This is a genomic window from Burkholderia sp. BCC1047 (assembly GCF_902833155.1).
Classification (GTDB): Bacteria; Pseudomonadota; Gammaproteobacteria; order Burkholderiales; family Burkholderiaceae; genus Burkholderia; species Burkholderia sola.
Window position 1 is genome coordinate 57,672 of record NZ_CADFEH010000013.1, and the last position, 55,838, is coordinate 113,509.

The 55,838-nt window shown below is 67.1% G+C and carries 57 protein-coding genes and 1 pseudogene (2 of these 58 cut by a window edge); 34 read left to right on the forward strand and 24 right to left on the reverse strand.

Annotation, left to right across the window (positions count from 1 at the left end; translation table 11 throughout):
- On the reverse strand, positions 1–1,599 hold the 5' portion of the coding sequence (locus tag HWX55_RS15545; protein ID WP_175976357.1) for a xanthine dehydrogenase family protein molybdopterin-binding subunit. 612 nt of this gene lie to the left of the window's left edge; 1,599 of the gene's 2,211 nt are visible here — the first part of the coding sequence; its start codon is at positions 1,597–1,599; the stop codon falls past the left edge of the window.
- Positions 1,600–1,601: 2 nt separating this feature from the next.
- Entirely contained in the window at positions 1,602–2,063 is a 462-nt protein-coding gene (locus HWX55_RS15550; RefSeq protein WP_175976358.1) for a (2Fe-2S)-binding protein, read from the reverse strand.
- Positions 2,064–2,244: 181 nt separating this feature from the next.
- Between HWX55_RS15550 and HWX55_RS15555 the strand changes: the two genes are divergently transcribed.
- From HWX55_RS15555 to HWX55_RS15595, 9 genes are all read left to right on the forward strand, one after another.
- Positions 2,245–3,171, forward strand: a complete 927-nt coding sequence (locus tag HWX55_RS15555; RefSeq protein WP_050015052.1) for an AraC family transcriptional regulator — start codon at positions 2,245–2,247, stop codon at positions 3,169–3,171.
- Positions 3,172–3,478: 307 nt separating this feature from the next.
- Positions 3,479–3,727, forward strand: a complete 249-nt coding sequence (locus tag HWX55_RS15560; RefSeq protein ID WP_175976359.1) for a hypothetical protein — start codon at positions 3,479–3,481, stop codon at positions 3,725–3,727.
- Between the two features lie 1,214 nt (positions 3,728–4,941).
- Positions 4,942–5,265 carry a hypothetical protein gene (locus tag HWX55_RS15565; RefSeq protein WP_175976360.1) on the forward strand — a complete coding sequence of 108 codons (324 nt, stop codon included), beginning with the start codon at positions 4,942–4,944 and terminating at the stop codon, positions 5,263–5,265.
- Positions 5,266–5,376: 111 nt separating this feature from the next.
- Positions 5,377–5,967, forward strand: a complete 591-nt coding sequence (locus tag HWX55_RS15570; protein WP_175976361.1) for a hypothetical protein — start codon at positions 5,377–5,379, stop codon at positions 5,965–5,967.
- A 74-nt stretch (positions 5,968–6,041) separates the two neighbouring features.
- A complete protein-coding gene (locus HWX55_RS15575) occupies positions 6,042–6,323 on the forward strand; it encodes a hypothetical protein (RefSeq protein ID WP_175976362.1) in 282 nt (93 codons plus the stop codon).
- 44 nt (positions 6,324–6,367) lie between these two features.
- Complete coding sequence (locus HWX55_RS15580; protein WP_175976363.1) at positions 6,368–7,795, forward strand: chemotaxis protein CheA; 1,428 nt, start codon at positions 6,368–6,370, stop codon at positions 7,793–7,795.
- A 155-nt stretch (positions 7,796–7,950) separates the two neighbouring features.
- Positions 7,951–8,535: a hypothetical protein gene (locus tag HWX55_RS15585; RefSeq protein ID WP_175976364.1), complete on the forward strand. Its 585-nt coding sequence runs from the start codon at positions 7,951–7,953 to the stop codon at positions 8,533–8,535.
- A gap of 131 nt (positions 8,536–8,666) precedes the next feature.
- Positions 8,667–10,064 (forward strand): sigma-54 dependent transcriptional regulator, encoded by a 1,398-nt coding sequence (locus tag HWX55_RS15590; RefSeq protein WP_175976365.1) that lies wholly within the window; start codon positions 8,667–8,669, stop codon positions 10,062–10,064.
- 129 nt (positions 10,065–10,193) lie between these two features.
- The gene (locus tag HWX55_RS15595; protein WP_175976366.1) at positions 10,194–10,700 is read left to right on the forward strand and encodes a hypothetical protein; all 507 of its coding nucleotides are present in this window, start codon (positions 10,194–10,196) and stop codon (positions 10,698–10,700) included.
- Between the two features lie 71 nt (positions 10,701–10,771).
- On the opposite strand, the gene HWX55_RS15600 is transcribed toward HWX55_RS15595, so the two are convergent.
- Entirely contained in the window at positions 10,772–11,263 is a 492-nt protein-coding gene (locus HWX55_RS15600) for a hypothetical protein (RefSeq protein WP_175976367.1), read from the reverse strand.
- A 373-nt stretch (positions 11,264–11,636) separates the two neighbouring features.
- Between HWX55_RS15600 and HWX55_RS15605 the strand changes: the two genes are divergently transcribed.
- On the forward strand, positions 11,637–12,314 hold the full coding sequence (locus HWX55_RS15605; RefSeq protein ID WP_175976368.1) for a response regulator transcription factor: 678 nt from the start codon (positions 11,637–11,639) through the stop codon (positions 12,312–12,314).
- Between the two features lie 24 nt (positions 12,315–12,338).
- Here the strand turns inward: HWX55_RS15605 and HWX55_RS15610 are convergent, their stop codons facing one another.
- A complete protein-coding gene (locus HWX55_RS15610; RefSeq protein ID WP_175976369.1) occupies positions 12,339–13,892 on the reverse strand; it encodes a methyl-accepting chemotaxis protein in 1,554 nt (517 codons plus the stop codon).
- A gap of 788 nt (positions 13,893–14,680) precedes the next feature.
- On the opposite strand from HWX55_RS15610, the gene HWX55_RS36110 reads away from it, so the two are divergent.
- Positions 14,681–15,028 (forward strand): hypothetical protein, encoded by a 348-nt coding sequence (locus HWX55_RS36110; protein ID WP_244140582.1) that lies wholly within the window; start codon positions 14,681–14,683, stop codon positions 15,026–15,028.
- Between the two features lie 7 nt (positions 15,029–15,035).
- A complete protein-coding gene (locus HWX55_RS15620; RefSeq protein ID WP_089489538.1) occupies positions 15,036–15,452 on the forward strand; it encodes a DUF4279 domain-containing protein in 417 nt (138 codons plus the stop codon).
- 137 nt (positions 15,453–15,589) lie between these two features.
- Here the strand turns inward: HWX55_RS15620 and HWX55_RS15625 are convergent.
- Positions 15,590–16,335 (reverse strand): annotated as a pseudogene (locus HWX55_RS15625) (IS5 family transposase).
- Positions 16,336–16,486: 151 nt separating this feature from the next.
- Between HWX55_RS15625 and panE the strand changes: the two are divergent.
- The 8 genes from panE (at position 16,487) to HWX55_RS15665 (ending at position 25,777) form a co-directional block, all read left to right on the forward strand.
- Positions 16,487–17,434 (forward strand): 2-dehydropantoate 2-reductase, encoded by a 948-nt coding sequence (panE, locus tag HWX55_RS15630; RefSeq protein ID WP_175976371.1) that lies wholly within the window; start codon positions 16,487–16,489, stop codon positions 17,432–17,434.
- A gap of 260 nt (positions 17,435–17,694) precedes the next feature.
- A complete protein-coding gene (locus HWX55_RS15635) occupies positions 17,695–18,654 on the forward strand; it encodes an AraC family transcriptional regulator (protein ID WP_175976372.1) in 960 nt (319 codons plus the stop codon).
- Positions 18,655–18,782: 128 nt separating this feature from the next.
- Positions 18,783–19,727, forward strand: a complete 945-nt coding sequence (locus tag HWX55_RS15640) for a substrate-binding domain-containing protein (protein ID WP_175976373.1) — start codon at positions 18,783–18,785, stop codon at positions 19,725–19,727.
- A gap of 62 nt (positions 19,728–19,789) precedes the next feature.
- On the forward strand, positions 19,790–21,310 hold the full coding sequence (locus HWX55_RS15645) for a sugar ABC transporter ATP-binding protein (RefSeq protein WP_175976374.1): 1,521 nt from the start codon (positions 19,790–19,792) through the stop codon (positions 21,308–21,310).
- Positions 21,297–22,310 carry an ABC transporter permease gene (locus tag HWX55_RS15650; protein WP_175976375.1) on the forward strand — a complete coding sequence of 338 codons (1,014 nt, stop codon included), beginning with the start codon at positions 21,297–21,299 and terminating at the stop codon, positions 22,308–22,310. The genes HWX55_RS15645 and HWX55_RS15650 overlap by 14 nt, the downstream gene beginning before the upstream one ends.
- 46 nt (positions 22,311–22,356) lie before the next feature.
- Positions 22,357–23,445, forward strand: coding sequence for an alcohol dehydrogenase catalytic domain-containing protein (locus HWX55_RS15655; RefSeq protein WP_175976376.1), 1,089 nt, complete (start codon positions 22,357–22,359; stop codon positions 23,443–23,445).
- 29 nt (positions 23,446–23,474) lie between these two features.
- Positions 23,475–25,022 carry an FGGY-family carbohydrate kinase gene (locus tag HWX55_RS15660; protein WP_175976377.1) on the forward strand — a complete coding sequence of 516 codons (1,548 nt, stop codon included), beginning with the start codon at positions 23,475–23,477 and terminating at the stop codon, positions 25,020–25,022.
- Positions 25,019–25,777, forward strand: a complete 759-nt coding sequence (locus HWX55_RS15665) for an SDR family oxidoreductase (RefSeq protein WP_175976378.1) — start codon at positions 25,019–25,021, stop codon at positions 25,775–25,777. Before HWX55_RS15660 ends, HWX55_RS15665 begins: the two co-directional genes overlap by 4 nt.
- Before the next feature lie 50 nt (positions 25,778–25,827).
- Here HWX55_RS15665 and HWX55_RS15670 read toward each other — a convergent pair whose 3' ends face one another.
- From HWX55_RS15670 to HWX55_RS15690, 5 genes are all read right to left on the reverse strand, one after another.
- Positions 25,828–25,968, reverse strand: coding sequence for a hypothetical protein (locus HWX55_RS15670; protein WP_012339712.1), 141 nt, complete (start codon positions 25,966–25,968; stop codon positions 25,828–25,830).
- A 172-nt stretch (positions 25,969–26,140) separates the two neighbouring features.
- The gene (locus HWX55_RS15675) at positions 26,141–26,725 is read right to left on the reverse strand and encodes a nucleotidyltransferase family protein (protein ID WP_089489535.1); all 585 of its coding nucleotides are present in this window, start codon (positions 26,723–26,725) and stop codon (positions 26,141–26,143) included.
- 102 nt (positions 26,726–26,827) lie between these two features.
- Complete coding sequence (locus HWX55_RS15680; RefSeq protein ID WP_175976379.1) at positions 26,828–27,070, reverse strand: M15 family metallopeptidase; 243 nt, start codon at positions 27,068–27,070, stop codon at positions 26,828–26,830.
- 108 nt (positions 27,071–27,178) lie between these two features.
- On the reverse strand, positions 27,179–27,574 hold the full coding sequence (locus tag HWX55_RS15685) for a type II toxin-antitoxin system VapC family toxin (protein ID WP_175976445.1): 396 nt from the start codon (positions 27,572–27,574) through the stop codon (positions 27,179–27,181).
- Positions 27,571–27,810 carry a type II toxin-antitoxin system Phd/YefM family antitoxin gene (locus HWX55_RS15690; RefSeq protein WP_021158157.1) on the reverse strand — a complete coding sequence of 80 codons (240 nt, stop codon included), beginning with the start codon at positions 27,808–27,810 and terminating at the stop codon, positions 27,571–27,573. Before HWX55_RS15690 ends, HWX55_RS15685 begins: the two co-directional genes overlap by 4 nt.
- Positions 27,811–28,084: 274 nt before the next feature.
- Here HWX55_RS15690 and HWX55_RS15695 point away from each other — a divergent pair, with 274 nt between their 5' ends.
- Positions 28,085–30,277, forward strand: a complete 2,193-nt coding sequence (locus tag HWX55_RS15695; RefSeq protein ID WP_175976380.1) for a hypothetical protein — start codon at positions 28,085–28,087, stop codon at positions 30,275–30,277.
- Positions 30,278–30,350: 73 nt separating this feature from the next.
- On the opposite strand, the gene HWX55_RS15700 is transcribed toward HWX55_RS15695, so the two are convergent.
- The 3 genes from HWX55_RS15700 to HWX55_RS15710 are packed head-to-tail and all read right to left on the reverse strand — an operon-like array spanning position 30,351 to position 34,033.
- The gene (locus HWX55_RS15700; protein ID WP_175976381.1) at positions 30,351–31,034 is read right to left on the reverse strand and encodes a Fe2+-dependent dioxygenase; all 684 of its coding nucleotides are present in this window, start codon (positions 31,032–31,034) and stop codon (positions 30,351–30,353) included.
- A complete protein-coding gene (locus tag HWX55_RS15705) occupies positions 31,031–31,786 on the reverse strand; it encodes a tetratricopeptide repeat protein (RefSeq protein WP_175976382.1) in 756 nt (251 codons plus the stop codon). The genes HWX55_RS15700 and HWX55_RS15705 overlap by 4 nt, the downstream gene beginning before the upstream one ends.
- Positions 31,787–31,789: 3 nt before the next feature.
- Entirely contained in the window at positions 31,790–34,033 is a 2,244-nt protein-coding gene (locus tag HWX55_RS15710; protein WP_175976383.1) for a TonB-dependent siderophore receptor, read from the reverse strand.
- 319 nt (positions 34,034–34,352) lie between these two features.
- On the opposite strand from HWX55_RS15710, the gene HWX55_RS15715 reads away from it, so the two are divergent.
- Entirely contained in the window at positions 34,353–34,592 is a 240-nt protein-coding gene (locus HWX55_RS15715; RefSeq protein ID WP_175976384.1) for an Arc family DNA-binding protein, read from the forward strand.
- Positions 34,589–35,008 (forward strand): type II toxin-antitoxin system VapC family toxin, encoded by a 420-nt coding sequence (locus HWX55_RS15720; RefSeq protein WP_175976385.1) that lies wholly within the window; start codon positions 34,589–34,591, stop codon positions 35,006–35,008. The genes HWX55_RS15715 and HWX55_RS15720 overlap by 4 nt, the downstream gene beginning before the upstream one ends.
- Before the next feature lie 130 nt (positions 35,009–35,138).
- On the opposite strand, the gene HWX55_RS15725 is transcribed toward HWX55_RS15720, so the two are convergent.
- The gene (locus HWX55_RS15725) at positions 35,139–36,434 is read right to left on the reverse strand and encodes an aspartate carbamoyltransferase (protein ID WP_050017417.1); all 1,296 of its coding nucleotides are present in this window, start codon (positions 36,432–36,434) and stop codon (positions 35,139–35,141) included.
- A gap of 223 nt (positions 36,435–36,657) precedes the next feature.
- On the opposite strand from HWX55_RS15725, the gene HWX55_RS15730 reads away from it, so the two are divergent.
- Positions 36,658–36,792, forward strand: a complete 135-nt coding sequence (locus HWX55_RS15730; protein ID WP_050017418.1) for an entericidin A/B family lipoprotein — start codon at positions 36,658–36,660, stop codon at positions 36,790–36,792.
- A gap of 94 nt (positions 36,793–36,886) precedes the next feature.
- On the opposite strand, the gene HWX55_RS15735 is transcribed toward HWX55_RS15730, so the two are convergent.
- The 3 genes from HWX55_RS15735 to HWX55_RS15745 form a co-directional block, all read right to left on the reverse strand.
- The gene (locus tag HWX55_RS15735; protein WP_175976386.1) at positions 36,887–37,435 is read right to left on the reverse strand and encodes a permease; all 549 of its coding nucleotides are present in this window, start codon (positions 37,433–37,435) and stop codon (positions 36,887–36,889) included.
- 199 nt (positions 37,436–37,634) lie between these two features.
- Positions 37,635–38,567, reverse strand: a complete 933-nt coding sequence (locus HWX55_RS15740) for a DMT family transporter (RefSeq protein ID WP_175976387.1) — start codon at positions 38,565–38,567, stop codon at positions 37,635–37,637.
- A 181-nt stretch (positions 38,568–38,748) separates the two neighbouring features.
- On the reverse strand, positions 38,749–39,543 hold the full coding sequence (locus HWX55_RS15745; protein ID WP_175976388.1) for an AraC family transcriptional regulator: 795 nt from the start codon (positions 39,541–39,543) through the stop codon (positions 38,749–38,751).
- A 170-nt stretch (positions 39,544–39,713) separates the two neighbouring features.
- Between HWX55_RS15745 and HWX55_RS15750 the strand changes: the two genes are divergently transcribed.
- Positions 39,714–40,547, forward strand: coding sequence for a molybdenum cofactor biosynthesis F family protein (locus tag HWX55_RS15750; protein ID WP_124638470.1), 834 nt, complete (start codon positions 39,714–39,716; stop codon positions 40,545–40,547).
- Positions 40,544–41,353 carry an SDR family oxidoreductase gene (locus HWX55_RS15755; protein ID WP_175976389.1) on the forward strand — a complete coding sequence of 270 codons (810 nt, stop codon included), beginning with the start codon at positions 40,544–40,546 and terminating at the stop codon, positions 41,351–41,353. Before HWX55_RS15750 ends, HWX55_RS15755 begins: the two co-directional genes overlap by 4 nt.
- Before the next feature lie 116 nt (positions 41,354–41,469).
- Here HWX55_RS15755 and HWX55_RS15760 read toward each other — a convergent pair whose 3' ends face one another.
- Entirely contained in the window at positions 41,470–42,147 is a 678-nt protein-coding gene (locus HWX55_RS15760; protein ID WP_175976390.1) for a dihydrodipicolinate reductase C-terminal domain-containing protein, read from the reverse strand.
- Positions 42,148–42,524: 377 nt separating this feature from the next.
- On the opposite strand from HWX55_RS15760, the gene HWX55_RS15765 reads away from it, so the two are divergent.
- The 5 genes from HWX55_RS15765 to HWX55_RS15785 all read left to right on the forward strand — a co-directional run bounded on the left by HWX55_RS15765 (position 42,525) and on the right by HWX55_RS15785 (position 47,336).
- A complete protein-coding gene (locus tag HWX55_RS15765; RefSeq protein ID WP_175976391.1) occupies positions 42,525–43,238 on the forward strand; it encodes an SDR family NAD(P)-dependent oxidoreductase in 714 nt (237 codons plus the stop codon).
- 87 nt (positions 43,239–43,325) lie between these two features.
- Positions 43,326–44,039: a two-component system response regulator CreB gene (creB, locus tag HWX55_RS15770; RefSeq protein ID WP_175976392.1), complete on the forward strand. Its 714-nt coding sequence runs from the start codon at positions 43,326–43,328 to the stop codon at positions 44,037–44,039.
- A 15-nt stretch (positions 44,040–44,054) separates the two neighbouring features.
- Entirely contained in the window at positions 44,055–45,515 is a 1,461-nt protein-coding gene (gene creC, locus HWX55_RS15775; protein ID WP_175976393.1) for a two-component system sensor histidine kinase CreC, read from the forward strand.
- A 105-nt stretch (positions 45,516–45,620) separates the two neighbouring features.
- Positions 45,621–47,009 (forward strand): cell envelope integrity protein CreD, encoded by a 1,389-nt coding sequence (gene creD / locus HWX55_RS15780; protein ID WP_175976394.1) that lies wholly within the window; start codon positions 45,621–45,623, stop codon positions 47,007–47,009.
- Between the two features lie 129 nt (positions 47,010–47,138).
- Positions 47,139–47,336 (forward strand): oxidoreductase-like domain-containing protein, encoded by a 198-nt coding sequence (locus HWX55_RS15785; protein WP_175976395.1) that lies wholly within the window; start codon positions 47,139–47,141, stop codon positions 47,334–47,336.
- Between the two features lie 104 nt (positions 47,337–47,440).
- Here the strand turns inward: HWX55_RS15785 and HWX55_RS15790 are convergent, their stop codons facing one another.
- Positions 47,441–48,901 (reverse strand): MFS transporter, encoded by a 1,461-nt coding sequence (locus tag HWX55_RS15790; protein WP_175976396.1) that lies wholly within the window; start codon positions 48,899–48,901, stop codon positions 47,441–47,443.
- A 147-nt stretch (positions 48,902–49,048) separates the two neighbouring features.
- Here HWX55_RS15790 and HWX55_RS15795 point away from each other — a divergent pair, with 147 nt between their 5' ends.
- Both HWX55_RS15795 and HWX55_RS15800 read left to right on the forward strand, forming a co-directional pair.
- Entirely contained in the window at positions 49,049–49,921 is an 873-nt protein-coding gene (locus HWX55_RS15795; protein WP_175976446.1) for a LysR family transcriptional regulator, read from the forward strand.
- A gap of 59 nt (positions 49,922–49,980) precedes the next feature.
- Positions 49,981–50,301 (forward strand): hypothetical protein, encoded by a 321-nt coding sequence (locus tag HWX55_RS15800; protein WP_069619340.1) that lies wholly within the window; start codon positions 49,981–49,983, stop codon positions 50,299–50,301.
- A 30-nt stretch (positions 50,302–50,331) separates the two neighbouring features.
- On the opposite strand, the gene HWX55_RS15805 is transcribed toward HWX55_RS15800, so the two are convergent.
- Positions 50,332–51,234, reverse strand: coding sequence for a LysR family transcriptional regulator (locus tag HWX55_RS15805; protein WP_175976397.1), 903 nt, complete (start codon positions 51,232–51,234; stop codon positions 50,332–50,334).
- A gap of 99 nt (positions 51,235–51,333) precedes the next feature.
- Between HWX55_RS15805 and HWX55_RS15810 the strand changes: the two genes are divergently transcribed.
- On the forward strand, positions 51,334–52,311 hold the full coding sequence (locus tag HWX55_RS15810; protein WP_175976398.1) for an NAD-dependent epimerase/dehydratase family protein: 978 nt from the start codon (positions 51,334–51,336) through the stop codon (positions 52,309–52,311).
- Between the two features lie 351 nt (positions 52,312–52,662).
- Here the strand turns inward: HWX55_RS15810 and HWX55_RS15815 are convergent, their stop codons facing one another.
- The 4 genes from HWX55_RS15815 to HWX55_RS15830 all read right to left on the reverse strand — a co-directional run.
- On the reverse strand, positions 52,663–53,364 hold the full coding sequence (locus tag HWX55_RS15815; protein WP_175976399.1) for a DUF2848 domain-containing protein: 702 nt from the start codon (positions 53,362–53,364) through the stop codon (positions 52,663–52,665).
- A 50-nt stretch (positions 53,365–53,414) separates the two neighbouring features.
- On the reverse strand, positions 53,415–54,734 hold the full coding sequence (locus HWX55_RS15820) for an MFS transporter (RefSeq protein ID WP_175976447.1): 1,320 nt from the start codon (positions 54,732–54,734) through the stop codon (positions 53,415–53,417).
- A 57-nt stretch (positions 54,735–54,791) separates the two neighbouring features.
- On the reverse strand, positions 54,792–55,475 hold the full coding sequence (locus HWX55_RS15825; protein WP_175976400.1) for a DUF4286 family protein: 684 nt from the start codon (positions 55,473–55,475) through the stop codon (positions 54,792–54,794).
- A 99-nt stretch (positions 55,476–55,574) separates the two neighbouring features.
- Positions 55,575–55,838, reverse strand: partial view of a LysR family transcriptional regulator gene (locus tag HWX55_RS15830; protein ID WP_175976401.1) — the 3' end only. 780 nt of this gene lie beyond the right edge of the window; 264 of the gene's 1,044 nt are visible here — the last part of the coding sequence; the start codon falls outside the window, past its right edge; it ends in the stop codon at positions 55,575–55,577.

Genomic DNA, 55,838 nt, shown 5'->3' on the forward strand with positions numbered 1-55,838 from the left:
CGAGCTGCCGACCACGCGCCACCACAGCACCGGCAGGCCGACCTGGGTAGTGGTGAGTTCGACCGACACGTTCGGCACCGCGTACGGCAGATTCGCCGCGCCCTCGACCGACGTCGCGTCGATTCCGTTCTTGACCATGAATGCCTCGAACGGCGTGCCGGCGAGGATCGACTGTCCGACGATCCGGTGACGCCAGCCCACCAGCCGACCGTCCGCGGTCAGGCCCGCGTCGAGCTTGTGGAAGTACATCGGCCGGTAGAAGCCGCCCTGGATGTCGTCCTCGCGGGTCCATTGCAGCTTGACCGGCTTGCCGTCCGCGCCGAGCGCCTTCGCGATCGACACGGCCTCGACCACGTAATCCGACCACGCGTTCGCGCGCCGGCCGAAGCTGCCGCCCGCATACAGCGTGTGGATCTTCACCTGTTCGGGCTTCAGTCCCGCGACCTTGGCCGCGTTGCCCTGGTCGACCGTCTGGAACTGGTCGCCGGCCCAGATCTCGCAGCTGTTCGCCGTCAGCTTGACGACCGCGTCGAGCGGCTCCATCGGCGCATGCGCGAGATACGGGAATTCGTACGTCGCGCTGATCTTGCGCGCCGCGCCGGCGATCGCCGCATCGGCATCGCCGTCCTTGCGCGCGGACGCGCCCGGCTTCTCGGCGAGTTGCCGGTATTCGCGCATCAGCTCGTCCGAGCCGCGCTTTTCCGCCTTCGTTTCGTCCCAGTCGATCTTCAGCGCGTCGCGGCCCTGTTTCGCGGCCCAGAAGCCCGTCGCGACGACCGCGATACCGCCCGGCACCTGCACGACCGAGACGACGCCCGGCACGGCCTTCGCGGCCGTCGCGTCGAACGATTTCACCGTCGCGCCGAAGCGCGGCGGCCGCTGCAGCAGCGCGACGCGCATGCCGGGGAACGTCGTGTCGAGCGTGAAATGCGCGGTGCCGTTCGATTTCGACGATGCATCGACGCGCGGAATCCGATGCCCGATCAGCTTGAAATCGGCCGGCTGCTTCAGCGTGACCTTGTCCGGTACCGGCAGCTTCGACGCATCGGCGACGAGCGTGCCGTACGCGGCCGTCTTGCCGCTCTTTGCGTGCGTGACGACGCCGTTGGCGGTGGTCAGCTCGGCGGCCGGCACCTTCCAGCGGGCCGCGGCGGCCGACACGAGCATCGCGCGCGCCTTGCCGCCCGCTTCGCGCAGTTGCTGCCACGAGTTCGACATGGCCGAGCTGCCGCCCGTGCCCTGCATCGTGCCGAACGCGAGGTTCGCATAGCGCTTCGCATCGGCCGGCGCGCTTTCGACGCGCACGCTCGACCAGTCGGCGTCGAGCTCCTCGGCGACGATCGTCGCGATGCCCGTATACGCGCCCTGGCCCATCTCGACGTGCTTCGCGATCACCGTGACGGCGCCGTCGGGCGTGATGCGCAGGAAGGCGTTCGGCGCGAAATCGCCGGCCGGCGCGGTCGCGGCGAGCGCGCGGCGGCCGAGGCCGGCCCAGTCGAAGCCGATGGTCAGGCTGACGGCGGCAGCGGCGCCCGCGGCTTTCAGGAACGTGCGGCGCGACGGGCGCACCGCATCGGTGTGGTCGAGTTCGATCGTCATGGTCAGGCTCCCAGCGTCGCGGCCGCGTCGTGGATCGCGGCCCGGATGCGGGCGTAGGTCGCACAGCGGCAGAGGTTGCCGTTCATCGCCGCGTCGATGTCCGCATCGGTCGGCTTCGGGTTCTGTTCGAGCAACGCGGTGGCCGACATGATCTGGCCGGACTGGCAGTAGCCGCATTGCGGCACCTGCAGCTTGACCCACGCGGCCTGCACGGCCTTCGCGGGCTTGCTTTGGACGCCTTCGATCGTCGTGACGTGCTTGCCCGCGATGCCGGCGAGCGGCAGCACGCACGAGCGCACGGCCTGGCCTTCGAGATGGATCGTGCACGCGCCGCACTGCGCCATGCCGCAGCCGAATTTCGTGCCGGTCAGTCCCGCGTGTTCGCGAATCGCCCAGAGGACGGGCATCGACGGATCGGCGTCGAGCGTGACGTTCTTGCCGTTCAGGACAAACGAGGTAGGCATGTTGTATGTCTCCGTGGGGAAAACCCGCCTTACGGGCAGGTTAGCCGGGAGTGTGCGCGAGCAGCCCGAATTTGCGTCTACCCAATCCTGCAAATTTATTGAACAATCCTGCAAATCCCCGGCACGCCGCAGGCCGTTTCGCTATGCTCGCGCGACACGGGAAATCAATCGAGGATGCGTCATGGACATGACCGATATCGTCGCGTCGCGCGAATCCGGGCGACGCGAGCTGGCGTCGCTGATCGGCCGTTTCGCGCCGGCGGACGGCTCGCATTCGACGGCCGTACCGGGCCTGATGCTGCATCGGCACACGCGGCCGGTCGATCTCGGCTGCGGCGTATCGCGCGCCGCGCTGGTGATCGCCGCGCAGGGCGCGAAGCGCGTGATCGTGGCCGGCCAGGCTTACGAATACGACACCCACAATTGCCTGATTACGTCGATCGACTTGCCGATCCTCTCGCGCGTGACGCGTGCGTCGGTGGACGAACCGTATCTGTGCCTGTCGCTGACGCTCGATCCGCAGCGCATCGTCGAGCTGGCGGCCGAGATGCGGCTGCCCGAGCCGGACGCGGGCCCGGAAGGCGAGGGGATCGCGCTCGCGGAGCTGACGCCGCCGCTGCTCGATGCGGCGCTGCGGCTGCTGCGGCTGCTCGATACGCCGGCCGACATCGCGGTCGTCGCGCCGCTGATCGAGAAGGAAGTGCTGTACCGGCTGATGACGAGCGGGCAGGGCACGCGGCTGCGGCACATGGCGATCGCGGGCAGCCAGACGCACCGGATCGCGCGTGCGATCGAATGGATCCGCGATCATTTCGCGGAGCCGATGCGCGTCGAATCGCTCGCGCAGGCGGTCAACATGAGCGTGTCGTCGCTGCACCATCATTTCAAGCACGTGACGACGCTCAGCCCGCTGCAGTACCAGAAGCAATTGCGACTGCACGAGGCGCGGCGGCTGCTGTTGCTGCGGCAGGGCGGCGACGTCGGGTCGGTGGCGGCCGTCGTCGGCTACGAAAGCGCGTCGCAGTTCAGCCGCGAATACAGCCGGCTGTTCGGCGCGCCGCCGATGCGCGACGTCGTGCATCTGCGGAAGAAGGAGTTGCTCGGCTGACGGGCGGCGCGCTCCGGTTCTGCGCAGTGCCGGTCGCGCCACGGGTCGCGACCGAAATCGTCGACCGTCCGATGCGGGCCTTCGTCGAAATCGAACGTTTGTGTCTCACGCGCGAGCCTTGGGGACAGGGAAGCACTCACGGAGATTGCTGGATCGTTACGGTTCGATGCGACGAAACGCGCGATGAATCAGGCTTTCACGAGATTGAAGACGTGAAAGCCGTTTTGAATCGAAATGTTTCAGTGATGAGAATCAAACGGATAACCGAGTGAAGATGTCTGTTCGATGAATCGATCGTCGTCGCTTCGTGCGCGAAGGTGAATCGAACGGTGAAAAAATGAAGGCGCCCGTTTGTGTCGGAATTGGACGTTTTCATTCGTTCGGTTATTGCGACTGCAACACGCCGGATGGCACGATTTTTCGCCGCGTGATGGTGCGGGTATTTTCACGGATGAATCAAATTCCTTTTGCATTTCTGGGTGAGCCCGTGTTCCGGCCGTATCGGCGGCCGTTCGGCGTGGCGCATCGAGCGACCGGCCCTCGTTCGTCGGGGTAATGGACGGCATGCTGGCATGCCGCGACACGCGGTTTGTCAGCGGAAACGCGCGAACCCCGCGCGGCGAATCGAGATTCGCCTCTCAAGATTGAAACACCCGTTCGCACGGGTGTCCGCCAACGCCGGGCGAGCCGGATTCTTCCTTCAAATCACGGTATTGCGTCAAGATCTTCAATGATCGCTGTAAGGCGCGCTTCGTTATCGCGATACATTCATGAAACGAAAAAACGCCGTTTCTGGAGAAATGATCAGGCCTGGCGGCCGCACGCCGGATGCAATGCTCGGTGGAATATCGCATGGCATGGGGTTTGCGATATAGGACGCACCGGCGAGCGGTCGACACGATGCAACAACGATGTGGGGGCGGCCAGTTCGTCACATGCCTGTCGGGGAAACGGCGATGAACACTATAAGCAGTGGCATGATCCGCGCATTTCTTGCGCACCAAAGGGGTAGTGGGAACGATCGGGGTAGCGCTTGCGACGCCGTGCCAGCGTCGTCGATCGCGCGTTGCCTGTTTGCCGCCCTCCGCGCGCGCCGCGTGGTGGCGCGCTCGTCGCTTCGCGCGGCCACCCGCCGACAGCGGTGCTCCACTTCATTCAGCATTCCCGGATGTGGCCTGCTGTTCGTGCCGGACAGCGTGGCGCCGATTCCTCTTCAACCGTGCAGTGCCGTTTCGATCGCGCCGGGCCAGCCGCGGCGCCGGCCGGACTAGATCGAACGTGCGTCGGCCGGTTATCGGGAAGGCCTTTCTTCGTCAGCTCAGGGAGCAGACATGTCGTCTGGCTGCAATGCAGGCCCGTTATCGCCCGGATGAAGGGTGCGTGTCGAGCGGGCACTGCATTTTGCGGTAGTCAATACATTCGCTGATTTTCAATTCCGGAAACGGGCGCCAGTGCCGGCATTCGTTTTCGACGGGGTATTGAAAATCGCGAGCCGGAAAGATGTGCGCGTCATTTCGGTTAATTGAATCAAGGGTGTTTTTTGGCCATCTCAATGATCGTAAAAATAATAGAAAACACCTACCAATAAACTTTGGACAACTTAAAAACATAAAACTAGACTTCGGCTGGAAAAATAAAGCGCCGATTTTATATAAAGCATTGATTTATCAATTTTATGGTAATCCTTACTTTCAAGGATTGCTCGCGGCTGGAAGGTCGATGGCGTGCGATCTTCCGTGCTCATTCTCTCCACGCCGTTAGGAGTCCACCATGAAGAAGCTTCTGATTGCAGCAGCAGTTCTGGCGGTTTCGGGTGCAGCGTTTGCCGGCAGCGGCACGGTATCGAGCAGCAATTCGTCGAGCGGCGGCCAGACGATGGCCGGGGTCACCGGGTTCGGTCACTTCTCCGCGACTGATTCCGGCGCGGCACTCGGCGCAGCCGGCGCACTTGCCGGCGGCCCCGGCAGCGGCTCGATCTCGTATACGAGCCACACGCAAACGTCGACGGTCGGCGGCTTCGGCTTCGGCGGCTCACAAGCAGGCGGCAGCAGCGGCGCGAACGCGGGCTCGACCGGCTGGACGTATCACCACTAAGCCGCGACGCATAGCGTTCGTCACTGGCTGGCGGGTCGGATGCCGGGCCTTGCCCCGTGCGGGCAGGCCCGGCTCCGCCACCGTCGAACTTCCTCACGGCAAGGAATTGCTATGAAAGCCAAAGTCATTTTAGCGACAGCGCTCACCGTCATTTCGTCCGCTGCGTTGGCGGCCGGATCGTCCACGACCAACCAGACGCAATCCGTTGCGGCGGGTGTTTCCGGTTCGGTGCTGGTCGGCTCCGGCAGCTATACCAGCAATTCGACTTCGACGGCCGGTGCGAATGCAGGAAGTACCGTGACACCCGCCGGCTCCGCCGGCACGGCGTCCGCGTATCACAACTCGACTTCGACGGCCAGCGGTTGGGGCACGAACGGGGGCGCGTTCGCGGCAGGCGGCGGGATCGGCGCCGCCGGTTCGTTCGCCGGAAACGGCAGCACGAACGAGAACGCGAATGCGCTTTCGGGAGGGGTGACCGCCACGATCGTACTCGGCGCGAACCACTACACGGCCACGGGCGCGAACGACCACGGCATCGCCAACGCGGGTGCCATCGGGTGGACGGGCGGCGGCGGGTCGGGCGCGATCGCGGGCTCGAATCACACCAACGTGTCGACCGTATGGAGTACCGGTCCGGCCGGTTCGCCGTCCGCATCGGGCGGAAGCCAGGGCGACTCGAGCGCGACCGGGAGCAGTCATTAGTCAGGGGTGGGGGGAGACCGGTTTCCCAGCGACGCTGGTCTCTTTTCCGCATTGTTGTCACGTAAGGAGTTGGCATGAAGCAGAACGTGATTGCCGCCGCTCTGATGCTCGCGTCTCTGACGGCGTATGGCGCTGACCGTGCTCCCGATGGTGTGCAATCGACTATGCAGACGTCAAACAACCCTGACCAGACAACCAAACCGTCAGAGCAACACACGCTTTCGTCGGGCAGTGCCATCGGCGGACCGGACACCCAGCAATGGCGGGGCATGTCGGCCGGCTCGTGGTCCCAGCTGGGCAGCGGCTGGAAGCAGTTCGGGGAAGCAGCGAAAACTGAAGGCATTCAGGGGAATTAGTACGGTTGCCTGGGTGGGAGGTCAAACCTCGTCCGGAGAGTGAAATGAACAGCAACAGGATCAAGGTGGCATGTGCGGCGATGTTCGCGATGACCACGATCGGCGCCCACGCGCAAACCGCCGATTCGACGTCGAGCGCGCAGTCGTCGACGTCGTCGACCGCGATCAGTCAGGGCGGTGGGTCGAGCATGAACACGAATACCACGAGTTCGCGCGGCGGCAATGCCAGCAGCAGCAGCGGCGTGCGCGGCAGCGGCAATTCGAGCGTGAACGTCAACGTGACGATGCCGTCCGGCACGGCCGGCGGCAACGTAACGCCGCAGAGCGTGAACTCGCTCCAGTCGTCCGGGGCGCCCGGCACCAACCCGTACAACACCCAGATCTCGGAAAACGTCAATTATTCGGGCACGCAGACGATCAAGACGAACCCGTCGATCCAGGCGCCCGGCCTCACGACCACGCTGTCCGATACCTGCATGGGCTCGGTGAGCGTCGGCGTGTCGTTCCCGGGGTTCGGCGCGACGGGCGGCACGACGCTGGTCGACCAGGCCTGCGTGCGGCGTCTCGATGCGCGTGAATTCCGTGCGATGGGGCTGACCGACGTGGCGCTCGCGCTGCTGTGCCAGAGCGACGCGAACCGGCGCGCAGTGGAAGCGACCGGACACCTGTGTCCGGGCACGAGCGCGCCGCTCGCGCGTTCGAACGTGGCGCCGAGCGTCGAAGCGACCGTCGCGGACGACATCAAGTATCGCGATCCGATCGTGCGCAACCGGATGGGCCTGCCGCCGCTCGGCTCGGCCGCGCCGGCGCCTGCACCAGCACCGACGCGCCCGATCGAGACGGCTTCGATGCGCGCGGCGCCGGTTTCGGCGCCGGTCCCGGCGGCCGCCGTCATCGCCGCGCCGGCTGTGGCAGACAAGGCATCGCCAGCGCCTGCCGCACCGGTTGCCGAGACGAAGGCGCCGGAGCCCGCACAACCGGTCGCCGACAAGGTGCCCGAGCCAGTGCCGGCCGTTGCCGACAGGGTCTCCGAGCCTGCGCCGGCCGTTGCCGACAAAGCGCCCGAGCCAGTGCCGGCCATTGCCGACAAAGCCCGCGAGCCTGCCCCGACCAACGCCGCGCAGGCCGCAGGCGAGCCGGTGGCCGAACCGATGCCGGCGGCAGCCGTCGCCGCGGCGCCAGCAGCCGACACGAAGGCAGCCGAGCCGGCGCCGCAGGCAATCGCCGCAGCGCGTGCACCGGAGGCCGCGCGACCTGCGGTCGCCGCCGCGCCCGCCGACATGTCGGCCGCCGACGCGACCGTGCCGGACGCGGTCGAAGCGGCTGGCACGGCGGCTGCACGAGCCGCCGGCATGCCTGCGTTGACCGATCCGGCGCAAGCGTTGCCGCCGGCCACGGTCGAACAGCGGGCCGCGCCGGCGGCACCGCTCGCGCCGGCGCCGACCGTCATCTCGACGAGTACCTCGTCGTGAGCCTGCGGGCCGATCTGCCATGCGACTGGCGCGCCGGTCGCGCGGCAGGCGTTCGGCCCGATGCCCGACCCGCTTTTCCGGTTTGACGGGTGTTGTTCCGATCCCCGAGGTCAACACCTCTTTTTGCGTGACGAGGATGCAGGGAGGCCTCAATCATGAGGATCTTTTGGGTCGCTTTGCTGCTGGCCAGCGTACAAGCCGCTGCGCAGTCGGTTTTCCAGAATCCCGCGGTCTTCGTCATCCTGAACGAGCAGACCCTCGCGAACGCCGCGAGCGTCCAGCAGGCGCTGTCGACGCTCGGCCGTCCCGACAACACCGCATGCGCGCCGATGATGATGATCGGCGATCCGCAGATGGTCTACATGATGCCGGAGGCGGGCCACGCGCCGTCGTGGCAATCGCCGGTGTACGGCCGCGGTGCGCCGTTCGACGCGCAGAACGGGCCGAAGCCGACCGGCAAGACGGTCGGCGCGATGCAGCACGCCGAGGACATGCGGACGCAACCGTGGAGCGACGGCAGCGCGATCACGCAGAAGATCGCGGGCGAGTCGAGCGTCACGGCGGCGGACCGGGTGAACGAATGGCGGCACACCGGGCTCGACCGGATCGAGACGGCTCGCGCGTCGGACGTGACGGTGAACGGCAAGACCTACCGCGCGTATCGCGACGATCTCAACGGCCACGCGCAACCCGTCGTCGAGCCGCAGATCTACACGCAGCGCGTCGTGTTCTGCCGATGAAGCATCGATTCGAGGACGGAGCGGCGTCGCGCCGCGGCGCTGCGAGCGCGCGACGCGCGATCGGGAAACGGCCGCTCCGATACACAACCTTATGCGGCGAGGCGATCGTGAACCATTGTTGTCAGCTCGGCATGTCAGGCCCGCAGGAGGTCGAACGGCAGGTAAGCGCGCTGCCGTTCGTCGCGGTCCGGCACCCCCCCGTCGCGCCATCGCGGCCGCTCGTCTACCTGTCGCGGCAACACGATGCCGCGCTCGTCGAGGCGCTCGCGTCGCGCGGCTGGGACGTGCGGCGCGCCAAAACCGTCGCGGACGCGCTGAATCTCGTCAAGGCGAACCGTCCGCACGCGGGCATCGTCGATTTCGCCGGTTTCGCGGCGCCGGACGTCGCGTCGTTCGAGACGCTGCTGCGCGACCCGCGTGTCGGCTGGGTCGCGCTCGCCGACGGCGAGCGGCTGCGCAACCTCACGATCGCGCGGCTGATCCGCCGCTGCTGCTTCGACTACGCGCGCAATGCGGCGGCCTATACGACGATCGGCTATCTCGTCGGCCATGCATACGGGATGCTGACGCTCGCGGACGGCGACCCGGCCGCGGAGGCACCGCCGCCCGGCGGTGCGATGATCGGCGCGTGCGACGCGATGCGCCGGCTGTTCGCGACGATCCGCAAGGTCGCGAACACCGAGGCGAGCGTGTTCATTGCCGGCGAATCCGGCACCGGCAAGGAGCTGACGGCGGCGGCGATTCACCGGCAGTCGTCGCGTGCCGACGCACCGTTCGTCGCCGTGAACTGCGCGGCGATCCCGGCGACGCTGCTGCAGTCCGAATTGTTCGGGCACGAGCGCGGCGCGTTTACCGGCGCGCACCAGCGCACGATCGGCCGCATCGAGGCCGCGCACGGCGGCACGCTGTTTCTCGACGAAATCGGCGACATGCCGTTCGAGAGCCAGGCGAGCCTGCTGCGCTTCCTGCAGGAAGGCAAGATCGAGCGGCTCGGCGGGCACGCGTCGATTCCGGTGGACGTGCGGATCGTGTCGGCGACCCACGTTGATCTCGAGGCCGCGATGCAGGCCGGGCGATTCCGCGCCGACCTGTACTACCGCCTGTGCGTGCTGCGTATCGACGAGCCGCCGCTGCGCATGCGCGGCCGCGACATCATGCTGCTCGCCGATCACGTGCTGCAGCGCTACCGCGGCGACGGCTCGTACCGGATTCGCGGCTTCACGCCGTGCGCGATCGCGGCGATCCACAACTATCCGTGGCCCGGCAACGTGCGCGAGCTGATCAACCGGATCCGCTTCGCGGTCGTGATGACGAACGGCCCGCTGATCTCGGCCGCCGATCTCGAGCTGCGCCCGTACACGTCGTTGCGGCCGCCGACGCTCGCGCAGGCGCGCCGGCAGGCCGAGCGGCACGCGATCGAGGAAACGCTGCTGCGTCACCGCCACCAGCATGCGGATGCCGCGGCGGAGCTCGGCGTCTCGCGCGCGACGCTGTACCGGCTGATGAACACGCACGGGCTGCATGGCTGACGCGCCGCGGCGCGCGGCCGCTCAAGACCGCGTGGCGGCAGCCGTTAAAACAGCCAATGGCCGCGGCCGGCGCGCGCATCGATCGGCGCGCAACCGGCACGCGGCGCATCACGTTTATCCGAGGTCATCGTGGCAGAGTGTAGTCACTGCGGCAGGACGTTCCTGATCGGCGGGCAGTCGATCGACGGCCGCCGCTATTGCAGTCCGGCATGCGCACGGGCGCATCCGGTCGTCGTCGAGGCCGAACGGGTGCCCGACGCGAAGGTGCGGCAGTACGTCGACGACTGGCGCTACGGGCCTTGCCCGATCTGCCTGCGCGAAGGGCAGCCGGTCGACGTCCACGCGTCGCATCGCGTCGTGTCGCTCGTGTTCGTCACGCGCTGGGCGACGCGGCGCCACGTGTGCTGCCGCCGTTGCGGCCGCAGAAAGCAGGCGGTTGCGCTGCTCGCGTCGGCCACGCTCGGCTGGTGGGGGCTGCCGTGGGGCATCGTGCTGACGCCGATCCAGCTCGCGCGCAACGTGCTGGGCCTGGCCGCGCGCGATCCCGAGGCCGCGACGCCGCAGTTCGAGGCGCTCGTGCGGCGCAAGCTGGCCGCGCGCCGGCTCGCGCGCGCGGAGCGGGGCGCCGGCGCCTGATCGCGCGCTTCGGCGCGCCATGCGCGCTAAGGGCCAGTTCGCTCAGGGCCCGTTATTAGCGTGAACAGGCCCTATGCCGGCCGGTCGAAGCCCGATGCGACCCAGCGTTCGGCGCTGGCCTTGTTGAGCTTGAACCCGGCCGACACCTTCGCGTCGGCCAGCAGCTCGCCATACGGATCGAACGCCTTGAGCTGCGCATACGGCTCGAACTCGTCCGGCACGATGTCGAGCGTCACCGACACATCCTGCCCGGCTTCGTCCTGCACCGTCACTTCCTTGTGCAGCAGCGCGCGCCGCTGCTGTTCGTGCCGCATCAGCACTTCGGTCGCGGTTTTCACGAGCGTGCGGAACGCGTTCGCGTCCATCGGCTTCGGGTTCTTCTTGTCGCGACCCATGGTCCACGGCCCGACGAGCGCGGGCTCGGACTCGCCGTCCTTGACCATCTCGACGGCCCAGCCGTCGTCGTCTTCGTTCTTGATGATGCGGGCCGTCCAGCCGTTGTCGCGCCAGAGGCCGTCTTCGTGGATGGGGGTGTCGTCGGATTGCAGGTCGGAATCGGTCATGAGGAAAGCGGGAGGTCGGGCAAGCCGGCGAAGGGGGGACGCGCGGCCGGCATCGGCGCGTCGCTCGCCGCCGGCGGCCCGGGGTGGCATGCAAACGCGCAATTTTACCTGCTGACCGGTCGTGCGGCGCGCAATACCGGCCATCGGGCCGATGCCGCGACGGTCGATCGACGGCCGCCGGGCGTCGAGCCGGTGCAAATATCAAACGCGTATTACGTCTTCGGCGGCCAATTCGTACGCCGTCCGATATCGCGCGCGGGCAGACATTCATAGAATCGACATTCAGGCTAAAAATAGCCTGAATGTCCTTTCAACGCCCAACCGGTCGCGCGCGTGTTGTGTGGCGCGGCCGGTGAACCACCAGGAATTGCGCATGAGGAAATTCAATGTTCGCATCGTCGTCGCGTACGACTGGCCGTTGACGCTGGCCGGTATCGAGCAGATCGCAGGCGGCGCCTGCGCGATCGAGCTCGCCGCGGTTTACCGGAGCGCGGCCGAACTGGTCGCGTCGCTCGGCGGCGTCGATTGCGACGTCGTGCTGGTCGACTATGCGATTCGCGGCGACGAGCAGATGGACGGCCTCGCGCTGTTCGACTGGCTGCGTCGCACGCGGCCGAACGTCGGGATCGTCGCGCTGGTCGCGAACGAGAACCCGCTGATCTTCCGGTCGATCCTCGCGATCGGCGGCGTGGCCGTCGTCAGCAAGCTCGACGAGGTCGGCCATATCGTCACGGCGATCCATTCGAGCTATAGCGGCGCCACTTACCTGTCGCCGTCCGTGCGCCGCGCGGTCGATGCGCTCGGCACGCGCGGCGATACGCCGGTGAAGCTGTCGGCGCGCGAGATCGAGGTGATTCGCCTGTATCTGTCGGGCGTGCCGATCAAGACGATCGCGCAGCGCCTGAGCAAGGGCAAGCAGACGGTCAGCGCGCAGAAGATCAGCGCGATGAAGAAGCTCGGCGCGAGCAACGACGTCGAGCTGATCCAGCGCGCGGCGGGGCTGGGGCTCGGGAGCGGCGAGGCCGCGCGGCGGGCGGGCAGCGCGGCGTGAGTGCGGGGCAGGGCGGGTTTGCCGTCAGGCCGGCAACGCGAACCGCGTCACCGCGTCGCGCAGCGCCTCGGCCTGATCGCGCAGCGAATGCGCGGCGGCCGCGGCCTGTTCGACGAGGGCCGCGTTCTGCTGAGTGACCTGGTCCATCTCGCCCACCGCGCGGTTGACCTGCTCGATCCCGGCGCTCTGCTCGCGCGATGCGTGGCTGATTTCGTCGAGGATCTCGTTTACGCGCCGCACCGACTGCACGATCTCGGCCATCGTCTCGCCCGCGTGCGTGACGAGCGTCGCGCCGTGCTGGACCGTCTCGTTCGACGACACGATCAGCGACTTGATCTCCTTGGCCGCCGTCGCCGAGCGTTGCGCGAGCGACCGCACTTCGGCCGCGACCACCGCGAAGCCGCGGCCCTGTTCGCCCGCCCGCGCCGCTTCGACGGCCGCGTTCAGCGCGAGGATGTTGGTCTGGAACGCGATCCCGTCGATCACGCCGATGATGTCGCCGATCTTGTGCGAGCGATCGGTGATCTCGTTCATCGTGCGCACGACGTCGTCGACCACTTCGCTGCCGCGCGTCGCGACCTGCGCGGCCTGGCCGGCGAGCGACGCGGCCTGCGCGGCGCTGTCCGCGTTCTGTTTCACGTTCGCGGTCATCTCGTCCATGCTCGACGCGGTCTGCACGAGCGCGGCCGCCTGTTCCTCGGTGCGCTGCGACAGGTCGGTGTTGCCGGACGCGATCTCGCTCGCGCCGACGTTGATGTTCTCGGTGCCCATCCGCACGCGCGACACCATGTCGATCAGCCCGCCCTGCATCGTATGCAGCGCATGCAGCAGGCTGCCGCGATCGTCGTGCTTCACGGTCACGCGCGCGGTCAGGTCGCCCTGCGCGATGCGCTGCGCGGCGTCGAGCGCCGCTTCGAGCTCGCCGCCGAGGCTCGCGCGCACGCTTTTCAGCACCAGCACCATCACGGCCGTCGCGATCGCGCCGAGCACGGCCGTCATCGCGAACCAGCGGCCGACGCTCGCGAGCACCGCCGAGCGCACGTCGTCCATGTACATGCCGGTCACCAGATACCAGTCCCACGGCGCGAAGCGCTGCACGGCGCTGGTCTTGTCCTGCGGCTTGTCCGCGCCCGGCTTCGGCCACAGATATTCGACGAAGCCCTTGCCGCCTTCCGCGTTGCCGGCCTTCACGATCTCGACGAACAGGTGCTGGCCGTTCGGATCGGTGAAGTTCGACACGTCCTTGCCGTTGAGCTCGGCCTTGATCGGATGCATCACGATCACCGGCTTCGAATCGTTGACCGACACATAGCCGTCGGCGCCGTGGCGCATCGCGGCGATCGCCTCGAGCGCCTTCTGCTTCGCATCGGCTTCCGGCAGCGCGTTCTGCTGCGACAGCTTGTAGTAGTGATCGGTCACGCTCGCGGCCTGCGCGACCAGCGATGCAAGCTGGTCGCGGCGGTCCGCGATCATCGACGCGCGGGTCTGCCATGCGCCGAGCCCGGCGATCACGAGCAGGCCGAGCCACAGGATGACGATCATCGAGGCGAGTTTCTGATTCAGGGAGAGATTGCGCATGGTATGAGGTCGGTCAGTCGTGGAAGCTCGCCGGGACGGCGTGACGGGATACATGTTTTGACGGCGTGAAACGCGCGGCGCTGTAGGCGGGAAATCCCTTAGAAGATGCTGCGAAATCAATCGGACGCTGTCTTGCGTTTGTTCCAGCAAATCAAGCAGCACGCGAGCGAGAGGAATGCCTCGTGCACATGTGCGTACCGTTCGTAGCGAATCTTGAGGCGGCTGCGAAAAAGTTAACAGACCTAGGCCGTGATTTCGCCACAGCTTCTATGCGGCGCGTTATAAGGCGTCGCGCCGGACCGGAAAACGAACCCCTCCGCGCCTTCACAGGCCGGGGGGCGATTCAGTGACCAGGATTCATATGGAGAATTCGAGTTGTGGCCGTAACTATCGACATTGGCTCAGGAAAGCGCGCTACGCTTTCCAGTGACAGCGGGGCAATTCGGCCTGCGGAACAGCGCGCGGCTGTCTCAGAATTAATGCTCCATTGGCCGAAGTATTCCGCATTGATGGCGGAGGCTGCCAGCTACCTTCGGGAACTCGGGCTTGCCGGGTCGTTGTCCGGCGATCCCGTCGCCGCGCTTAGGTCAGCGATAGAGGACGGCCGGGTTACCGTCTCGATCGATAGGCCCGTGGCAAGTGGGGGTGCTGGGGGCGGTGGCGGACCATCAATACCGCCTTTCCCAAAGGGCAGTAGGTTTGCCAGTGTGCCGAGGATGGCTGCGCTTCCAGCGGACAAGCCGATACCGTCTTGGGCCGTACCAAGCGATGTGTCAGCCGGTGAACTCATGAGTTACCTTCAACGTGTCGTTGCCGGTACTGGCGGCGCACTAGCAGGCGGTGCGCCTCAACTTGCGAACTCGTTTGGATCGGGGTCGCCGCTAGGTGATGCGAACGTGTTTGACTACGCTGATAGCCCTTTGAGCGGTGACATTCAAGAGCTGGCGGCAAGCACGACTAACCCGAACTTTGCGGCGAAAATGCTTGGTTACCAGCGTAAAATCTTCGGCAACATGATCCACCAAATGAAAGACGCGAATGATTTGGGAGGGGCCGATAACGTTCTCTGGCACGACAACGGAGACGTTGAATTCAAAGGTGTCGTGATCGACAGCATGCACAACTACGGGGACTGAGCGGATCATGAAAAAACAGCAACTTGCACATGCATCATTCTCTATTTCAGGCGATCGCGTCGTCCCCAAATTTTGGACAGACTATTTCCGCGTCGTACCCGATACGGAGGTAACGAAAGGAGAACGGGTAAACGATCCGACAGGACAGGGGCGCGTCATAACGCGTCGCACGAGTGTTTGGGCGGTTCGCAGTGACGGAGCTGTCCACAGTGATCAACTGGAACCCCATCTTCGCTATCTCATCAAGCATCTGTCTTTGCCACGCCCGGACCTGCGCGGGCTTATCGACGGTGCGGGCGCTCGGGTCCGTCTCCGCTGCTATTGGGACAACGAGAGCGGTAAGCGCGTGCCGGACGTGCCGGACGATATCCGGGCTCTTGTGGAATCGCTCGGAGGCGAGGTCGAAGTCGATGAATACCGATAGAGCGGATCAACGCACCACTGAGAAGTACATGGCATTGCATTGGAGGGTTGTTCAGTCAAGCGACGTACTATCAAACTGAGCGTGCTTGTTGTCGTATGTGCAGCGATTTTTTGAAAAATATCGATGGATAACAAAGATCATATAAAGGACACTTTCGATCTTGAAAGAGGTAGGGCGATCGACGCATTTGCGAACATTGAGAGCCGGAAGCGAATGCGAGGACGACGAAAATTGTGCAGCCATGCGTGAGTACGCTCGACCACCCAGCGGAGCTTGCCTAGTCCGCTGCCGCATTCCATACGGCGCAGGGCGATCACCGGTTCGATACCACGCGCACGAAGCCGCTGACGATGCGGCTCGGAGTCATGGCCACGATCTGCGTAGATGACTTCGGGCTTGCGAAGCGGTCGGCTGCGTACACCGCGAAGTGGCGGGACCGCGTCGATGAGCGGCAGCAGCTAGGTAACGTCGTTGCGATTCGCGCGAATCAGGATGGCACCGATGGGGACGCCATTGGCGTCGACGAGGATGTGACGCTTCGAACCTGGTCGCGAGCGATCGGTGGGGTTCGAGCCAGTTTTTCGCCCGCCCCAACGGCTCGCACCGAGGATGAATCGACCGCTGCCTGTGAGAAATCGAGTTCGCCGACTTCGCGTAACTTCGCAAGCAGCAGTTCGTGCAACGCGCTCCACACGCCGGCCCTTTGCCAGTCGCGCAAACGCTTCCAGCAGGTCGGCCCGGAGCCAAATCCCAGCTTGGTCCAGAGGTCGCACCAGCGTATCCCGGTCTTGAATACGTTCAGGATGCCGTTCAGTGCAGCCCGGTTGGAAACCGGGAGCCGTCCTGGGTGTTTCTTGCGGCGTGGCTTTGGCGGTGGCAGCACTCTAAGAAGCGGTCATTTTCCGAGGCCCGCGACGCGGGCGCGGGCATCTATGCATATGCATAACAGCGACCGCTATACTGTCGGGCGATGGTCGGCATCGCGCCCGCACGGGCGACAGCGCGACGCCGAACGAAACCGAAAGGAGGCAACGATGCGGATTCTGGTGGTAGGGGCCGGCGCGGTCGGCGGATACTTCGGCGGCCGGCTGGCCGCGGCGGGGCGCGACGTGACGTTCCTGGTGCGCGACGGCCGCGCCGCTGCGCTCGCGCGCGACGGGCTGCTGATTCGCAGCCCGCGCGGCGACCTGACGCTCGCGAACGTGCAGACCGTACGCGCGGGCGACGCGGGCGCCGGCGTCGCGCCGTTCGACCTCGTGCTGCTGAGCTGCAAGGCGTACAGCCTCGACGACGCGATTGCATCGTTCGCGCCGTTCGTCGGCCCGCAGACGCTGATCCTGCCGATGCTCAACGGGATGCGTCACGTCGACGTGCTGCGCGAGCGCTTCGGTGCGTCACAGGTGCTCGGCGGGCTGTGTGTGATCGCGGCGACGCTCGATCGCGAGCAGCGCATCGTGCACCTGAACGACACGCACGGCGTGACGTTCGGCGACCTTGCCGGCGGCGAATCGCCGCGCGTGCGCGCGGTGGCCGACGTACTCGGCGGCGCGGGCTTCGACGCGACGCTCAGCGACGACATCACCGCGCGGATGTGGGACAAATGGGTGTTTCTCGCGACGCTCGCCGCGAGCACGTCGCTGTTTCGCGGGTCGATCGGCGACATTCTCGCCGCGCCGGACGGCCGCCGCCTGCTCGAGACGATGCTCGCCGAATGCAGCGCGATCGCCGAACACAACGGCTACCGGCCCGACCCGGCGGCCAGCGAGCGGATGCAGCGGATGGTGCTGACGCCGTCGCCGCTGACCGCGTCGATGCTGCGCGACGTCGAGAACCAGGCACGCGTCGAAGCCGATCACGTGATCGGCGACCTGCTCGCGCGACGCGATCCGCAGGCGGCCGATACGCTGTCGCTGCTGCGGATCGCGTACAACCACCTGAAGGCGTACGAGGTGCGCACGGCGCGCGAGCACGCGGCGGCGTAAGCTGGTGCGGACAGGCGGCGCGGGCGGCACGGGTGGCCGCCGCGCCGTTCCGCGCTGCAACAAATTTGCCGTCCGGCGCCATTTCGGCGCGCGGACGGCAAAAAAGTATCGAAAATCAGGCGTAAAGTTGGTGGAGCCGCGCGCTCGATCGACCTACATTGCTTCCCATGCGACCGGTCGCAGTGCCGCGCGAGACACGCGGCGCACGCGCGCACAGCCGAACAGGCCGGCCAGCGATATATGGGAATGGAGACGCCAACATGATGCACCCCGATCTCGAAGTGGTCGAAGTGCGACGCGACGAGTCGTTCAAGGTCTGGTCGCACGGCTATCCGTATCGCACGATCCGCTGGCATTTCCATCCCGAATTCGAGCTGCACCTGATCGTCGCGACGCACGGCAAGTATTTCGTCGGCGATCACATCGGCTCGTTCGGCCCGGGCCATCTCGTGCTGCTCGGCCCGAACCTGCCGCACAACTGGGTCAGCGACATGGCCGAAGGCGAAACCGTCGAGCGCCGCAATCTCGTGATCCAGTTCGATCCGTCGTTCGTGCGCCGCTGCATGGACGCGTTTCCCGAATGCCGCGACGCGCAGGCGCTGCTCGACGACGCGCGGCGCGGGGTCGGCTTCGACGCGGCGACGAGCGCCGCGATCGCGCCGTTGTTCGACCAATTGCTGACCGCGCGCGGCATGCGCCGCATCGCGCTGTTCATGACGATCCTCGAACGGCTATGCGGCGCGGCCGAGCGCACGCTGCTCGCGAGCCCCGCGTACGACCAGGCCGACGTCACGCCGACGCGGCTCAGCCATGCGCTGTCGTATATCGGCAAGAACCTCGCATCCGAGATGCGCGAGTCCGATCTCGCACAACTGACCGGACAGAGCGTCAGCGCGTTCTCGCGCGCATTCCATCGCCATACGGGCATGCCGTTCGTCCAGTACGTGAATCGTCTGCGGATTGAATCCGCGTGCCAGATGCTGCTCGCCGACGACGCGAGCATCACCGACATCTGTTTCCAGGCCGGCTTCAACAACGTGTCGAACTTCAACCGCCAGTTCCGCGCGGTGAAGGGAATGGCGCCGTCCGAATTCCGCGCGCTGCAGCGCCTGAACGTGCGCAGCCGCGAGCTGGCGCTGCACGCGGCGCCGACCGGTAACCCGCTGCCGCCGCGCGTGCTGACGCCCGGTGCGCCCGAACTCATGCCGCAGCCCGGATGATCGCCGGGCCGCCGCCCGCCCGAGTTTTACCCGCCGTTTCACCGTTTCACCCAGCCGATCGCGTCGCTCACGTCGCGAGGGGCGCATTCACCCACGAAAAAGCCGCACACAATTCTGGAGACACCGTCATGACGCACGCATCGCCCGCTTCATCCCCCCGTCGCGCCGCCCGCCTGGCGGCCATTGCCGCGCTCGCCGTCGCGGCGCTGTTGCCCGCCGCGGCCGCGCACGCCGCGCCGCTGCGGATCGGCATGACGTTCCAGGAACTGAACAACCCGTACTTCGTGACGATGCAGAAGGCGCTGAACGACGCGGCCGCGTCGATCGGCGCGCAGGTCGTCGTCACCGACGCGCATCACGACGTCAGCAAGCAGGTGAGCGACGTCGAGGACATGCTGCAGAAGAAGATCGACATCCTGCTCGTGAACCCGACCGATTCGACCGGCATCCAGTCGGCGATCACGCAGGCGAAGAAGGCCGGCGCGGTGGTTGTCGCCGTCGACGCGAACGCGAACGGCCCGGTCGATTCGTTCGTCGGCTCGAAGAATTACGACGCGGGCGTGATGTCGTGCGAATACCTCGCGAAGGCGATCGGCGGCAGCGGCGAGGTTGCGATCCTCGACGGCATTCCGGTCGTGCCGATTCTCGAACGCGTGCGCGGCTGCAAGGCCGGACTCGCGAAATTCCCGAACGTGAAGCTCGTCGATACGCAGAACGGCAAGCAGGAGCGCGCGACCGCGCTGTCGGTCACCGAAAACATGATCTCCGCGCATCCGAACCTGAAAGGCCTCTTCAGCGTGAACGACGGCGGCTCGATGGGCGCGCTCGCCGCGATCGAGGGGTCCGGCAAGGACATCAAGCTGACGAGCGTCGACGGCGCGCCCGAGGCGATCGCCGCGATCCAGAAACCGAACTCGAAGTTCATCGAGACGACCGCGCAGTTCCCGGCCGACCAGGTGCGCATCGCGCTCGGCATCGCGATCGCGCGCAAGTGGGGCGCGACGGTGCCGAAGGCGATTCCCGTCGACGTGAAGGTCGTCGATCGCGGCAACGCGAAGGGTTTCAGCTGGTGAATGACGTGCGACGCGACGCGAAGGGCGGCGGCGCGGCCGACGCCCTTCGCACGGAGAAGCCGATGGACACGATACTCAGGCTCAGCCACATCACGAAAAGCTTTCCCGGCGTGAAGGCGCTGTCCGACATTCATCTGGAGATCGCGCGCGGCGAGATCCATGCGCTGCTCGGTGAGAACGGCGCGGGCAAGTCGACGCTGATGAAGATCCTGTGCGGCATCCACCAGCCGGATGCCGGCACGATCGAGATTGATGGCGCCGCGCGCCATTTCGCGGATTATCACGACGCGGTCGCGGCCGGCGTCGGCATCGTGTTCCAGGAATTCAGCCTGATTCCGCACCTCGATGCCGTCGACAACCTGTTCCTCGGCCGCGAGCTGCGCAACCGCTGGGGCGCGCGCGACCGCAAGCGGATGCGCGCCGCGGCGGCGAGCATCTTCGCGCGGCTCGGCGTGGCGATCGATCTCGATGCGCCGATCCGCACGCTGTCGGTCGCGCAGCAGCAGTTCGTCGAGATCGGCAAGGCGCTGTCGCTCGACGCGCGCATCCTGATCCTCGACGAACCGACCGCGACGCTCACGCCGGCCGAGGCCGAGCACCTGTTCGCGATCATGCGCGAGCTGAAGCGGCAGGGCGTCGCGATGATCTTCATCTCGCATCACCTCGACGAGATCTTCGCGGTGTGCGACCGGATCACGGTGCTGCGCGACGGCCAGTACGTCGCGACGACCGAGGTCGCGCACACCGACGTCGAGCGACTGGTGCGCATGATGGTCGGCCGCCGGATCGAGAGCAGCTTTCCGCCGAAGCCGGTGCTGCCGACCGGCGCGCCGGCCGTGCTCGAGGTCGATGCGCTGCAGATCGAGCGTGATGGCCCGGTGAACCGCTTTGCGTTGCATGCGGGCGAGATTCTCGGCTTCGCGGGTCTGGTCGGCTCGGGCCGCACGGAAACCGCGCTCGCGGTGATCGGCGCGACGCGTGCGTATCGCAAGGAACTGCGCGTACGCGGCGCGGCGGCGAAGCTCGCCGATCCGGCCGACGCACTGCGTGCGGGCATCGGCATCCTGCCGGAAAGCCGCAAGACGGAAGGGCTCGTCACGTCGTTCTCGATCCGCGACAACATCTCGCTGAACAACCTCGGCAAGTACCGGTCGATGTGCTGGCTGATCGACCGGCGCGGCGAGGCGCGTACCACGCACGACGTGATGCGGCGCGTCGGCGTGAAGGCGCCGTCGATCCACACCGAGGTCGCGACGCTGTCCGGCGGCAACCAGCAGAAGGTCGTGATCGCGCGCTGGCTGAACCATCACACGTCGGTGCTGATCTTCGACGAGCCGACGCGCGGCATCGACGTCGGCGCGAAAGCCGAAATCTACGGGCTGATGCGCGAACTCACTGCGCGCGGCTACGCCATCATCATGATCTCGTCCGAATTGCCGGAAATCGTCGGCATGTGCGATCGCGTCGCCGTGTTCCGACAGGGCCGCATCGAAGCGACGCTCGAAGGCGACGAGATCGATCCCGATACGGTCATGACCTATGCCACGACCGGCACGCGAGGAGCGACCCATGAACCTGCCTGAATCTTCTTCCACCCCTTCGACGACGCTCGCGGCCACGGCCGGAAACGGCGATGCGCCGCCGCCGCGCCCGATGTGGGCGCAGCTACGCCGCTCGACGCTGTTCTATCCGCTCGTCGGCCTGATCGTCGTCTGCATCGCGATGATGATCGCGAGCCCGAGCTTCCTGTCCGCCGCGAACCTCGAAAACGTGCTGCGCCAGGTGTCGATCAACGCGATTATCGCGGTCGGCATGACCTGCGTGATCCTGACGGGCGGGATCGACCTGTCGGTCGGCTCGGTGATGGCGCTGTCGGGCACGCTCGCGGCCGGGCTGATGGTCGCGGGCGTCAATGCGGTCGCCGCCCTCGCGATCGGCATCGCGGTCGGGCTCGGCTTCGGCTTCCTGAACGGCGTGTTCGTCGCGTTCGCGGGGATGCCGCCGATCATCGTCACGCTTGCGACGATGGGCATCGCGCGCGGCCTCGCGCTGATCTATACGGGCGGCTATCCGATCGACGGGCTGCCCGACTGGGTCGCGTTCTTCGGCAGCGGCAAGGTGCTCGGCATCCAGGCGCCGGTGCTGATCATGCTGGTGGTTTATGCGATCGCTTGGCTGCTGCTCGACCGAATGCCGTTCGGTCGCTACGTATACGCGATCGGCGGCAACGAGCAGGCGACGCGGCTCACCGGCGTGCGGGTCGCACGCGTGAAGCTGATCGTCTACACGCTGGCCGGGCTCACGTCGGCGCTCGCCGCGATCGTGCTGACCGGGCGCCTGATGAGCGGGCAGCCGAACGCGGGCGTGGGCTTCGAACTCGACGCGATCGCGGCCGTCGTGATGGGCGGCACGTCGATCTCCGGCGGGCGCGGCGCGATCCTCGGCACGCTGGTCGGCGCGCTGCTGCTCGGCGTGCTCAACAACGGGCTGAACATGATCGGCGTGAACCCGTACGTGCAGAACGTGATCAAGGGCGGAATCATCCTGCTCGCGATCTATATCAGCCGCGAACGATCGCGGTAACGCTTGATTCATCCGCTATCCGAATCATTCAGAAAAGAGACAACTCATGACGACACCCGAAGCCCAGCCGCGCATGACCGCGGTCGTCTGCCACGGCCCCGAGGACTATCGCGTCGAACAGGTCGCGATGCCGCGCGCCGGTACGAACGAGCTCGTGATCCGCATCGCCGCGTGCGGGATCTGCGCGAGCGACTGCAAGTGCTACACCGGCGCCAAGATGTTCTGGGGCGGACCGAGCCCGTGGGTGAAGGCGCCGGTGATTCCCGGCCATGAATTCTTCGGCTATGTCGAGGCGCTCGGCGACGGCGCGGCCGAGCATTTCGGCGTCGCGTTGGGCGACCGCGTGATCGCCGAGCAGATCGTGCCGTGCGGCAAGTGCCGCTATTGCAAGTCGGGCCAGTACTGGATGTGCGAGGTGCACAACATCTTCGGCTTCCAGCGCGAGGTCGCCGACGGCGGCATGGCCGAGTACATGCGCATTCCGCCGACCGCGATCGTCCACAAGATTCCGCTTGGCGTATCGCTCGAGGATGCGGCGATCATCGAGCCGCTGTCGTGCGCGATCCATACGGTGAACCGCGGCGACGTCCAGCTCGACGACGTCGTCGTGATCGCCGGCGCGGGCCCGCTCGGGCTGATGATGACGCAGGTCGCGCACCTGAAGACGCCGAAGAAGCTCGTCGTGATCGACCTGATCGACGAACGGCTCGAACTCGCGCGCCAGTACGGCGCCGACGTGACGATCAACCCGCAGCGCGACGACGCGCGCGAGATCGTCCGCGCGCTGACCGACGGCTACGGCTGCGACGTGTACATCGAGACGACCGGCGCGCCGGTCGGCGTGAATCAGGGGCTCGACCTGATCCGCAAGCTCGGCCGCTTCGTCGAATTCAGCGTGTTCGGCGAGGATGCGACCGTCGACTGGTCGATCATCGGCGACCGCAAGGAGCTCGACGTACGCGGCGCGCACCTCGGGCCATACTGCTATCCGGTCGCGATCGACCTGCTCGCGCGCGGGCTCGTCACATCGAAGGGCATCGTCACGCACGGTTTCGCGCTCGAAGAGTGGGACGATGCGATCCGCATCGCAAAGTCATCCGAATCGATCAAGGTGCTGCTGAAGCCGGCCCGTTGACGGTCGGCATGCGCCTCACCGGAGACAACATGGAATACGTGATAGGCGTCGACATCGGCACGCAGAGCACCAAGGCGCTGCTGGTCGACCGGCACGGCACGATCGTCGCGCGGCGCTCGGCCGGCTACCAGCCCGATACGCCGCGCCCGCTGTGGGCCGAGCAGTGGCCGCAGGTGTGGTTCGATGCGGTGCTCGACTGCATCGCCGGCTGCGTGAGCGACGCGCGCGCGCAGGGCGTGCCGGCAGATGCGATCCGGGCGGTGTGCGTGAGCAGCCTGTACGGCGGCTCGGGCATCCCGGTCGACATCGACATGCGGCCGCTGCATCCGTGCCTGATCTGGATGGACCGGCGCGCGACGGCCGAAGTCGACTGGGTCAACGAACACGTGAACGTCGAGCGGCTGCGCGTGATCACCGGCAACGGCGTCGACAGCTACTACGGCTTCACCAAGATGCTGTGGCTGCGCGACCGGCGGCCGGACGTGTGGGCGAACGTGCGCTATTTCCTGCCGCCGAACGCATACGTGATCTACCTGCTGACCGGCGAAGTCGCGGTCGATCACAGTTCGGCCGGCAATATCGGCGGCGTGTACGACGTCGCGCGCCGCGAGTGGTCCGACGACGCGCTCGACATGCTCGGCATTCCGGCGACGATGATGCCCGAACGGCTCGTCGATTCGACGGACGTCGTCGGCGGCTTGCTGTCGCAATGGACCGCGCCACTCGGGCTGCCGGCCGGCACGCCGGTCGTCGCGGGCGGCGTCGATGCGGCGGTCGCGACCTTCGCGGCCGGCGCGACGCGTACCGGACAGCACGTCGCGATGATCGGCACCAGCATGTGCTGGGGCTACGTGAACCGGCACGTCGATGCGCGGCACGGCCTCGTCAGCATGCCGCACGTATTCGACGGGCAGCGCGACCTGTATGTGTTCGGCGGCGCGATCACGGCCGGCGCGTCGGTCGCGTGGTTTCGCGACCAGTTCTGTCACGCGGAAACCGATGCGGCGCGCCTGCTGCCGCACGGCGATCCGCACGTGCTGCTCGAGGAGGCGGCCGAACGCGTGCCGGCCGGCGCCGACGGCGTACTGTTCCTGCCGTACCTGATGGGCGAGCGCAGCCCGGTCTGGGATGCGCAGGCGAGCGGTGCGTTCGTCGGGCTGAGTCTCGCGCACACGCGTGCGCATCTTTATCGCGCGGTGCTCGAAGGCGTCGCGTTCGCGTTGCGCCACAACATCGAGGCCGGCCGCCGGGGCGCGGTGGCGCTGGACGATCGATTGATCGTCGTCGGCGGCGCCGCGCATTCGGCCTTGTGGATGCAGATCATCGCGGACGTGACGGGTTTTCCGGTGTGGACGATCGAGCAGGACGTCGAAGCCGCGATGGGCGCCGCGTTGCTCGCGGGTGTCGGGGCACGGCTCGTGTCGCGCGACGACGCGCAGGGCGGCTGGGTCACGCTCGTCGAGCGCGCCCGGCCCAATGCCGACCGCGCGGAAACGTACGACGCGCGTTTTGCGCTCTACACGGCGCTGTATCCGGCACTCAAGCCGATCATGCACAGGCTCGGAACATCATCATGAACACACGATTCGATTTCAGCGGATCAACGGTGCTCGTCACGGGCGCATCGAGCGGCATCGGGCGTGCGTGCGCGGTCGCGCTCGCGCACGCAGGCGCGCGCGTCGTCGCGGCGGCGCGCGACATGACCGCGCTCGACGCGCTCGCCGGCGAGATCGCGTGCGATACGTTGCGCATGGATGTCGGCGGCGACGAATACGCGATCGATGCCGCGCTCGACCCGTACGATGCGTTCGACGGCCTCGTCAATTGCGCGGGGATCGCGTCGCTCGAACCGGCGCTCGATGTCGACGCCGCGCATTTCGATCGCGTGATGGCCGTCAATGCGCGCGGCGCGGCGCTCGTCGCGCGAGCCGTGGCGCGCAAGATGATCGAGCGCGACGGACGCGGCGCGGCGAACGCACGGGGCAGCATCGTCAACGTGTCGAGCCAGGCGGCGCTCGTCGGCCTGCCCGCGCATCTGAGCTATTGCGCGTCGAAGGCGGCGATGGACGCGATCACGCGCGTGCTGTGCATCGAACTCGGGCCGTACGGCATTCGTGTGAACAGCGTGAACCCGACCGTCACGCTCACGCCGATGGCGCAGTTCGCGTGGAGCGAACCGGAGAAGCGCGCGCCGATGCTCGCCGCGATTCCGCTCGGCCGGTTCGCGCAGCCGAACGAAGTCGTCGAGCCGATCCTGTTTTTGCTGAGCGACGCGGCGTCGATGATCAGCGGCGTGTCGCTGCCGATCGACGGCGGGTATACCGCACGCTAGACCGCGTCACGGCAGTCGCGGGTCGAGTGCGCGGCGCGGCCGGCGCGCGGCTAGACCGGATCCTTGCTCGGCGGACCGTCCGGCTGCTGCGGGTTGTCGTGATGGCCGGGCGGCGACGAGAACGGATCGTCTTCCGGATCGCGGTTCGGGTCGGCCGGTGGTTCGGGCGTCGGGGTCGTGTGGTCGCTCATGGAGAACTCGTGCAGTGCGTGACGGCGGTGGCGTGGCGGACGCGCCTCGTCTTCGTTATAGCCAATCGGTCGCGCGTTTGCAGCGGGATTCTTGCGACGGGTGGTCGATCATCGGAGAAATCGGCCTATTGGCGCGGTTCGTGCGGGAACGTGCGGGCCCGCGCAATCGGTGTCAGCGCAAATCCGCCGGTGTATCGACGTCGCGCAGGATGCCGGGATCGTCGACGTCGAGCAGGGCCACCGGCGCGCTGGCGAACAGTGCGCGAGCGCCCGCGTCGCCGTCGAGAGTGGCGAGTGCCTCGAAGTGGTGCGCGGCGAAACCGACCGGATGGCCGCGCACGCCGCGATGCGCGGGTGCGACGATCGACGCGCCGTCGGCGTCGAGCGCGCGTGTGACCGTTTCGTAAGTGGAAGCCGCGATCCACGGCATGTCGCCGAGCGCGACGAGCCAGCCGCTCGCATCGGGCGCGGTGCGAACGCCGGCCGCGAGGCTTGCGCCCATGCCGCGCAACGCGTCGGGGGCATAGACGACCTGACAGCCGGCTTCGTTCAGCAGGATCGCAAGCTTTTCGGCGCCAGGGCGCACCACGGCGATTACGTCGGCGGTGGCCGCCGCGAGACGGCGGGCGGCGGCCACGGCCACCGGCGTGCCGTCGGGAAGCCGGGCGAGCAGCTTGCTGTGCAGGCCGCTCGGGTCGAAGCGTTGACCAAGGCCGCCGGCGAGCAGGACGCCGGTCGCGAGTGACGCATAGGACATCGGCGCGCGGGGAGTGAGACAGGTGTTGCGATTGTGCGGGAGCACACGGGGATCGGCAAGTGAGGATGTTACCGAGTCACGCGTGTCGGATCGGGAAAACCGTCATCGCGACGCTTCGTCGAGCATGCTTTCGTCGACAGGACCGTAAATTGCGTGAGATTCGTTCTGCATGACGGCCCAATAGCGATCGCCGAACGACCAGTGCCACCATTCGGACGGGTAATTCGTGAAGCCGGCGCGGGACAGCGCGTCGATCAGGATCTTGCGGTTCGCTGCGGCCGGGCGGCTGATGAACGGGTTGTGCGTGTAGCACGAGCAAGTGGCGCGACGACGGTTGCGGGCCACGAGCCGATGTTGAATGAAGCGGCCATGGTCGTTTTGGTCAGACGAATCGCCAATATGCCAGAGTCTGGCGGAAAATGCGCCGCGGTTCGACCCACGCGCGAACGACGCTTACCAGAGCGTCTTGACGTGCGCGTACGCGCGGATTTTTTCGTCGCGGGTGACGAGCGGCGCGCCGAGCCGCCGCGCGGTTGCGACGATCATGCGATCGGCCGGATCCTTGTGGAACGTGCCGGGCAGGTCGGTGGATTTCGCGGCGATGTCGGCATCGACGGGCACGAACCGCATGCCGTCGATTTGCGCGACGGTGGCGAGCCACGCGTCGACATCCATCGTCAGTGCGAGGCGGTCGTTGTGCACCAGCATCGCGATTTCCCACGCGGAGATGGCCGATGCGACGAGCGCGCCTTCGCCCCGTGCGCGATCGATCGCGCTTCTCGCCTTCTTGCTGAGCGCAGGGTCGCCCGCCACCCACCACACCAATGCATGCGTATCCAGCACGATCACCGCGACGCCTCCCAATCATCTTCCGCAATCGGATCGAGAGGATTGTCGTAGCGCATGACCGACCCGCGCAATATGTCCAACGGCTGAGCTTCGCGCGAGCGATACGGCCGGATCTCGAGCGTCGGCTTGCCGTGGTCGGTGACGATCAGGCTTTCGCCCGACGCCTCGACGAGCCGGAAGTATTCGAGTGCGCGAGCCTTGAATTCGGATTTCGATACGGGAGCGTGCGGCATCATGATATGAGCATGGTCATCTGACGATGGTCATTTTAAGGGTTCCGCTGAATCGATGCAAGGAATCGGTCGGGTCGGAAAGGCTGATTCATCGATTGCCGGCGGCGGAGGTCAGCGGCGGATAGACGGGAGCATCGTGGGAGGCTGCGCGCGTCGGTGTGGTTGCGTCAGGGTGAATCACAATTGACGTTGGGTAGAATGCTTGCTTCCTGCTGCCAAGATGCAGGTACCCCGACTGAGAGGGGGATGGGCGGCTTCGAACGACAAACACACAATCATGAAAACAACACGCGAGAGAAAAGCAACACGTGCGGTGAAAACAACACGTGAGGCGAAAACAACACGTGAACGATTCAATGAAATCGCTGTTGGGCATCCGTTTACGCTTCTGTCTCTGATGGTACTGGTGCTCGGCGGTGTGCCATTACTGCTGTACTCGCTGAGCCTCGATCAGGTTCCGGATTTCACACTGACTGAACTGACAGGCACGCTGATCGCCACCTTCCTCGTCGAGATTGGCTTGGTCGGCGTGTTTGGCGTGTATTCGCTGATTGCAGGCTTTGCTGCGCGCTTCGTGCTCGACCGGTTTTACGACGACACACACGTGGTTGCCTTTGGCCAGATGGGGCCACTCACGCAGAACCAGCAGATGCGTGATCGCTTGGTACGCGGACGATTTATCGTGATCGCAACCGTCCTGACGGTTTTGATCTGGACGGACCTGCTGACGAATCCATTCGTGTCGTGGGCGAGCCCGGTGCTGGCCTGGCTAACTGTCGTTGCCTATGTCGCGACTTACGGCGGATTGATAGGGCTATTGCTTGCTGACGGGTCGTTTGTCGACAGCCGGCTAACGCGAGTGTTATCGAGCGTGCTGTTGTTCGGCGTGGTGATACTCGGTGCGTTGCAACTCGTCGCGTACTTCGGCAACGAGCGGATCGACACGAGCGCCGGGGCTACAGCGCGCGCGCAGCCGATCGTTTACGCGTTTTCGCAACTGGCGCCGGACGTGAGAGCGTGCCTCGGGTGGATGACTACGCCGTCATGGGCAGCAGCGGCGGCAAGTGCAATCATCGCGGCGATAGTATGGTTCGTGCAGCGCTTGCTGCGTCTCGCTGCGAACCGGTCACGCAATGTACCGAAGCGCATAGTGCACGTGACGCTGCATGCCATTCGGGCAATAGGCTCGGTCGTCCTCGCGGTAGTGGCCATTTCGTGGTTGATCGCACTCGTCAATTTCAAATGGTTCGTGACGGGCAACCGGTTGCCCGTCACGATCTTGTGTGCAGCGGTCTTTGCTGTCTGGATGCTGCGGAAGGGGTGGTTTTTCCGCAAGCGCCAAATTGCGCCGGTTGGCCTTTTGACGCCTGCGACACCGGCGACAGGCCGCCGCAACGGCGTGCCGAAGCTCGTAGCGGCGAAGCTTTTTACAGCGGCCGCGTTCGCGATCTTGTCGCTGTGTGTACTGATCTTTGCAGATCTCGTCGCTTCCGTGAACGGCAACAGGGAAAGCACGCAGACATTGTTGCTGACCATGGCGCTGCTGAGCGTGATGAACTGGGGAGCGTTCGCGTCGCGTGGCTGGAAGATGCGGGCAGGATTGTGTGCGCTTGCAGCGCTTGTTTCGTTCGTATCGGTTCCGATCATCGTGCAGAATCCGCTGCTGTTCCCCCGCATGCTCGTTGCGATCCTGGGTTTTGGCAACCGGCACGCGTCGAGCATGGCGTTGTCCGGTCAGCAATGCGCGACGTTGGCGCCGTTCGGCGTTCGGTGCAATGCAGGCAAAGACGGTTCGATTACGCTGACCGATGTAAATATCGTCAATCGCCTTGGATCTTCGATGGTGGTCGAGCTGATCCTTCGTCCTGAATTATCCGTGTCGGCTGGCGCGCCGACCGAGGCCCCAGTGGTGGGGGCGGCGCACACGCAGGCGCGAGGTATCCGTGACGATAAATCACCCAGTGCGTCAGTGGCTGCTTCGTCCGCGACTATTGCACCTTCGGTCGGAGTAGGGGCCGCGAATGTGAATGTCCAGACGTTGATGCTTGCGCTCCCGGCGAGCGATGCGATGTTGCGAAAGCGCACTTATGGCTGTGATCAGCCGCTGCTTGATCAGCGGAATCGAGCGTTTAAGCGCTTAGTCAGCCAAGGGGGGAAATCTAGCGACAAGGCGACAGCGTCCGACGGAGTGTCGACTGGCAACAACGGAGGCCGTAAAGCCGGCATCGATGTGGCGAGCGCCGCTGTCGCAACGACCGAGGTGAAGCCGACGCGCACGGCTGGCGCGGCCAACTCGACCACCGCCACGACGACTGATTCGCCGATCACCGAGAACGCCGAACTGGCCTGCGTCCGCATCACGATCCCGAAGGATCAGGTCGTCAGTTACACGAATACTGGCTGGCGAACCTACATGGCGGGCTATTCGGGTTATATCCCTGTAGCAGAGAAAGCGATCGGCGCCCATTGAGCGTCGGCATCGACCGGGCGGATTCGATGTGGGCGTGTCGATTGCGGCGTTCGAGGGTGAGGCGATTGCAATCTCACGCATCCGCCCACTTCCTCAACAGGTTGTGATAAATCCCGGTCAGGGAAATGACCATCGGGTCCTTCGCGCCTTTTTCGGCGGAAAGCGCCTGAATCTGCGTATCGAGCTGAAACAGCAGCGTGCGATCGCCATCGTCGCGCACCATGCTCTGAATCCAGAAGAACGAAGCCACGCGTTCACCGCGCGTCACCGGCGTCACGTGATGCAGGCTCGACGCCGGATACAGCACGAGGTCGCCTGCCGGCAGCTTCGCGCGATGGACGCCGTACGTATCCTCGACGCACAGCTCGCCGCCGTCGTACGCGTCGGGCTCCGCGAGAAACAGCGTCGCCGACAGGTCGCTGCGCACGCGGAAATCCGTGCCGCGCAGCAGCCGGATCGCGTTGTCGACGTGCGTGCCGAACGTCTCGCCGCCTGCATAGCGATTGAACAGCGGCGGAAACACCTTGAGCGGCAGCGCCGCCGAAAAAAACAGCGGATGGCGGGCCAGTGCGTCCTGGATCGCGTCGCCGACGGTGCGTGCGACCGGTGACCCTTCCGGCAATTGCCGATTGCGTTTCGCGAGCGCAGATTGCGCGCCGGACGTCGCATTCCCGTCGACCCATTCGGCGGCATCGAGCAGGTCGCGGCATTGCGCGACTTGCGCTTGGGTCAGTACGCCGGGGATATGAAGCATCATGATGCGGTTTCCATTGCGTGCGGCGCCAGCTGCATGGCCGCCGAACGAAAAGCGTCGAGCGGTGACGACACGAGATACGCACGCATCTTCGCGATGAACGCGGGTGTCGCGGTGGCCGGCACGCGCGCGAGCCAGGCGAGCGCTTCGTCGACGCGCCCGCGTTCGGCGAGCAGCCGCGCATAGTTGAACTGGCCACGAAAATCGCCGGCAACGGCGGCACGGCGATAGTGGTCGAACGCGGCGTCGATATCGACCGATACGACCCAGCCGTCCTCGTAGAAGCCGCCGATCAGGTTGATCGATTTCGCGTGACCGAGCGCGGCCGCGCGGCGGAACCAGTCGAGCGCGTCGGCGCGGTTCTCGTCGACGCCGTTGCCGAGCGCGAGTGCGGTTGCGTAGTTGTACATGCCCCAGTCGAGGCCCGCCTGCGCGGCGAGCCGATACCAGTACACGGCGACCGGCGCGCACGCGGCCGTGCCCCAGCCGAACTCGTAGCAGCGCCCGAGCATGTTCATCGCCATCGGGTGGCCGGCCCGCGCCGCGTGCCGGAACCAGTTGAACGCGGCGGCCGGATCGCGCGCGACGCCGTGCCCGTCGAGCAGGTATTGTCCGTACACGGCCTGCGCGTCGACGATACCGTGGTCGGCCGCGGCCGCGACCCACGCGGCGGCGCGCTCGGGCGGCCCGGCCAGGATGTCGGCGAACTCGCGCGGCGATACCGACGCGAGCGCCTTCAGCGATACGGCCTCCATCGATCAGTAGCGCGCGTTCAGCGTGACGAACGCCGAGCGGCCCGGCGCGATCGACGCATAGTGCGCCGGATACGCCTGATCGAAGTACGTGCGGTTGAACAGGTTGTTCACGTTCAGTTGCAGGTCGAGCTTCTTGTTGATCCGGTACTGCGCCATCGCGTCGAAGCGCCAGTACGACGGCACGGCGCGCAGGTTCGCGGGATCGCCGAACACTTCCGACATGTAGAACGCGCCGCCGCCGACCGTGAACTTCGGCGTGACGTCGTAGTTCGACCACATCGTGAGGCTGTGCTTCGGCGTGTTCGGGAAGCGGTGGCCGTTGTTCGCGGCGTCCTTGCCGTTGTCGCGCAACGCGCTCTTCATGTAGGTGTAGCCGCCGAACACCTGCCACTGCTTCGTGATCTGGCCGGCGAGGCCGAGCTCGAGGCCCTGCACGCGCTTGTTGCCGACCATCGCGTACTGGTTGTTCGGCAGCGTCACGCGTGCGTTCGTCGTATCAATCTGGAACAGCGCGGCCGTCAGCGACAGCTGGTCGTTCAGCACGTTCCATTTCGTGCCGAGTTCGATGCTGCGGTTCTTCTCGGGCGCCATCTGGTCGGCGTTCGGGCCGACGCCGCCGCGGCCCGGCGTCAGCGACTGCGTTTCGCTGCCTTCGCCGAGCAGCATGCCGGCCGGCGTCGACGACGTCGCGTAAGACGCGTAGATGCTGCCGTTCCGTGCGGGCTTGAACACGAGGCCGGCTTGCCAGTTGAACAGCGTGTCGTCGCGCGTGTAGGTCTTGCTGCCGTTCGCCTTGGTGTCGGTGAAGCGGGTCGAGTAGTCGTCGACGCGCACGCCGGCGTTCACCTGCCAGCGCGGCGTGAGCTCGATCGTGTCGAAGCCGTAGATCGACTTCGTCGTGGTGCGCGCATGCGCATAGTCGTTGTTGCGCGTGATCGAACCGGCCCACGGATCGTTCGGGTTCGGCGACCACAGGCTCGTGCAGTTGTAGCCCGACGGCGCGCCGATGCCTTTCTGGCAGATCGTGCCCTTGTCGGTTGCCACCGTGTACGAATCGCGCTTGCCCCATTCGCGGGACAGCTCGATGCCGGTCGTGAAGCTGTGCTTGAACGGGCCCGTGCGGAATTCGCCGAACAGTTCGGTCAGGTTCGCGAGGCTGTTAATCGAGCTGTCGCGGTTGTTGTTGCGGCGCCAGACCTTGCCGTTCACCACGTTGCCCTGGCTGTCGTCCGGCTGCGTCCAGATGTAGTCCTGCGTCGATTCCGTGTAGCGCGTGGTGTTGCGCACCGTCAGGTTCGGCGTGATGTCGTGCTCGATCTTGATCGTGCTGATGTCCGACGTGGTCTTGCGGAAGTCGCGGTCGATCAGGCCGTAGAAGTTGTGGCGATCGACGGGCGCCGGATAGATCGTGCCGACGTTCGCGGGCTTGTTCGACGTCGTGTAGAAGTACGGGATGCCGCCGTCGGGCATGTCGTCGGTCGACAGGTGGTAGTAGCTCGCGGTCACGCGCGTGGGCGTGCCGAGGCCGAACGCGATGGACGGCGCGACGCCCCAGCGCTCGTTGTTGACGGCGTCGCGGCCGGCGACGTCGTTGTTGTGACTCATCAGGTTCAGGCGGAACGCGGCGTGATCGGCGAACTGCCAGTTGCCGTCGGCGGTGAAGCGGCGATAGCGGTCGGTGCCCAGGCCCGCGCTCGCGGCGGCCGTCGTGCCGAGATGCGGGGCCTTCGTGATCAGGTTGATGCTGCCGCCGGCACCGCCGCGGCCGCCGTACGCGCCGTCGGAACCTTTCGTGATCTCGACGCGCTCGGTGTTGAAGATCTCGCGCGTGGTGGCGCCCGTGTCGCGCATGCCGTCGACGAACATGCTGCCCTGCGTGTCGTAGCCGCGGATGAACGGACGGTCGCCGAGCGGGTTGCCGCCTTCGCCGGCGCCGAACGTGATGCCGGGCACCGTGCGCAGCGCTTCGGTCAGCGTCGCCGCGCCGCTGCTCTGGATCAGTTCCTGCGGGATCACGGTGACGGATTTCGGCGTGTCGACGAGCGGCGCGGTGAATTTCGCGGAAGCGGAAAAGTCGGCCTTGAAGCTGTGCTCGGTCTTGCCTTGGATCTCGATCGGTGCGAGGTGGCCCTCGGTGCTGACGGGCGCCGCGGGCGGCGTGCCGTCGGCGAACGCGGGGCTCGCGGCGAGCACGCTGCACAGGGTGGTGAATTTACCGAGCTTCAGCTCGTCGGGACGGGACTTCATGATGCGCTTCGACCTCGCGGTGTGGCTCCCGGGGCGGTGCGTTGCGGAAACGTGCATGCCGCCGGGAATTATTACGATTTGTTTTCAGGCGGCATTCTATGTAATTTTTCTTTAAATGAGAAGCGTTCTTGTTCGCGTTTGCGAGGGAATTGTTGACGAATGTTGCGGAGGGGGCGAAGGCTTGCGGGGCGCGGAAGGATGGCCAATTGGCCGAGTGGGAAGGGTGTGGCGGTGGGGCTAGAGTGATTGCATCGCGTGGCGCCGAGTGACTGCAAAATCCTAAGATGAGTGCATTGAAAGCATTTTGAAGGATTGGAGCGTGCCCGTCATTACCGTTCGAAACTTGCCTGATGAGGTGCATCGCGCGCTTCGGGTTCGTGCAGCCCGGCATGGGCGCAGTACCGAAGCCGAGGTGCGTGACATTCTCGAGCAGGCCGCTCTGCCAGACGGACGACCGAAGCTCGGTACGTTGCTGACGGAAATCGGGCGGGGAGCCGGAGGCGTCGATTTCGACGTCGAGCGCGACAACACGCCAACCCATCCGATGAGCTTCGAATGATTCTTGTTGATACGAACATCATGACCGAGCCGCTCCGGCGCGAGCCGAACGCGGCGGTGATCGAGTGGCTCGATGCGCAGAACGTCGAGACATTGTTTCTCGCCGCGATCAGTCTCGCCGAAATTCGATTCGGCATTGCGGCGTTGCCGGAAGGGCGACGGCGAGACAGGTTGCATCAGGGCATCGAGCAGCGCGTGCTGTCGCTGTTTCGAGGCCGGATCCTGCCGTTCGACGATGCGGCGAGCAAAGCGTATGCGAACTTTCGGGCGCGGGCCCGTGTTGCAGGTAACGCGATCGCGTATCTCGATTGTTTTATCGCCGCCACGGCCGAGGCGAACGGCCTGATCGTGGCCACGCGAGACGTCGCGCCGTTCCAGGCGTTGGGCCTGCGCGTCATCGACCCATGGAGTGAGTAGTCCGCGATCGTCGGTTCTTTCACCGTGCCGAAATGAAAAACGCGCCGTGCAACACGGCGCGTTTCGAATCGAACAAGCTTGCCCGCTCCCCGAGGCGATGGCGGGCGGGCGCGACACTTCCGGTGCGGCGTCAGTCGATTCCGTGAAACACCGCATCCTCCGGGCCGAGGTACGCCGGCGGTCGCCACGTCGCGTCGCGCATCGAGTGCTGGACGAGATTCTCGACACCCAGCAGCACCGCGAAGATCGCCATTCGCACCGGAATGCCGTTGTCGGTCTGCCGGAAGATCGCGAGACGCGGGTCGCGGTTCAGGTCGACCGACAGGTCGTTCGCGCCGGGCCGGCTATCGCGCGGCAGCGGGTGCATGATCAGCGTGTCGGGCTTGCATACCGAATCGACGAGCGCCTGGTTGATCTGGAAATCCGGCGTATAGCCTTCGAACGACTCGTCGGTGAAGCGCTCTTTCTGGATCCGCGTCGCGTAGACGACATCCGCACCGCGCAGCCCGGCCGCGAGGTCGTTCGTTTGCTCGACCACATGGCCGTTCGTCGAAATCTGGTCGACGATGTACGCCGGCATCTCGAGCGTCGGCGGCGATACGAGCGTGAACTTCAGCCCGCGGTACAGCGCGAGCAGCTTGACGAGCGAGTGCACGGTGCGGCCGTATTTCAGGTCGCCGACCAGCGCGATGTGCGCGCCGTCGACGATCTTGCCGAGCCGCGAGAATTCGCGCTGGATCGTATACAGGTCGAGCAGCGCCTGGCTCGGGTGCTCGCCGGGGCCGTCGCCGCCGTTGATCACCGGCAGGTTGGTCGCGCGGGCGAATTCGGCCACCGAGCCTTTTTCCGGATGACGGATCACGAGCGCGTCGACGTAGCCGGCCATCACGCGGCTCGTGTCGTAGATCGATTCGCCCTTGGCCATCGACGAGAACGTGAAGCCCGTCGTGTCGCACACCGAGCCGCCGAGCCGGCAGAAGGCCGCGCCGAACGACACGCGCGTGCGCGTGCTGGCCTCGAAGAACAGGTTGCCGAGCACCGCGCCTTCGAGCACGCGCGAAATCTTGTGGCGTCGCGCGATCGGCTGCATGACGTCGGCCACGCGGAACAGCGCCTCGACCGAATCCCGCGAGAACTGCTCGACCGAGATCAATTGCGGCTTGCCTTCGAACAGGAACTGCTTCGCGAGCCCCTGTTTATCTACGCTTTGCGTATAGTTCTCGCCGTCCGGCGCTGGGCGTTCGACGATTTCCGACACGAAGCGCTCGACGATCTCGGGCATCCCGCGCGATTCCTGCGAATCGTCCGGAAGCAGCCAGGTATCCAGCGCGCGCCGGCTGACGCCGATGCGATTCGCGAATGCCTCGCGGGTCATGTTGAGGCGGCGCATCGCGTCGCGGAGGAAGGCTTGCTGGGGAACGGTCATCGGCGGCTCCTGGGCGGAAAATATACGCGGTGCGTATATTAGTTCTTGGCGCAATGAAGTCAAGAAAAATCTGTGCGCACGCGCGGCCGGGCCGTACTGGCGCGCGGCGCGGCTCTCCGTATAATCAGGTCAGGCCCCGTGTCCGGCAGCGTGCCGGGCGCCACGCCACACACGATTCACACGATTCGCCCGGTCGGGCTTGTTGATTCCAAGGAGAATGAGAATGACGCGTACGATTGCTGCAATGCTGCTGGTGCTGACCGCCGCGCTCGCCGGTTGCAATACGGTCGCCGGCGTGGGCCAGGATATTTCGAAGGGCGGCCAGGCGATCAGCGATTCGGCTGAAAAGGCCAAGTAAGCCGACCGGTTCAGGCATGCAGAAGGCGCCGGGCCTTCCCGCGATGGCGGGGCGGCCCGGCGCCTTTTTCGTGCGCGGGTCGATGCCGGCGGCGTCAGGCGTGTTCCACGAACGCGTAACGGCCTTCGACCTTGCGCGGCGTGAACCAGCCGTAGTCGGGGAACAACCGGTTGCGGACGAACCACACGTAACCGACCAGCACGACCGTGATCGCGAGGCTCGGCAGCGCGGCCGCCGGATCGCGCCCGAGGTCGGCGACGGTCTTCGGCATCTGCAGCAGCGACAGCAGGATGAACGCGTGATACGCGCCGACACGTTGGGTCGCAAAGCCCCAGATGAACAGCAGCGACAGCGGCACGGTCAACGCAAGGAATACGGCGACGAGGACGGCGCCGGCGCCGGATGCGAAGAAGTAGTACGCAAGCATCAGGCTGATGACCAGTTGGGCGATGCCGAGCGCGATCAGGATCCGGACGTGCACCTTGTTCTTGCGGCAGCGTTCGGGGTCCGGGCGCGACGCGATCAGGTGCGCGAGCACGCGATCCTTGAGCCCCTGTCCGGACAGTTCGGCCAGCACATCGGCCTTCCTCGTTCCCGCGGACAGCAGCACCGCGATTCTTGTTTTGGCTTCCTTCCTGTTCATTGCTTGGCGGATTGTTGTTCGAGGGTGGTCAAAAGGGCCGGCCACGCGAATATTGCATCTTGCGCAGCCGTGCGCAACGGTTTTGCGGTGCGCGGACACATTCCTACAGTCGTCGCTTGCATCGTGGCGAAGACGGGGGGGCAGGCGATGCGACGGCAGGGCGCCGCCGCCGTTTCCGCCGGGACGCGATGAGCGCGAGTCAGTCGGTGGCGGTCCGCGCAGCGAGCGTCGTGCGTGATTCGACGGGCGGCTCGCGCCGTCGCGTCGCGCCGACGAGCATGCCGGCGACGACGAGCGCGATGCCGGCGACACGCGTGCCGGTCAGCGCTTCGCCGAACAGCGCGACCGCGAACAGCACGGCCGAAACCGGCGCGATCGCGGTGAACAGGGCGGCCTCGGTGCCGCTCGTGCGCGTCGAACCCGCATACCAGCACAGGTAGCCGAGCACGGTCGGAATCAGCGCGTAGTAAGCGATCGCCGACACGGCGCCGACGGTCCAGCCGTTCGCCACCGCGCGCCATTCGAACGCGGCCGGCACGAGTGCGAGCACGAAGCCGAGGCCCGACATCGCGGTGGAAAGCGCAAGCGGCGGCAACGGCGCGGCAAGCCGCCGGTTGAGCAGGATGAAAACCGCTTCGCATGCGACGGCCGCCAGTACCAGCGCATCGCCGGCAAGCGTCTGCAGCGACGGCATCGCATGGCCTGGCGCGAACGTGACAAACAGCACACCGGCGGTGGCGAGCGCGGCGGCCAGCCAGTCGCGCGGCGTCTGCCGCTCGCGCAGCACGACGGCCGCGATCAACGTCGACATGGCCGGCAGCGTGCCGAGCATCACACCCGCATCGAGCGGCGACGACAGCTTCGTCCCGCTGATCAGCAGCACCGTATAGCCGACGCCGCCAGCCGCCGCCTGGATGACGAGCAGCACGGCATCGCGTGCGCAAATGCGCGGCCAGCGCATGCGCTGCGCGCGCATCAGCGCGAACAGCAGCGGAGTCGCGATCAGGAAGCGCAGCGCGGTGGCCGCGAATGGCGGCAGGCCGCCGGCCGCGAGACGGCTCGCGATGACGGTGCTGCCGACGCCCGCCATCGCGGCGGCGAGATAGAGATAACCAATCAGTCGTGTCTTCATGCGCCGCATCGTCGCGTACCGGGCACGGGGCGTCTTGAACGAAATTGCAGCAGAGGGAGGCGTTGAATACGGTGCGCCGTCGACATGTCCGGACGCAATGGGGCGCGGCTCACGTTGAGCGGCAACCGCCTGCGAATGCAGTGCGCCCGACGGCCTCGCGCTGCGCGCGCGACGGCGCGACTTAACCCGCCTGCGTGAACCGCCCCGGCGTGATCCCGAACTGGCGCGCGAACGCGCGCGTCAGGTGGCTCTGATCGGCGAAGCCGGCTTCAGCCGCGGCATCGGCGATCGGCAAACCGCTGGCCAGCAACGCGCGCGCGAGCCGCGTGCGCGACTGAACCAGATAGGCATGCGGCGTGATGCCGAGCTCGCGCGCGAAGCCGCGCAGCAACTGGAAGCGGCTGACGCCGCTCAGGTCGGCCAGCTCGGCGAGCGACACGGGTGCGGCCGGCGCCGCGTCGAGCCGCTCGCGGGCGACGCGGACCGCCGGTGCGACGCCGGCCGCCGGCAGCGTGCGGTTTGCGTGCCGGGCGAGCAAACCGGCGACGAGCATCACGAGCGCTTCGTCGCGGGCCAGCGGCTGGGTTTCGCCTGCGACGATGCGCGCATGCAGCCGGCCGACGGCGGCCGCGAGGCGCGCGTCGCGCACGGCCGGATGCGCGAGCTCGATGCCGCCGACGCCTTCTTCCGCCGCGACGCCCGCGACCAGCGCGGGCGCGAGGTACAGCATCCGCCAGCGCCGGCCGGTGCCGGCCTCGAGCGGCGAACCGTCGTGCATCTCGCCCGGGTTGACCATGATCGTGTCGCCCGCCAGCGCGTCGACCTGCCCGCGGCCGCTCCACGACCGGTGCGCACCGCTGACGATCACGCCGACGCCGAATTCGTCGTGCGCGTGGCGCGGAAACGCGCGATCGGATTCGAGGCTGATCGCTTCGATGCCTTCGCCGGTGCGTCGGTAGTGGGTGACACGGTGCATGTGCGCTCCTCGCGCCGGTGGCGGCGCGGATCACGTGCACTTTAGCGCGTTCCGGCGCCGCGCGCCCTTCATCCGTTTGGCGGATACCGCACGGCGCGCGCAGCCAGCACCATGTGCACATGAGCAGCGTACACGGCCCGCCGGGCCTGAAGCTGCGCGGGAGAGGGCAGGTGGAACGACAGGATCCGGTATTCATTCAGGTGGGTGCGCTCGCGGACGGCTTCGCGCCGGACGCGAACGTCCTCGCTCCCGTCGACGCACTCGTCGGGCGGACGCTGACGCTCGACGACGCATCGGGCGCGTGGCGTATCTATACGTTCGAGCCGGGCGCGCTGCAGTGGCGCGATGCGGCGACCGGTACGAACGGCCGCGCGGCGTGCCGCGTGACGCGGCTACGCGACGGGCTGTACTTCGTCGACTACATCGATGCGACCGCTCGGGCGACGTCGGTGAGCCTCGTGATCGATCTCGACACCGGTGTGTGGACGGCGGTCGTCGGTACGCTGCCGACGGAAGCGGACACGCGCATCGATGCATTCACGCGCGTCGCGCACGGGCTGCCGCTGACGGCCGTCGATGCGCAATTCCGACACGGTACGCTGGGCGGCCACGCCCGGCCGGGGCCGCTGCATGCGCCCACGCGCGAGCTGATCGGCAAGCGGACGATGTACCGCTACAGCCCGACCGAATGCTACGAGCACATCTACCTGAACGAGAATTTCTACGCGTGGCAGTGCCTGCAGGGCGTCGAAGGCGGGCTGGCCGATGTCGACCGCTGTCATTACTTCAGGATTGCAGACGCGCTTTACTTGTTCGTGTGGCGTGAGAAGGTGGTGCCGACGCTCGGCGTCGTGCTGATCGACTTCGCGCAGCGCAAGACCGACGGCAAGATCTTCGGCTATCAGGGCAGCGATTTCGGCACGTTGTCGAATTTCCAGATCGGCGCATACGCGCAGGTGCTGAACGAAACCGTGCATCCGCTCGGCGACGAGGCGCGGCGATGACTGCCGTGCTCGGCAGCGGCCGCTTGCGTGCGGATTTCGGCGGCCGCGTCGTGCTCGTCACGGGCGCCGCGCAAGGGATCGGCGCGGCGATCGCGCGCCGTTTCGCGGAATCCGATGCGTTCGTCGCGGTCGCCGACCTGAACGGCGATGCGGCCGCCGCGCAGGCCGCCGCGCTGGCCGGCGCGGGCGGCGACGCACGCGCGTACCGGGTCGATGCCGCGAGCCGGGCCGAACTGGATGCGCTCGTCGCGGCAGTCGAGCGCGACGGCGGCCGGCTCGATGTCGTCATCCACAATGCCGCGTATTTTCCGTTGACGCCATTCGCGCAGATCGACGAGCCGACGCTCGAGCGGACGCTGTCGGTCAACCTGTCGGCGCTGTTCTGGCTTGCGCAGGCCGCGTTGCCGGCATTCGAGCGCGCGGGGGCCGGGCGGCTGCTCGTCACGTCGTCGGTGACGGGGCCGCGCGTCGCGTATCCGGGGCTCGCGCATTACGCGGCGTCGAAGGCCGGCGTGAACGGCTTCATTCGGGCGGCGGCGCTGGAGCTCGCGCGCCGCAACGTGACGGTCAACGGCGTCGAACCGGGGATGATCCGCACGCCGGCGGCCGGCAATCTCGGCGACGCGTCGGTCGCGGCGCAGATCGCGCGCGACATTCCGCTGGCACGGACGGGCGAGCCGGAGGATATCGCGAACGCGATGCTGTTTCTCGCGTCGGCCGACGCGGCGTACATCACCGGGCAGACGATCGTCGTCGACGGCGGCGCGACGTTGCCGGAGAGCGGGGCGGTGCTGGGAGACGGGTAGCGGTGAGCCAGCGAGGGCGGCTGCGGCGGCGGCCGCGGGCCGTGCGGGCATAGGCGGGCATTTGCGGGCATAGGCCGGCCCACGCCATGGGGCCGCGCCGCACGCGACCGCCGCGACTACAGCCAGCCGTTGCGGATGAATTCGACGATCGAATAGCGACGATGCTCGAGATCGTGCTGCCGCACGGCCTCGACGATCCGCGATACGCCATCCGCATAGGGCGTATCGCCGGATACGCGCGATTCGAACTGGAGGCTGCAGGCGCCATCGTCGATGCGTATCCGGTGAACCGCATGGCGGCCGAGCTGATCGTCCGGGATGCCGAATTCGCTGCGCTGCGCCGCCGGGTCGCGCACGGAGCGGATGGCTTCCGGCCGCACGCCGAGCGACCGGGCGATGCCGACGGCCGTACCGGGGACGGACGTCTTGCCGGCCTGATGCGACTCGGTCACGCTGATCTCGCAGTCGCGGAACAGGTGGCCGCTGGTTTCCAGCATGCTCATGAACTTGAGCATCAGGATGTTCGTGTTCGGACACAGCACGACCGGAAAGCCGTACGTCCCGGTTTCGAGGTCGGAGCCGGTCGACAACTCGACGAGCGGCGACGCGGTGGCCTGGCAGAACGCGATCGCCGCGGCGAGTTCGCGGCCGGAACCGGCATGGACGACGATCGAGCGCGCATCGGTTCGCGTGCTGTCCGACCACGGCATCACGCGACAGGTGGACGGGTCGAGCTTGTGCGAGCCGAGCAACTCGTTGGCGAGCTTGCCGGTTCCGATGACGAGTACTTGCATGGGATGGACGGGTTGAGGTTCGGGATGCGAGGCGACGATGGCGCGGGCCGGGAGCAGGCCAGCCCGGCCGCCTTGCCACGCGCCATGGGTGCCGGACATCGCGCATTATGCCCGGCCGACCGACCGCGTGCTCGTCGACTCGCGCAGGCATCGCACCGTCTCGCGACGGATGGGCCGCGATCTGTTTCGCGATGCCGCCGCCGAATCGCCGCCAGCTTCCCGTCGACCTTTCGCCGAGTTCCCTCCCTCCCGGCCAGCCGCGGTCCACCGACGGACGAACCGCGCGACCGCATCCTCATCCCGTGCGCACGAACGCGTGAACGGCGCTACGCTGTCGGCATTTCATCCCATCACCCTCGATCCAGGAGAACACATCGATGGAACACGACCTGAAAGGCAAGGCAGTCGCGATTACCGGCGGCTTCGGTCATCTGGGCGTCGCGACGGCCGCGTGGCTCGGCGAGCGCGGCGCACGCGTCGCGCTGATCGGCCGCGGCGCGGCTCCGGCAGCGCAGGCGCTACCCGGCGTGCCGGCCGATGCGCTGCGCGTCGGCGGCATCGATCTCGTCGATCCGCAGGCCGCCGTGCAGGCGCTCGACACGGTCAACCGCGAATTCGGCCGGGTCGACGCGCTGCTGAACATCGCGGGCGCATTCGTGTGGCAGACGATCGCCGACGGCGATGCCGCCACGTGGGACCGCATGTACGAACTGAACGTGAAGACGGCGCTGAACGCGTCGAAGGCCGCGCTGCCGTACCTGGTCGCGAGCCAGGCCGGTCGCATCGTCAACATCGGCGCGGGCGCGGCGTTCAAGGCCGGCGCGGGAATGGGCGCGTATGCGGCCGCGAAGGCGGGCGTCGCGCGGCTCACCGAGGCGTTGGCGGCGGAACTGCTCGATCGCGGCGTGACCGTGAACGCGCTGCTGCCGAGCATCATCGACACGCCGCCGAACCGCAAGGACATGCCCGACGGCGACTTCTCGCGCTGGGTCCGGCCCGAACAGCTTGCGGCGACGATCGGATTCCTGCTGTCGGCCGACGCGCAGGCGATCACCGGTGCGTCGATTCCGGTGAGCGGCCGCGTCGCGTAGTGCGCCGGGGGCAAGGCTCGCCGGGGCCGGCCGTGCGTACAATGTCGCACCGGATTGCGACCCGGACCCGAGACCGAACCCGACACCATGACTCAGCCCACCATCCTGATCGTCGAAGACGAACAGGCGATCGCGGACACGATCGTCTATGCCCTCGGCACCGACGGCATGCAGACCGTCCACTGCACGCTCGGGCTGGCGGCGCTCGACCGCCTGCGCGACACGCGTGTGGATCTCGTGGTGCTCGACGTCGGCTTGCCGGACCTCAGCGGCTTCGAGGTATGCCGGCGGCTGCGCACGTTCACCGATATTCCGGTGATTTTCCTGACCGCGCGGCACGACGAGATCGACCGGATCGTCGGGCTCGAGATCGGCGCCGACGATTACGTCGTCAAGCCGTTTTCGCCGCGCGAGCTGGCCGCACGGGTGCGCGTGATCCTGCGCCGCTTCCGCCGGGCGGCCACACCGGAGCCGGCGCCAGCATCGTCGCCCGCGGAGGCGCCAGCACCGGTCGCCGCCGGCTTCACGCTCGATGCCGACGGCGCGCGCGTGGCGTGGCTCGGCCACGCGCTGGACCTCACGCGCTACGAATTCGGGCTCCTGGCGCTGCTGGTCCGGCATCCGGGCCGCATCTACTCGCGCGAGCAATTGATGGATCTCGTGTGGCACGAGGCGCTCGAATCGGCCGACCGCACGGTCGACACGCACATCAAGACGCTGCGCGCCAAGCTGCGCGCGATCGATCCCGAGCGCGACCCGATCCGCACGCATCGCGGGATGGGTTATTCGCTGCAACCGTAACGACCGGCACCGCCCATGCATATCGGCCTGCGCATCTTCTTCGGCTTTTTCCTGATCGTCGGCCTGGCCGCGCTGATCACGCTGCGCGTGTTCGTGCAGGAGGTGAAGCCCGGCGTGCGCGAAGCGATGGAGGACACGCTCGTCGATACCGCGCAGGTGCTGGCGACGCTGGCGGCCGACGACATGGCGAACGGGCGCATTGCCGACGGCACATTCGCGCGGCAGCTCGGGAAGCTGCACGAGCGCCCGGTCAGCGCGAACGTGTGGGGCATCCAGAAGAACGCTATCGGCTACCGTCTCTACATCACCGACGCGCACGGCATCGTCCGCTACGATTCGTCCGGCAGCGCGGTCGGGCAGGACTATTCGCGCTGGAACGACGTGTACCGGACGCTGCGCGGCGAATACGGCGCGCGCAGCACGCGCAGCGATCCGAACGACGACAGCAGCACCGTGATGCACGTGGCGGCGCCGATCCGGCGCGGCAACGAGATCATCGGCGTGCTGACGATCGCGAAGCCGAACCAGACGGTCGCGCCGTTCATCGCGCGCAGCCAGCGCAAGATCATGCTGTACGGCGCGTTGCTGATGGGCGGCGCGATCCTGATCGGCGCCGCGTGCACGTGGTGGCTGGTGCTCGGGTTGCGGCGCCTGCAGCGCTATGCGCGAGCGATCGCGGCCGGCGAGCGCGCGTCGATGCCGCTGCAGGGCGCGAACGAGCTGGCCGAACTCGGACGCGCGGTCGAAAGCATGCATCAGCGGCTGGAAGACCGGCAGTACGTCGAAACCTACATCCACACGCTCACGCACGAGATGAAGAGCCCGCTGGCCGCGATCAGCGGCGCGGCCGAGCTGTTGCAGGAAGACATGCCGGTCGCGAACCGCCGCCGCTTCACCGAGAACATCCGCCGCCAGGCCGGCCGTCTCGAACAGATGATCCGCAAGCTGCTCGCGCTGGCCGAGGTCGAGCAGAAGCAGCGGCTGTCGGTGCACGAGCCGGTCGCGCTGCGGCCGGTGCTCGAACAACTCGTCGACGATATCGAACCGCGCGCGCGGCAGCGCGGCGTGAGCCTGCGGATCGACGCGAACGATGCGGCTGATGGGGCCGATGCGCCGGTCGTCGACGGCGATCCGTTCCTGCTGCGGCAGGCGCTCGGCAACCTGCTCGACAACGCGCTGGATTTCGCGCCGCAAGGCAGCATGATCCGGATCGCGCTCGAGCGGCAGCCGGCGGGCAGGGCGCACGTCGCGGTCGTGCGCGTCGCCGACGACGGCCCCGGCGTGCCCGACTATGCGCTGTCGCGCGTGTTCGAACGCTTCTATTCGCTGCCGCGTCCCGATGGGCAGGATCGCAGCACGGGCCTCGGGCTGTGTTTCGTCCGCGAGGTCGCGATGCTGCACCACGGCCAGGTCGCGCTCGCGAACCGTGCGGAAGGCGGCGCGTGCGCGACGCTCACGCTGCCGTCGGCCGGCTGACCGCGCGCTTCACGTTCGCCACACATTCGCTTCACGCCGGCTTCAATCGCCCTTCACCGGGGCCGCGCATGCTGACCGTACCTTCCACTCCGGTACCTGCCAGCAATGAATCGAGTCCTGTTGTTCAAGTCCATGATCACCGCGTTTCTCGCGCTGGCGATCCTGATCCCGCTGCAGATGGTCCAGAGCATCGTGCGGGAACGCGCCGACTATCGGCAGAACGCGCTGCAGAGCATCTGGGCGAGCTACGCGGGGCCGCAGATGGTGACGGGACCGGTGCTCGTCGTCCGTTACACGGAAGTCACGCGCGTGAGCGACGACGTGCGCGCCGGCGGCAAGGCGAAAACCAGCCTGAAAAGCGAGACGAAACGGCTGCTCGTGTTTCCGAAGACGCTGAACGTCGACGGCACGCTGTCGGTCAGCGTGCGCTATCGCGGCATCCACAAGGCGCTCGTGTACGGGCTCGACAGCCGGATGACGGGCACGCTGCCGCTGCCGGACCTGAAGAAGCTGCCGCAGGCCGACGGCCACGTGAGCTTCAAGATCGACGGCGCGTATGTCGCGCTCGGCATCGGCGACCTTCGCGGGTTGAAGGCGCAGCCCGACCTGCGCATCGGCGGCCAGCGGATCGACGTGGAGCAGGGCACGCGGCTCGAGAGCCTGCGCCAGGGCGTGCATGCGAACGTCGATCTCGCGGCGCTGGCGGACGCAAACGCAGGCGCGACGGTCGTGCCGTTCAGCATCGGCCTGCCGCTCGCGGGCGCCGAATCGGTCGCGTTCGCGCCGGTGGGCGACCAGAACGACTTCTCGCTGAAATCGACGTGGCCGCATCCGAGCTTCGGCGGCGAATTCCTGCCGGCCGACCGCACGATCGATGCGCGCGGCTTCGTCAGCAACTGGCACGTGACGTCGTTCAACACGAAGGCGCGCGAGCAAGTGGCGTCCGGCACCGGCGACGGCGAGATCGAGATGGCGTCGGTATCGGTGATCGAGCCCGTGAACGTCTATCTGCAGGCCGAACGCGCGACGAAATACGGCGCGTTGTTCGTGATGCTCACGTTCGCGAGCTTCTTCATGTACGAGCTCGTGAAGCGGCTGCGCATTCACCCGATCCAGTACACGCTGGTCGGCCTGTCGCTCGCGCTGTTCTTCCTGCTGCTGCTGAGCCTGTCCGAGCATATTGCGTTCGGCTATGCGTATCTCGCGGCGAGCGGCGCATGCATCGGGCTGCTCGGCTTCTACCTGTCGTTCGTGCTGCACAGCGTGAAGCGCGGTGCGGTGTTCACGGCGCTGCTCGCGGTGCTGTATGCCGCGCTCTACGGGCTGCTGCTGTCGGAAGACAACGCGCTGATGCTCGGTTCGCTGCTGCTGTTCGCGATCCTCGCCGGCATCATGACGCTCACGCGCCGCGTCGACTGGTATTCGCTCGGTGCCGCGTGGCAGCCGCTGGCCGACAAGCCGGCGGCGGTGAAGCCGGGCGCGCCGGCGAAGTAGGCGAGCAAGCGGGCGGGCTCGGCGATCGCGCAGTGACGGACGCGTTCATCGTCGACCCGCCCGGCTTGCCGAAAGCGGCGGCGGCCCGGATCGCCCTATACTGACCGCTCCACATTACCGGACCACGCCGTGCCGAACCAAGCTTCCGGAGATCCGTCCATCGACGATCCCCGTCCGACTCCGCCCGTACAACCCGAACTGGAAGACTGCTGCAACAGCGGTTGCTCGCCGTGCGTCTTCGACCTGTACGACGAAGCGCTCGCGCGCTATCGCGTCGAACTGGCCGAATGGGAGGCGCGGCAGGCGCAGCGCGAGCATCGCAAATAAAGCGGATGCCGACGAGCGGCCATGCGCTGCATGCACCGCGTCTGTTGTCGGCGTTGGACTGCCGAGGCCCATTCCGTCCCGCGTCGTCTGTCACGCGTCGTCTGTCACGCATCCGCATGCAACCGCCGATGCAATGGCCCGAGCGCCATCGACAATGCAATGCAGACCACCAACACGATCGTCAGCGTGAACATCGATGCCCTGAACCCCTGCACGTAGTCGAGCGCGGCCGGATGCGCGCCGAGCCGCGCGAAGAACACGCCGCCGATCGTCGCGGCGCCGACCGCCGCGCCGATCTGCAGCATCGCGCTGACCATTCCCGACGCGACTCCCGCGCGGGCCGCATCGACTTCCGCGAGCACGATCCGCACGACCGACGGCAGCACGAGCCCTTGCCCGATGCCGATCGCCGCGATGCCCGCATAGAAGCCGGGCCCCGGCGCGCCGTCGCGGGCGAGCGCGGCGGCGATCGCGACGCCGGCGGCGAGCATCGCGAAGCCGAGCGTGAGCACGCGATACCCGCCGAAGCGGGCGACGAGGCGCGTCGTCAGCAGCGGGCTCGCGAGGAAGCCGAGCCCGAGCGGCAGGATCGCGAACCCGGACGCGAGCGGCGACCAGTTCAGGCAGCCCTGCAGATAGATCCCGTAGCTCAGGAAAAACGCGCTCAGCGTGTAGAACAGGAACGCGAGCAGGAGCCCCAGCGCGACGACCGGGTTGCGGAACAGCCGCACGTCGAGCAGCGGATCGTGGCCGCGCGCGAGCCGGCGCGCTTCGACCGCCAGCAGCGCGCCGAGCATCGGCAGCGCGCCGACGCCGCACGCGATCATCCACAGCGGCCAGCCGGCTTCCCGACCGTGCGTGAGCGGGTACACGATCATCAGCAGGAACAGCGACATCAGCACCGTGCCCGGCACGTCGATGCGCTGGCCGCGCGGCGCGCGGTTTTCCGGGATGAAGCGCCAGCTGCCGATCAGCGCCAGGATGCCGATCGGCAGATTGACGAGAAAGATCGCGCGCCAGCCGAGCCCGAACGGATGCAGGCTGATCAGCGCGCCGCCGCCGAGCTGGCCGATCACGGCCGCGAGGCCGAACGCGAACCCGTAGAAGCCCATCACGCGCACCTGTTCCTGCGGGCTGAACACGCTGCGGATCGTCGCGAGCACCTGCGGCGCGAGGATCGCGGCGAACAGGCCCTGCAGCACGCGGCCGCCGACGAGCACCGTGCCGTTGCCGGCGAGCCCGCACAGCGTCGACGCGAGCACGAAGCCGGCCATGCCGATCATGAACATGCGCTTGCGTCCGTACAGGTCGCCGAGACGCCCGCCGGTGATCTGCACGACCGCATTCGCGCACGCATAGGCCGACACGACGAGCTGCAACTCGGCCTGGCGTGCGCCGATGCCGTCGCGAATGGCGGGCAGCGCGAGATTCACGATGAAGTAGTCGAGCGGCGGCAGAATGGCGCCGACCAGCAGGACCACGAGCGCCCAGCCGTGATGGCTGCGCGGCGTCGCCGCGGCAGCCGCGCCGGCCGGCGCGCAGGGGGCGAGGGTGTTGTTCGTCATGATGAAAGCAGATCCAAAGAATGAGGGCCCGATAGGCGATCGACGCAAGCAGGCCGTTGACTCCCTATTCTGGCCATCGCCCATGATTCGGAAAAGCGGGAAAGAGTGGTAGCATCCATCGGGTTAATCGATGGATAAGGAATGACGATGCGCGGTTTCGATCTGGACCAGTTGCGTACTTTCGCGGCGGTCGCGGACGCCGGCAGCCTGACGGCCGCCGCGCCGCGGCTGCACCTGTCGCAATCGACGGTCAGCGAGCAGGTGCGCAAGCTCGAATCGCGCGCCGGCGTGCCGCTGTTCGTGCGCAGCAAGCGCGGCGTCGAGCCGACGCCCGCCGGCTCGCGGCTGCTGCAGCACGCGCGGCGCATCGTCGCGCTGAACGAGGCGGCGTTCGACGAGTTGCGCGGGCAGGCGATCAAGGGTGAGTTGCGCGTCGCGATCACCGACTACTACCGCACGAATGAAGTGGCGGGCATGCTGGCGCGGCTGCGCGAGTGCTACCCGCAGTTGAGCCTGCACGTGAGCGCGATGAAGAGCGCGGAGATCGAAGCGGCGCACGCGCGCGGGCAGATCGATCTCGGCGTCGTGATGAACATGTCGAGCGGGCCGTTCCGGCCGGCGTCGGCCGACACGCGCTGGGTGCTGCGGCGCGAACCGCTGTCGTGGGTCGCGTCGCCCGCGCTCGCCGAGCAGTTGCCCGAGCCGCTGCCGCTGGTGCTGCTGCCGGACGACTGCATGATGCATCAGGTCGCGGTGCGTTCGCTCGACGAGCAGCACACGCCGTACGTGCTCGTGCACAGCGCGTCGGGTGTCGCGGGGTTGCAGTCGATGCTCGCGGCGGGGCTCGGGGTCGGCTGCCTGTGCGCGTCGGCGATCGGCGACGGCCTGATGCGGCTCGGCACCAAATACCGGCTGCCGCCGCTGCCTGACGCGGTGTTTTCGCTGACGCCGCCGCTGCCGGGCGAGCGCGAGACCGTCACCCAGGCGCGCGAGGTGCTGTCGCGTCAACTGCTGATGTAAAACCATGCCGCGCGACACGCGGCGGCGCGTAATCGAGAGGCGCGTCAGGGGGCACAGGCATGAACGACGAACTGAAGAGCGAAATGGCCGCGAAGCTGCAGGACGCGCTGGAGCGCGTGGTCGACGAACGTTCGCTGATCCACTTCCTGCGCGTGCTCGGCCATGACTGGCACACGGAGCGGCAGCTCGAGGCCGACGCGCCGTTGTCGCCGTATGCCCACGCGGCGCTCGGCTGGGAAAACCGGTCGATCGGCGAATACCTCGAAGCGATGATCGACTGGGCCGAGGCGTCGGAAGAGGGGCTGCGCTTCTATGACGTGCCCGACAATCCTTGGCGGCGGATCGCCGACATCCTGTTCGCCGGGAAAATCTACGAATAGCGCGGCCGCGCGATTCGCGCCCACCGCTTTCTACTCGGTGACCTCACCGTCCGCATACGCACGCAGCCCATTGGCCAGTGCATCGAACACGGCGCGGCAGCGCGGGCTCGTCCGCAGGTCTTCGTGCATCACGACCCAGGTTTCCAGCCGCATCGCGGGGCCGTCGGGCAGCACGCGCACGAGCCGCGCGTCGCGTTTCGCGAGCGCCGTCTGGCAGAAGCCGATCCCGTAGCCGGCACGGATCATCGCGAGCTGCGCGAGGTTGCTGTCGGTGCGCAGCGCGAACGCATCGCGCTTCCACAGCGGCATGCCGCGCCCGGCCGAGCGGATGAACGGCGTGACCGTATCGAAGCCGATCAGCGCGTGATGCGCGAGCGCGTCGGTCGTCGCGGGCGCGCCGTGGTGCGCCAGGTAATCGTCGCGCGCATACAGCCCGACCTCGATTGCGCCGACGCGCCGCGCGACGAGCGCGTCCTGCGCGGGCGGCGCCATCCGGACCGCGATGTCGGCCTCGCGCTTCAGCACGTCCTGGATGCGGTCGGTCGGCACCAGTTCGATCACGAGTCCCGGATGGTCGCGCCGGAGCTGCGCGAGCATCGGCGGCAGCACCTCGACGGCGATCACGTCGCTGGCCGAGATCCGTACGATGCCGCGCACGCCGGCGCCGTGGCTGGCCGCCGCGCGCTCGAACGCCGCCGCCGCGCTGCGCAGCGCCTCCGCATGGCCGCGCAGCGCGAGCGCGGCCTCGGTCGGCAGCAGGCCGGTCGGCGAACGCGTGAACAGCGTCTGGCCGAACGCGGCTTCGAGCGCCGCGACATGGCGGCCGGCCGTCGGCTGCGTGATGCCGAGCGCGCGCGCCGCGCCGGACAGCGAGCCTTCCGTCAGGACCGCGAGGAAGGTGCGGTAGCGTTCCCAGTTCAGATCGGTGGCCATGCATAAATGTATAGCTGATCCGATAGGTTCGGCAATTCCTTGATAGCGACCGGCGCGTCAGAATGCGTGTCGTGATGGCGCCATTCAAGGAGAGCGGCAATGTTGGCAAACGCAGGCGGGACGCAACGGCAGGCACTCGTGCTGGGCGCGAGCGGCGGGATCGGCGGGGAAGTCGCGCGGCAGTTGCGCGACGCGGGCTGGCAGGTGCGGGCGCTCAAGCGCGGGCTCGATGCCGAGGTCGTGGAGCGCGACGGCATCGCGTGGGTGCGCGGCGACGCGCTGGATCGCGCTGCGGTGGTGTGCGCGGCGCGCGGCTGCAGCGTGATCGTGCATGCGGTGAACCCGCCCGGATACCGGAACTGGGCCACGCAGGTGCTGCCGATGATCGACAACACAATCGCGGCGGCCCGGGCCGCGCAGGCCACCGTCGTGCTGCCGGGCACGGTCTACAACTTCGGCGCCGATGCGTTTCCGGTGCTGAGGGAAGATGCGCCGCAGCATCCGGCGACGCGCAAGGGCGCGATCCGCGTCGAACTGGAGCGCCGGCTGCAGGACGCCAGCGTGCACGGCGTGCGTTCGATCGTCGTGCGTGCCGGTGATTTCTTCGGACCGCAGCTCGGCAACAGCTGGTTTTCGCAGGGGCTGATCAAGCCGGGGCGGCCCGTTTCGGCCATCAGCGTGCCGAGCCGCGGTGTCGGCCATCAATGGTCGTATGTGCCGGACGTGGCGCGCACGATGCTCGAGCTGATCGAGCGGCGCGAGACGCTGGAGCCGTTCGCGCGTTTTCATCTGGGCGGGCATTGGGATGAAGACGGCATGCAGATGGCGCTGGCCGTGCAACGCGTCGCGCAGCGGCACGGCATGCGGCCGGCGCTGCGCGATTTCCCGTGGTGGCTCGTGTACGTGGCTGCGCCGTTCGTCACGACGCTGCGCGAATTGCTCGAGATGCGTTACCTGTGGCGCGAACCGATCCGGATGGACAACGCGCGCGTGACCGCGGTGCTCGGCCGCGAGCCGGTCACGCCGCTCGATACGGCGGTGGAGGCGACGCTGGCGGGGCTCGGGTGTCTCGGGTGAGCAACGGCGGGTAGCACGGGTTTCGTCCGGGCACGGAAACACGTCACGGCGAACCGAAGAAGCCCGGGGTCACAATTCTCCACATACCCGCGTGCGTCCGATGCGCATCATGTCAGTCGACACCGATAAGGTGAAAACGGGGGCGAGATGTTGCATTTCGGCTGGAAAGCGTCGGTTGCGGGAGCAATCATGTTCACTTTGAGCGGGTGTACCAACCTGGCAGGTGTGCTGTACTGCGGCAACTCACAGTTCAACTTCCCGGACTACCACTGCTTTGAGTCGTACAGGTAGGAACAGGCGCGACGACTGACGGCCGTCGTGCCCGCGTCCCGTGCGGTTTTCCGTTCGCGGTCAAGCCACGACCGGCAATACCTCGACCGCATACCGATGCGTGAGGCTGCGTCCGAGCACCGGATCGTGCAGTTCCATCTCGAACGCATCGCCGTCGCCCATCGCCGCGATCGCGCCATGCACGGGGACGGTCCCGCCATACATCGCGCAGCGCGCGGGCATCGTGCGGCGATCGTCGAACCGATGCCACAGCGCGTCGGGCGCGAGCAGGCCGCTGACCGCGCCGTGCTGGTATGCGCGCCGCTCGCCGTCGCGCGCGATCAGCCACGAACGCAGCTCGAGCGCATCCCAGTGATCGGCGACATCCGCATGACGCCACGCGTCGCGGCCGAGCGGCTTCGCGCACACCTGCTTCGACACGGCGACGCCGTACGCTTCGACTTCGCGATCCGTGTGATCGGAGCCGATCGTGACCAGCGTGCCGGCCGGGCTGTCCACCAGCACGCATTCGATCTCGCCGCCCGAGCGCGCGCCGAGCACGCCGATCGACGGCGCCTGCGTGAGCAGTGCGGACGACACGCGATAGAAGCACGGCGTGGTCGACGGCGGCGCGACGCCGAGCGCCGCGAGTTCGTCGATGTGCGCCTGGATCGCGGCCGGGTCGCGACCGGCCCAGCCGGCGATCACGACGCGTTCGATGTCGACGTCGACGGCGGCCGGCGCACCTTGCAGGGAAATCACGTTGAACGACAGGGTTGGCATGCGGTTATCCGTTTGAAGTGCGAAGGAATGACTGGGGCTGGCGGCGACGCTCAATCCTCGAGCGGCCGGTGCGCGGTCTCGCGCGCGGCGACGAGCGCGATCGACGTGACGACGAGCGCGGCGGTGACGTACAGCGACACGGCCGTCGTCGTGCCCGTCTGCCGGAACAGCGCGGCGATCACGAGCGGCGCGAAGCCGCCGCCGACGATGCCGGCGAGCGTGTACGCGAGCGACGAGCCCGCATAGCGCACGCGCGTCGGGAACTGTTCGGTCACGAACGCGCCCTGCGGGCCGTACATCACCGCATGGATCACGAGGCCGATCGCGACGGCCGCGACGATCGCCACGGGGCGCGCGGAATCGAGCAGCGTGAAAAACACGAACGCCCACACGATCCCGGCCATTGCGCCGGCGAGATACACGGGGCGGCGGCCGAAACGGTCCGACAGCGCACCGAAGAACGGCACCGCGAGCGCGTTGCACGCCGTGCCGATCATCACGGCCGTCAGCGCGACGGGGCGCGACAGGTGCAGCACGGTCGTCACGTAGGTCAGCGTGAACACGACGATCAGCGCATACAGCACGTCCGAGCCGATTCGCGAGCCGCCCGCGATCAGCAGGCGCTTCCAGTGGTACTTCAGCACGTCGGCGACGGGCACTTCGGCGGTCGCGTGCGATTCGGCGAGCTGCTCGAACTGCGGCGTTTCGTCGACGCCGCGACGCACCCAGAAGCCGAACGCGACGAGCAGCGCGCTGGCCGCGAACGGCACGCGCCAGCCCCATGACAGGAAATTGTCGGACGTGGTCGACAGCGTGACGAGCGCGATGCAGCCGGTGCCGAGCAGCGTGCCGAACGATGGGCCGATCTGCGTCCACGACGCGGACAGCCCGCGTCGTTTCTGGTCGCCGTGCTCGACCGACAGCAGCACCGCGCCGGCCCATTCGCCGCCGAGCGCGACGCCCTGCACGAAACGCAGCGCGACGAGCAGGATCGGGCTCAGGATGCCGGCCTGCGCATAGGTCGGCAGCGCGCCCATCAGCGCGGTCGTCACGCCCATCAGCACGAGCGTGAGCATCAGCACCGCGCGGCGGCCGATGCGGTCGCCGAGGTTGCCGAACACGAAGCCGCCGAGCGGGCGCGACACGTAGCCGACCGCATAGGTCGAGAACGCGAGGATCGTGCCGGCCAGCGGATCGACCGACGGGAAGAACAGGTGGTTGAAAACGAGCGCGGCGAGCGTGTTGTAGATCGTGAAGTCGTACCACTCGAGCGACGTGCCGATCATGCTCGCGGTCGCGAGTCGGCTGTTGCGGACACGGCGGGGCGCGTGGGCGGCGGGCTGGGCGAGAGTGCTCATGGTATCGGGCAGGTCGTGACGGGTGACGGGGTGAAGCGCGAGGCCGGCGTGGGCGTTGGCGTCGAGCGTTCAGGCTGGCAGCGCGGCAGCGGCGGCCGGTTCGATTTCGCGTCGCCGCGCGGGCACCGGTGCGGCGGCGCGCCACAGCAGGTCGAAGGTGCGCACGTCGTCGTGTGCGGCGAGCGTGGCGGCCACGCGGCGCGTGGCGGCTGCGTCGCTGCCTTCGATCAGCACCAGCGCATCGGCGGCAGGACGGGCGGCTGCCGCGGCGCCGATCGGCGCGGACAGCTCCGGTGACGTGCGGAAGAGCCGCGCGGCATGGATGCCCGGTTCTTGCAGCGCAGCGTCGAAACGCTCGCGCAGTTGCGGCACGTCGATGCGATCCGGCGGCAGCACGAACAGCGCGAGATGCGCGCCTTCGCCGTCGCCGGCCTCGATCGTCAGCTCGCCGACGCGCCGCTGCGTGCCCGTCATGCGTTCGAAGTTCGCGAGCGACCACGCGGTCTGCTGCGTGAATGCGCGCCGGTACGCATCGCCGTGGAACACGTCGAGCGCGTCCGTCACATACAGCGCGAGGTATCGGCGCGGACCGCCGTCGGTCGCGCGAAACCGCCGCGCATGCGTGAAGCCGGGAATCGCGACACGCTCCTGCATGTGCTCGCGGTCGTACCACGCGTTGAAATCGGCTTCGTGCGCGGGGTCGATATCCGTCCAGACGCAGAGTTGGCCGTGCGGAAGGGAAAGGCGGGTCATCGCGGGGTTCCTCGTGACGGGGATGTCAGGAACCCCAGTGTCCCGAAGAGGGCCCGCGCCCGTCCAACAAGAAAACAAATTCGCGGTGAACAGGTTTTCTTATGAGCGGCGCGGAGGGCGTTTTGCGGCGGGCGCGGCAGACGAGGCGGCTTTCGTCGTGCGCTTCGGCCTCGTTTTCGCACGCGTAGTCGTCTTGGTCGCGGTTGCGCTGCGCGCGGGCGTTGCGTCGACGCGATCGGCGGCGGCCGGCTTCGCGAGGTTCGCGGCAGCCGCCGTCGCACGCGCGACTTCGCTCGCGAGTTCCGCGATGCGCGCGGCGACCGGCAGCCCCTGGCTGCGGTACGTCGCGACGAGCGGCAGCGC

Bases quoted from the DNA above. Each gene is read 5' to 3' on its own strand.
- panE (WP_175976371.1), top strand. From the start codon at position 16,487: ATGCGGATTCTGGTGGTAGGGGCCGGCGCGGTCGGCGGATACTTCGGC.
- HWX55_RS15660 (WP_175976377.1), top strand. From the start codon at position 23,475: ATGGAATACGTGATAGGCGTCGACATCGGCACGCAGAGCACCAAGGCG.
- HWX55_RS15650 (WP_175976375.1), top strand. From the start codon at position 21,297: ATGAACCTGCCTGAATCTTCTTCCACCCCTTCGACGACGCTCGCGGCC.
- HWX55_RS15565 (WP_175976360.1), top strand. From the start codon at position 4,942: ATGAAGAAGCTTCTGATTGCAGCAGCAGTTCTGGCGGTTTCGGGTGCA.
- HWX55_RS15550 (WP_175976358.1), bottom strand. From the start codon at position 2,063: ATGCCTACCTCGTTTGTCCTGAACGGCAAGAACGTCACGCTCGACGCC.
- HWX55_RS15720 (WP_175976385.1), top strand. From the start codon at position 34,589: ATGATTCTTGTTGATACGAACATCATGACCGAGCCGCTCCGGCGCGAG.
- HWX55_RS15815 (WP_175976399.1), bottom strand. From the start codon at position 53,364: ATGCCAACCCTGTCGTTCAACGTGATTTCCCTGCAAGGTGCGCCGGCC.
- HWX55_RS15675 (WP_089489535.1), bottom strand. From the start codon at position 26,725: ATGTCCTATGCGTCACTCGCGACCGGCGTCCTGCTCGCCGGCGGCCTT.
- creD (WP_175976394.1), top strand. From the start codon at position 45,621: ATGAATCGAGTCCTGTTGTTCAAGTCCATGATCACCGCGTTTCTCGCG.
- HWX55_RS15700 (WP_175976381.1), bottom strand. From the start codon at position 31,034: ATGATGCTTCATATCCCCGGCGTACTGACCCAAGCGCAAGTCGCGCAA.
- HWX55_RS15795 (WP_175976446.1), top strand. From the start codon at position 49,049: ATGCGCGGTTTCGATCTGGACCAGTTGCGTACTTTCGCGGCGGTCGCG.
- HWX55_RS15640 (WP_175976373.1), top strand. From the start codon at position 18,783: ATGACGCACGCATCGCCCGCTTCATCCCCCCGTCGCGCCGCCCGCCTG.
- HWX55_RS15765 (WP_175976391.1), top strand. From the start codon at position 42,525: ATGGAACACGACCTGAAAGGCAAGGCAGTCGCGATTACCGGCGGCTTC.
- HWX55_RS15555 (WP_050015052.1), top strand. From the start codon at position 2,245: ATGGACATGACCGATATCGTCGCGTCGCGCGAATCCGGGCGACGCGAG.
- HWX55_RS15760 (WP_175976390.1), bottom strand. From the start codon at position 42,147: ATGCAAGTACTCGTCATCGGAACCGGCAAGCTCGCCAACGAGTTGCTC.
- creC (WP_175976393.1), top strand. From the start codon at position 44,055: ATGCATATCGGCCTGCGCATCTTCTTCGGCTTTTTCCTGATCGTCGGC.
- HWX55_RS15730 (WP_050017418.1), top strand. From the start codon at position 36,658: ATGACGCGTACGATTGCTGCAATGCTGCTGGTGCTGACCGCCGCGCTC.
- HWX55_RS15745 (WP_175976388.1), bottom strand. From the start codon at position 39,543: ATGCACCGTGTCACCCACTACCGACGCACCGGCGAAGGCATCGAAGCG.
- HWX55_RS15610 (WP_175976369.1), bottom strand. From the start codon at position 13,892: ATGCGCAATCTCTCCCTGAATCAGAAACTCGCCTCGATGATCGTCATC.
- HWX55_RS15790 (WP_175976396.1), bottom strand. From the start codon at position 48,901: ATGACGAACAACACCCTCGCCCCCTGCGCGCCGGCCGGCGCGGCTGCC.
- HWX55_RS15690 (WP_021158157.1), bottom strand. From the start codon at position 27,810: ATGATGCCGCACGCTCCCGTATCGAAATCCGAATTCAAGGCTCGCGCA.
- HWX55_RS15605 (WP_175976368.1), top strand. From the start codon at position 11,637: ATGAGGAAATTCAATGTTCGCATCGTCGTCGCGTACGACTGGCCGTTG.
- HWX55_RS15705 (WP_175976382.1), bottom strand. From the start codon at position 31,786: ATGGAGGCCGTATCGCTGAAGGCGCTCGCGTCGGTATCGCCGCGCGAG.
- HWX55_RS15645 (WP_175976374.1), top strand. From the start codon at position 19,790: ATGGACACGATACTCAGGCTCAGCCACATCACGAAAAGCTTTCCCGGC.
- HWX55_RS15665 (WP_175976378.1), top strand. From the start codon at position 25,019: ATGAACACACGATTCGATTTCAGCGGATCAACGGTGCTCGTCACGGGC.
- HWX55_RS15710 (WP_175976383.1), bottom strand. From the start codon at position 34,033: ATGAAGTCCCGTCCCGACGAGCTGAAGCTCGGTAAATTCACCACCCTG.
- HWX55_RS15620 (WP_089489538.1), top strand. From the start codon at position 15,036: ATGAAAAAACAGCAACTTGCACATGCATCATTCTCTATTTCAGGCGAT.
- HWX55_RS15755 (WP_175976389.1), top strand. From the start codon at position 40,544: ATGACTGCCGTGCTCGGCAGCGGCCGCTTGCGTGCGGATTTCGGCGGC.
- HWX55_RS15575 (WP_175976362.1), top strand. From the start codon at position 6,042: ATGAAGCAGAACGTGATTGCCGCCGCTCTGATGCTCGCGTCTCTGACG.
- HWX55_RS36110 (WP_244140582.1), top strand. From the start codon at position 14,681: ATGAGTTACCTTCAACGTGTCGTTGCCGGTACTGGCGGCGCACTAGCA.
- HWX55_RS15590 (WP_175976365.1), top strand. From the start codon at position 8,667: ATGTCAGGCCCGCAGGAGGTCGAACGGCAGGTAAGCGCGCTGCCGTTC.
- HWX55_RS15810 (WP_175976398.1), top strand. From the start codon at position 51,334: ATGTTGGCAAACGCAGGCGGGACGCAACGGCAGGCACTCGTGCTGGGC.
- HWX55_RS15655 (WP_175976376.1), top strand. From the start codon at position 22,357: ATGACGACACCCGAAGCCCAGCCGCGCATGACCGCGGTCGTCTGCCAC.
- HWX55_RS15635 (WP_175976372.1), top strand. From the start codon at position 17,695: ATGATGCACCCCGATCTCGAAGTGGTCGAAGTGCGACGCGACGAGTCG.
- HWX55_RS15580 (WP_175976363.1), top strand. From the start codon at position 6,368: ATGAACAGCAACAGGATCAAGGTGGCATGTGCGGCGATGTTCGCGATG.
- HWX55_RS15805 (WP_175976397.1), bottom strand. From the start codon at position 51,234: ATGGCCACCGATCTGAACTGGGAACGCTACCGCACCTTCCTCGCGGTC.
- HWX55_RS15735 (WP_175976386.1), bottom strand. From the start codon at position 37,435: ATGAACAGGAAGGAAGCCAAAACAAGAATCGCGGTGCTGCTGTCCGCG.
- HWX55_RS15570 (WP_175976361.1), top strand. From the start codon at position 5,377: ATGAAAGCCAAAGTCATTTTAGCGACAGCGCTCACCGTCATTTCGTCC.
- HWX55_RS15585 (WP_175976364.1), top strand. From the start codon at position 7,951: ATGAGGATCTTTTGGGTCGCTTTGCTGCTGGCCAGCGTACAAGCCGCT.
- HWX55_RS15740 (WP_175976387.1), bottom strand. From the start codon at position 38,567: ATGAAGACACGACTGATTGGTTATCTCTATCTCGCCGCCGCGATGGCG.
- HWX55_RS15600 (WP_175976367.1), bottom strand. From the start codon at position 11,263: ATGACCGATTCCGACCTGCAATCCGACGACACCCCCATCCACGAAGAC.
- HWX55_RS15725 (WP_050017417.1), bottom strand. From the start codon at position 36,434: ATGACCGTTCCCCAGCAAGCCTTCCTCCGCGACGCGATGCGCCGCCTC.
- HWX55_RS15825 (WP_175976400.1), bottom strand. From the start codon at position 55,475: ATGACCCGCCTTTCCCTTCCGCACGGCCAACTCTGCGTCTGGACGGAT.
- HWX55_RS15670 (WP_012339712.1), bottom strand. From the start codon at position 25,968: ATGAGCGACCACACGACCCCGACGCCCGAACCACCGGCCGACCCGAAC.
- HWX55_RS15800 (WP_069619340.1), top strand. From the start codon at position 49,981: ATGAACGACGAACTGAAGAGCGAAATGGCCGCGAAGCTGCAGGACGCG.
- creB (WP_175976392.1), top strand. From the start codon at position 43,326: ATGACTCAGCCCACCATCCTGATCGTCGAAGACGAACAGGCGATCGCG.
- HWX55_RS15695 (WP_175976380.1), top strand. From the start codon at position 28,085: ATGAAAACAACACGCGAGAGAAAAGCAACACGTGCGGTGAAAACAACA.